General features: G+C 45.2%; 49 protein-coding genes, 2 rRNA genes, 3 pseudogenes and 1 riboswitch (2 of these 55 cut by a window edge). Of the genes and pseudogenes, 43 read left to right on the plus strand and 11 right to left on the minus strand.

Annotation, left to right across the window (positions count from 1 at the left end):
- The 4 genes from HHK01_RS02815 to HHK01_RS02830 all read left to right on the plus strand — a co-directional run.
- A 23S ribosomal RNA gene (locus HHK01_RS02815) occupies positions 1-772 on the plus strand; it begins 2152 nt to the left of the window's first position.
- Positions 773-943: 171 nt separating this feature from the next.
- A 5S ribosomal RNA gene (gene rrf, locus HHK01_RS02820) occupies positions 944-1060 on the plus strand.
- A gap of 499 nt (positions 1061-1559) precedes the next feature.
- A complete protein-coding gene (locus HHK01_RS02825) occupies positions 1560-2114 on the plus strand; it encodes an RNA polymerase sigma factor (RefSeq protein ID WP_170006325.1) in 555 nt (184 codons plus the stop codon).
- A complete protein-coding gene (locus HHK01_RS02830) occupies positions 2111-2872 on the plus strand; it encodes an anti-sigma factor (protein WP_170006326.1) in 762 nt (253 codons plus the stop codon). Before HHK01_RS02825 ends, HHK01_RS02830 begins: the two co-directional genes overlap by 4 nt.
- A gap of 144 nt (positions 2873-3016) precedes the next feature.
- Here HHK01_RS02830 and HHK01_RS02835 read toward each other — a convergent pair whose 3' ends face one another.
- A complete protein-coding gene (locus tag HHK01_RS02835; protein ID WP_228027633.1) occupies positions 3017-5380 on the minus strand; it encodes a heavy metal translocating P-type ATPase in 2364 nt (787 codons plus the stop codon).
- Positions 5381-5607: 227 nt separating this feature from the next.
- Here HHK01_RS02835 and HHK01_RS02840 point away from each other — a divergent pair, with 227 nt between their 5' ends.
- Positions 5608-6969 carry a copper amine oxidase gene (locus HHK01_RS02840; protein WP_170006328.1) on the plus strand — a complete coding sequence of 454 codons (1362 nt, stop codon included), beginning with the start codon at positions 5608-5610 and terminating at the stop codon, positions 6967-6969.
- Between the two features lie 30 nt (positions 6970-6999).
- Positions 7000-7653 carry a class F sortase gene (locus HHK01_RS02845; RefSeq protein WP_170006329.1) on the plus strand — a complete coding sequence of 218 codons (654 nt, stop codon included), beginning with the start codon at positions 7000-7002 and terminating at the stop codon, positions 7651-7653.
- A gap of 41 nt (positions 7654-7694) precedes the next feature.
- On the opposite strand, the gene HHK01_RS02850 is transcribed toward HHK01_RS02845, so the two are convergent.
- On the minus strand, positions 7695-8255 hold the full coding sequence (locus tag HHK01_RS02850; protein ID WP_170006330.1) for a beta-class carbonic anhydrase: 561 nt from the start codon (positions 8253-8255) through the stop codon (positions 7695-7697).
- 250 nt (positions 8256-8505) lie between these two features.
- On the opposite strand from HHK01_RS02850, the gene HHK01_RS02855 reads away from it, so the two are divergent.
- From HHK01_RS02855 to purD, 14 genes are all read left to right on the plus strand, one after another.
- A complete protein-coding gene (locus HHK01_RS02855) occupies positions 8506-9048 on the plus strand; it encodes a DUF2179 domain-containing protein (protein ID WP_170006331.1) in 543 nt (180 codons plus the stop codon).
- On the plus strand, positions 9045-9239 hold the full coding sequence (locus HHK01_RS02860) for an NETI motif-containing protein (protein ID WP_170006332.1): 195 nt from the start codon (positions 9045-9047) through the stop codon (positions 9237-9239). Before HHK01_RS02855 ends, HHK01_RS02860 begins: the two co-directional genes overlap by 4 nt.
- Before the next feature lie 78 nt (positions 9240-9317).
- A riboswitch (purine riboswitch) is annotated at positions 9318-9419 on the plus strand.
- 195 nt (positions 9420-9614) lie between these two features.
- Positions 9615-10112, plus strand: a complete 498-nt coding sequence (gene purE, locus HHK01_RS02865; protein ID WP_170006333.1) for a 5-(carboxyamino)imidazole ribonucleotide mutase — start codon at positions 9615-9617, stop codon at positions 10110-10112.
- Complete coding sequence (gene purK, locus HHK01_RS02870; RefSeq protein WP_170006334.1) at positions 10099-11235, plus strand: 5-(carboxyamino)imidazole ribonucleotide synthase; 1137 nt, start codon at positions 10099-10101, stop codon at positions 11233-11235. The genes purE and purK overlap by 14 nt, the downstream gene beginning before the upstream one ends.
- A complete protein-coding gene (gene purB / locus HHK01_RS02875) occupies positions 11232-12530 on the plus strand; it encodes an adenylosuccinate lyase (protein ID WP_170006335.1) in 1299 nt (432 codons plus the stop codon). The genes purK and purB overlap by 4 nt, the downstream gene beginning before the upstream one ends.
- An 87-nt stretch (positions 12531-12617) precedes the next feature.
- The gene (purC, locus tag HHK01_RS02880; protein ID WP_170006336.1) at positions 12618-13340 is read left to right on the plus strand and encodes a phosphoribosylaminoimidazolesuccinocarboxamide synthase; all 723 of its coding nucleotides are present in this window, start codon (positions 12618-12620) and stop codon (positions 13338-13340) included.
- Positions 13341-13598, plus strand: coding sequence for a phosphoribosylformylglycinamidine synthase subunit PurS (gene purS / locus HHK01_RS02885; RefSeq protein ID WP_170006337.1), 258 nt, complete (start codon positions 13341-13343; stop codon positions 13596-13598).
- The gene (gene purQ / locus HHK01_RS02890) at positions 13595-14275 is read left to right on the plus strand and encodes a phosphoribosylformylglycinamidine synthase subunit PurQ (RefSeq protein ID WP_170006338.1); all 681 of its coding nucleotides are present in this window, start codon (positions 13595-13597) and stop codon (positions 14273-14275) included. Before purS ends, purQ begins: the two co-directional genes overlap by 4 nt.
- Positions 14262-16472, plus strand: coding sequence for a phosphoribosylformylglycinamidine synthase subunit PurL (gene purL / locus HHK01_RS02895; protein ID WP_170006339.1), 2211 nt, complete (start codon positions 14262-14264; stop codon positions 16470-16472). The genes purQ and purL overlap by 14 nt, the downstream gene beginning before the upstream one ends.
- Complete coding sequence (purF, locus tag HHK01_RS02900; RefSeq protein ID WP_170006340.1) at positions 16457-17914, plus strand: amidophosphoribosyltransferase; 1458 nt, start codon at positions 16457-16459, stop codon at positions 17912-17914. Before purL ends, purF begins: the two co-directional genes overlap by 16 nt.
- A complete protein-coding gene (gene purM, locus HHK01_RS02905) occupies positions 17878-18933 on the plus strand; it encodes a phosphoribosylformylglycinamidine cyclo-ligase (protein WP_170006341.1) in 1056 nt (351 codons plus the stop codon). The genes purF and purM overlap by 37 nt, the downstream gene beginning before the upstream one ends.
- Positions 18926-19567: a phosphoribosylglycinamide formyltransferase gene (gene purN, locus HHK01_RS02910; protein ID WP_170008631.1), complete on the plus strand. Its 642-nt coding sequence runs from the start codon at positions 18926-18928 to the stop codon at positions 19565-19567. Before purM ends, purN begins: the two co-directional genes overlap by 8 nt.
- Complete coding sequence (gene purH / locus HHK01_RS02915; protein ID WP_170006342.1) at positions 19530-21065, plus strand: bifunctional phosphoribosylaminoimidazolecarboxamide formyltransferase/IMP cyclohydrolase; 1536 nt, start codon at positions 19530-19532, stop codon at positions 21063-21065. The genes purN and purH overlap by 38 nt, the downstream gene beginning before the upstream one ends.
- Before the next feature lie 65 nt (positions 21066-21130).
- On the plus strand, positions 21131-22378 hold the full coding sequence (gene purD, locus HHK01_RS02920; protein ID WP_170006343.1) for a phosphoribosylamine--glycine ligase: 1248 nt from the start codon (positions 21131-21133) through the stop codon (positions 22376-22378).
- Here purD and HHK01_RS15865 read toward each other — a convergent pair.
- Both HHK01_RS15865 and HHK01_RS15870 read right to left on the minus strand, forming a co-directional pair.
- Positions 22375-22488, minus strand: coding sequence for an EYxxD motif small membrane protein (locus tag HHK01_RS15865; protein ID WP_407646924.1), 114 nt, complete (start codon positions 22486-22488; stop codon positions 22375-22377). The genes purD and HHK01_RS15865 overlap by 4 nt on opposite strands.
- Positions 22489-22746: 258 nt before the next feature.
- Positions 22747-22944 (minus strand): annotated as a pseudogene (locus HHK01_RS15870) (YgaP family membrane protein); the annotation flags it as partial.
- A 131-nt stretch (positions 22945-23075) separates the two neighbouring features.
- Between HHK01_RS15870 and HHK01_RS02930 the strand changes: the two are divergent.
- The 12 genes from HHK01_RS02930 (at position 23076) to HHK01_RS02985 (ending at position 38516) form a co-directional block, all read left to right on the plus strand.
- Positions 23076-24824 carry an adenine deaminase C-terminal domain-containing protein gene (locus HHK01_RS02930; RefSeq protein ID WP_170006345.1) on the plus strand — a complete coding sequence of 583 codons (1749 nt, stop codon included), beginning with the start codon at positions 23076-23078 and terminating at the stop codon, positions 24822-24824.
- Positions 24825-24909: 85 nt separating this feature from the next.
- Entirely contained in the window at positions 24910-25992 is a 1083-nt protein-coding gene (locus HHK01_RS02935; RefSeq protein WP_170006346.1) for a DUF3048 domain-containing protein, read from the plus strand.
- Positions 25993-26002: 10 nt separating this feature from the next.
- A complete protein-coding gene (locus tag HHK01_RS02940) occupies positions 26003-26338 on the plus strand; it encodes a YerC/YecD family TrpR-related protein (protein ID WP_170006347.1) in 336 nt (111 codons plus the stop codon).
- 175 nt (positions 26339-26513) lie between these two features.
- Complete coding sequence (locus HHK01_RS02945; protein ID WP_170006348.1) at positions 26514-27065, plus strand: AAA family ATPase; 552 nt, start codon at positions 26514-26516, stop codon at positions 27063-27065.
- A gap of 32 nt (positions 27066-27097) precedes the next feature.
- Positions 27098-27361 carry a hypothetical protein gene (locus HHK01_RS02950; RefSeq protein ID WP_228027635.1) on the plus strand — a complete coding sequence of 88 codons (264 nt, stop codon included), beginning with the start codon at positions 27098-27100 and terminating at the stop codon, positions 27359-27361.
- Positions 27362-28296: 935 nt separating this feature from the next.
- Positions 28297-28998 (plus strand): heptaprenylglyceryl phosphate synthase, encoded by a 702-nt coding sequence (gene pcrB / locus HHK01_RS02955; RefSeq protein WP_170006350.1) that lies wholly within the window; start codon positions 28297-28299, stop codon positions 28996-28998.
- A gap of 75 nt (positions 28999-29073) precedes the next feature.
- Positions 29074-31269, plus strand: coding sequence for a DNA helicase PcrA (gene pcrA / locus HHK01_RS02960; protein ID WP_170006351.1), 2196 nt, complete (start codon positions 29074-29076; stop codon positions 31267-31269).
- Between the two features lie 36 nt (positions 31270-31305).
- On the plus strand, positions 31306-33312 hold the full coding sequence (gene ligA, locus HHK01_RS02965) for an NAD-dependent DNA ligase LigA (protein WP_170008632.1): 2007 nt from the start codon (positions 31306-31308) through the stop codon (positions 33310-33312).
- 14 nt (positions 33313-33326) lie between these two features.
- A complete protein-coding gene (locus tag HHK01_RS02970; RefSeq protein ID WP_170006352.1) occupies positions 33327-34469 on the plus strand; it encodes a CamS family sex pheromone protein in 1143 nt (380 codons plus the stop codon).
- Between the two features lie 128 nt (positions 34470-34597).
- Positions 34598-36145, plus strand: coding sequence for an L-glutamate gamma-semialdehyde dehydrogenase (gene pruA, locus HHK01_RS02975; RefSeq protein WP_170006353.1), 1548 nt, complete (start codon positions 34598-34600; stop codon positions 36143-36145).
- Between the two features lie 185 nt (positions 36146-36330).
- The gene (locus tag HHK01_RS02980; RefSeq protein WP_170006354.1) at positions 36331-37542 is read left to right on the plus strand and encodes a dicarboxylate/amino acid:cation symporter; all 1212 of its coding nucleotides are present in this window, start codon (positions 36331-36333) and stop codon (positions 37540-37542) included.
- 134 nt (positions 37543-37676) lie between these two features.
- The gene (locus HHK01_RS02985) at positions 37677-38516 is read left to right on the plus strand and encodes an aldo/keto reductase (protein ID WP_170006355.1); all 840 of its coding nucleotides are present in this window, start codon (positions 37677-37679) and stop codon (positions 38514-38516) included.
- 362 nt (positions 38517-38878) lie between these two features.
- Here HHK01_RS02985 and HHK01_RS02990 read toward each other — a convergent pair.
- Positions 38879-39535 (minus strand): annotated as a pseudogene (locus tag HHK01_RS02990) (transposase); the annotation flags it as partial.
- Positions 39536-40532: 997 nt separating this feature from the next.
- Between HHK01_RS02990 and putP the strand changes: the two are divergent.
- Entirely contained in the window at positions 40533-42041 is a 1509-nt protein-coding gene (gene putP, locus HHK01_RS02995; protein WP_170006356.1) for a sodium/proline symporter PutP, read from the plus strand.
- Between the two features lie 50 nt (positions 42042-42091).
- Here putP and HHK01_RS03000 read toward each other — a convergent pair whose 3' ends face one another.
- A complete protein-coding gene (locus HHK01_RS03000; RefSeq protein ID WP_170006357.1) occupies positions 42092-42874 on the minus strand; it encodes a CAP domain-containing protein in 783 nt (260 codons plus the stop codon).
- 166 nt (positions 42875-43040) lie between these two features.
- Between HHK01_RS03000 and gatC the strand changes: the two genes are divergently transcribed.
- Genes gatC through gatB form a run of 3 tightly spaced genes read left to right on the plus strand, consistent with a single transcriptional unit; the run spans position 43041 to position 46230 of the window.
- On the plus strand, positions 43041-43331 hold the full coding sequence (gene gatC, locus HHK01_RS03005; RefSeq protein ID WP_170006358.1) for an Asp-tRNA(Asn)/Glu-tRNA(Gln) amidotransferase subunit GatC: 291 nt from the start codon (positions 43041-43043) through the stop codon (positions 43329-43331).
- 12 nt (positions 43332-43343) lie between these two features.
- Positions 43344-44780, plus strand: a complete 1437-nt coding sequence (gene gatA / locus HHK01_RS03010) for an Asp-tRNA(Asn)/Glu-tRNA(Gln) amidotransferase subunit GatA (protein ID WP_170006359.1) — start codon at positions 43344-43346, stop codon at positions 44778-44780.
- A 19-nt stretch (positions 44781-44799) separates the two neighbouring features.
- Complete coding sequence (gene gatB, locus HHK01_RS03015) at positions 44800-46230, plus strand: Asp-tRNA(Asn)/Glu-tRNA(Gln) amidotransferase subunit GatB (protein WP_170006360.1); 1431 nt, start codon at positions 44800-44802, stop codon at positions 46228-46230.
- Between the two features lie 15 nt (positions 46231-46245).
- On the opposite strand, the gene HHK01_RS03020 is transcribed toward gatB, so the two are convergent.
- Together HHK01_RS03020 and HHK01_RS03025 are read right to left on the minus strand one after the other, a co-directional pair.
- Positions 46246-46401: a hypothetical protein gene (locus HHK01_RS03020; protein ID WP_170006361.1), complete on the minus strand. Its 156-nt coding sequence runs from the start codon at positions 46399-46401 to the stop codon at positions 46246-46248.
- Positions 46402-46406: 5 nt separating this feature from the next.
- Positions 46407-47666: a helix-turn-helix transcriptional regulator gene (locus tag HHK01_RS03025; protein ID WP_170006362.1), complete on the minus strand. Its 1260-nt coding sequence runs from the start codon at positions 47664-47666 to the stop codon at positions 46407-46409.
- A gap of 149 nt (positions 47667-47815) precedes the next feature.
- Between HHK01_RS03025 and HHK01_RS03030 the strand changes: the two genes are divergently transcribed.
- Both HHK01_RS03030 and HHK01_RS03035 read left to right on the plus strand, forming a co-directional pair.
- Positions 47816-48355 (plus strand): tudor domain-containing protein, encoded by a 540-nt coding sequence (locus HHK01_RS03030; RefSeq protein WP_170006363.1) that lies wholly within the window; start codon positions 47816-47818, stop codon positions 48353-48355.
- Between the two features lie 487 nt (positions 48356-48842).
- The gene (locus tag HHK01_RS03035) at positions 48843-49757 is read left to right on the plus strand and encodes a diacylglycerol kinase (protein WP_170006364.1); all 915 of its coding nucleotides are present in this window, start codon (positions 48843-48845) and stop codon (positions 49755-49757) included.
- Between the two features lie 241 nt (positions 49758-49998).
- Here HHK01_RS03035 and HHK01_RS03040 read toward each other — a convergent pair whose 3' ends face one another.
- From HHK01_RS03040 to HHK01_RS03050, 3 genes are all read right to left on the minus strand, one after another.
- Positions 49999-50283 (minus strand): YciI family protein, encoded by a 285-nt coding sequence (locus tag HHK01_RS03040; protein WP_170006365.1) that lies wholly within the window; start codon positions 50281-50283, stop codon positions 49999-50001.
- Positions 50284-50324: 41 nt separating this feature from the next.
- Positions 50325-50651, minus strand: a complete 327-nt coding sequence (locus HHK01_RS03045) for an NUDIX hydrolase (protein WP_170006366.1) — start codon at positions 50649-50651, stop codon at positions 50325-50327.
- A gap of 274 nt (positions 50652-50925) precedes the next feature.
- Positions 50926-51831, minus strand: a complete 906-nt coding sequence (locus tag HHK01_RS03050; RefSeq protein WP_170006367.1) for a TIGR01777 family oxidoreductase — start codon at positions 51829-51831, stop codon at positions 50926-50928.
- 82 nt (positions 51832-51913) lie between these two features.
- On the opposite strand from HHK01_RS03050, the gene HHK01_RS03055 reads away from it, so the two are divergent.
- From HHK01_RS03055 to HHK01_RS03075, 5 genes and pseudogenes are all read left to right on the plus strand, one after another.
- Positions 51914-52837, plus strand: a complete 924-nt coding sequence (locus HHK01_RS03055; protein ID WP_170006368.1) for a YndJ family protein — start codon at positions 51914-51916, stop codon at positions 52835-52837.
- A 99-nt stretch (positions 52838-52936) separates the two neighbouring features.
- Positions 52937-53605, plus strand: a pseudogene (gene rlmD / locus HHK01_RS03060) (23S rRNA (uracil(1939)-C(5))-methyltransferase RlmD); the annotation flags it as partial.
- A gap of 404 nt (positions 53606-54009) precedes the next feature.
- A complete protein-coding gene (locus HHK01_RS03065; RefSeq protein ID WP_170006370.1) occupies positions 54010-55278 on the plus strand; it encodes a hypothetical protein in 1269 nt (422 codons plus the stop codon).
- 282 nt (positions 55279-55560) lie between these two features.
- On the plus strand, positions 55561-56934 hold the full coding sequence (rlmD, locus tag HHK01_RS03070; RefSeq protein WP_170006371.1) for a 23S rRNA (uracil(1939)-C(5))-methyltransferase RlmD: 1374 nt from the start codon (positions 55561-55563) through the stop codon (positions 56932-56934).
- 326 nt (positions 56935-57260) lie between these two features.
- A protein-coding gene (locus HHK01_RS03075; protein WP_170006372.1) for a DUF3231 family protein crosses the window boundary here: on the plus strand, positions 57261-57671 show its 5' end (the start). Its footprint extends 594 nt past the window's final position; only the first 411 of its 1005 coding nucleotides appear in the window; the start codon lies at positions 57261-57263; its stop codon lies off the right edge, out of view.

Raw genomic sequence — 57671 nt, forward strand, 5'->3', positions numbered from 1 at the left:
GCCTATGAAACGTGAGCGCTAGCTTACGTGGAGGCGTCGGTGGGATACTACCCTGGCTGTATTGAACTTCTAACCCACGCCCCTTATCGGGGCGGGAGACAGTGTCAGGTGGGCAGTTTGACTGGGGCGGTCGCCTCCTAAAGAGTAACGGAGGCGCCCAAAGGTTCCCTCAGAATGGTTGGAAATCATTCGTAGAGTGTAAAGGCACAAGGGAGCTTGACTGCGAGACCTACAAGTCGAGCAGGGTCGAAAGACGGGCTTAGTGATCCGGTGGTTCCGCATGGAAGGGCCATCGCTCAACGGATAAAAGCTACCCCGGGGATAACAGGCTTATCTCCCCCAAGAGTCCACATCGACGGGGAGGTTTGGCACCTCGATGTCGGCTCATCGCATCCTGGGGCTGTAGTCGGTCCCAAGGGTTGGGCTGTTCGCCCATTAAAGCGGTACGCGAGCTGGGTTCAGAACGTCGTGAGACAGTTCGGTCCCTATCCGTCGTGGGCGTAGGAAATTTGAGAGGAGCTGTCCTTAGTACGAGAGGACCGGGATGGACGCACCGCTGGTGTACCAGTTGTCTTGCCAAAGGCATCGCTGGGTAGCTACGTGCGGACGGGATAAGTGCTGAAAGCATCTAAGCATGAAGCCCCCCTCAAGATGAGATTTCCCATTGCCTAGCAAGTAAGATCCCTGGAAGATGACCAGGTAGATAGGTCTGAGGTGGAAGCACGGTGACGTGTGGAGCTGACAGATACTAATCGATCGAGGACTTCTCTAACGATTTAAACTCGGTAGTCGCAAACCGTATGATCTAGTTTTGAAGGAATAGAACCTTCAGTATGTCTAAACATATTGAAGAAAGTACCTTCACCACCTTGTAATATACAGGGCGAGGGTTTCGAGAAGCAAGCAGACGCAGAGATGCGCCGCTTATCGGAAGCCGCAGCAATTTGGTGATGATGGCGAAGAGGCTACACCCGTACCCATCCCGAACACGGAAGTTAAGCTCTTCAGCGCCGATGGTAATTGGGGGCTGTCCCTCTGTGAGAGTAGGACATCGCCAAGCGAACGCGAAGAAAAAGGTGAGTTCCCCGCAGACTGTGATTTGTTTAGAACGCGGGGGACAGCCAACTCGGCGGAAGGCATGTTAAGAACGCGCCGTCCATGGCGCAACACATGCACACCAACGTCCTGTTGGCGTGAGAGTAGGACATCGCCAAGTAGTTAGAGAACCTGTAAAGGGTTCTTTTTTTTATTGAGAAAAACGTCTTTAGTGAACTACACTTTCTGAGAACCGAGAAGCAAGGAATTCGAGGAAGCAAGGGAGTGAACACCGGAGCGTACAGCGTACGTGAGGATGTGAACGAGTGAAGTCTGACGAAGAAGTCCGCAGCTTATCGGCTCTCAGACGGAAGTCAAGCTCTTCAGCGCCAATCAAAACATGATGGCTATATTTGGAGAAGGTGATCCAAAGGGTTGGTGTTTGTCGTATGCTTTACGCAAGGGTCAAGAGAGTCAACTTATGCTAAACTAGATGTACTAAGGCTAGTTTAGAGGAGACTGGGATGACGGATATAGAATTGTATCAACTTGTTGTTCAAAGAGATCAAGATGCGTTAGAACGTCTATATACACAGTATGAGAAACTACTGTTTTCACTGGCATTCCGGGTTTGCCAGGACCGCTCCTTAGCTGAGGAGGCGGTTCAAGAAGTGTTTATGAAGTTATGGACGAAGCCTGGACTGTACGATCCGACGAAGGGGAAGTTTTCTTCTTGGTTATTGACTGTGCAACGCCATACGGCTATTGATTTAATCCGCAAGCGTTCTGATAAAGAATTTACGTTAGACGCTCGTGATGACGCGCAAGATCCAGAGCCATCTGCAGAGCAATTGGCAGAGTGGAAAGAGCGAAAGGAAGAAATTCAACAAGCGGTGAGTGCTTTGTCACAAGAACAACAAGAGGTTATTGAATTGTTTTATTTCAAGGGATTTACCCAAAGAGAAATTAGTGAGCGGATGGGATTACCTTTAGGAACGGTAAAGGGACGGTTGCGATTAGCACTAAACCATTTACAACAAGGGATGCAAGCTTATCGAGAAAGGGGGACAGAGGTATGAGTGAAGCATGTAATCAATTGATCGATTATTTTAATGATCAACTAGAGCCAATAGAGAAAAAGGCCTTTGAAGATCATTTGAAGTCGTGTGAAGCTTGTCAGGAAGAGTTGAATGAATGGAAACTTATTACAGAAGACCTTCCTTACTCTGTCGACCCTGTGGAGCCAAACGCGGGCATGAAGGAACGAATTTTAGGAAATGTATTAGCTGCTGAGGAGCATACGGGTGTTGTAGTAGAGGAAGAGCATCATGTAAGTGAGCCAGTGCCAATGACAAAGGCTAATCCTAAGAAGAAAAGCTGGGTTATGCCAACGATGGCTGCAGCATTACTCTTCTCGTTAATTGGGAATGCAGTTTTGTTATCTTCTGTTACAGATGAAGGAGAGCAGAACCCAGGAGAAGTGGCTTTTGTAGATGCTGCTACAACATTTATGGCAACGGATTTAACACCATCTCAAACGTTTCAAGGAGTTGCATCTGCTGCTATGGTAGAGCAGAATGAAGCGATGACGCTACTTATTCAAGCGGAAAACCTCGAGCCACTTCAAGGAAGTGAAGCCTACCAAGTTTGGCTTATTGATAAAGACGGTAATCCTGTTCGAGCGGGTACCTTTATACCGAATGAGCGTGGAATTGGCGCGGTACAGGAACAAGTCGTACTAGAAGGAAGAGAATATGTCACGTTAGCCATTACGTTGGAGCCAGAGCCAGATAATGTAGCACCAGAGGGAGTTGTTGTCCTTAGTGCTAACTTTTAGGAAAGTCCGTGACAACGGGCTTTCTTTTCATGTTAGAACTCAAATAAATCTTACGACAATTTGAAGTTGTTATTCTAATATTCAGTTCATCAATCTAAAAAACCGCTCCTGTCTATATAAGGCAGGAGCGATTTTCACTAATGTTTACATATTTTTTGTGTTTAACACTCTCATAGCATTTAAAACGGCTAGTACGGTTACCCCCACATCTGAAATAACTGCTTCCCACATGGTTGCATATCCGAGTGCACCAAGTAATAAGAAAGTGAATTTCACTGCTAAAGCAAAAACGATATTTTGCCAAACGATACGGCGTGTGCGTTTGGCGATCTTAAACGCAGAAGCAATTTTTGAAGGTTCGTCTGTCATGATGACGATGTCGGCTGCTTCAATTGCTGCATCTGAACCTAATCCGCCCATCGCCATTCCAACATCGGCTCTAGCAAGTACAGGTGTATCGTTAATCCCATCGCCAACAAAGACGATTTTTTCTTTCGGCCCCTTTAGAGCGTCTAATTTCTCTATTTCCTCTACTTTATGCTGTGGCAAAAGTTCAGCATGTACGGCATCAAGACCGAGTTGACGTCCGATTTTTTCTCCAACCGCTTTCGCGTCCCCTGTGAGCATCACTGTTTTCTTAATACCTAGCTCTTTTAATAATTGGATCGCTTTAACTGAGTCATCTTTTATCTCATCGGAAATCACTATATAGCCAGCGAATTCTTTATCGATGGCAACATAAACAATTGTGCCCGTTTCTTGTGGCGCATCATAAGAGATGTTTTCTTTTTTCATTAGCTTTGCATTTCCTGCTAAAATTTCTTTTCCGTATGAGGTTACTTGGATACCGTGACCGGAAATTTCATTATAGTTTTGTATATCATCCGCACTAATCTCTTTTCCATATGCTCGTCGTATGGAAAGACCAATAGGGTGATTGGAATGGACTTCGGCAAAGGCTGCATATTCTAATAGTTCATCCTCGGACAAAGACGTGGCTGGATAAATTCCTGTTACTTCAAAAATCCCTTTGGTCAGTGTACCTGTCTTATCAAACACAACATACTTCACATCGTTTAGTGCTTCTAAATAGTTACTTCCTTTAACAAGTACGCCCATTTTTGAGGATGCACCAATCCCTCCGAAGAAGCCAAGAGGAATAGACACGACAAGTGCACATGGACAAGAAATGACAAGGAAAACTAATGCTCGATAAATCCATTCAGAGAATGTTGCCCCTTCCAAGATCAAAGGTGGTATAAAGGCAAGGGCGGCAGCGATAATGACAACAAATGGTGTATAGTATCGTGCGAACTTCGAAATGAAGTTTTCGGTTTTCGCTTTCCGACTACTTGCATTTTGCACTAACTCCAAAATTTTCGCTACTGTGGAGTCACCATAGGTCTTTGTTACTTCAATGGTTAAAACTCCATTTGTGTTAATGAAGCCACCCAGTGCATCATCACCGGGTTCCACTTCACGAGGGACAGATTCTCCTGTTAAAGCGGAAGTGTCCACCATAGAATACCCTTCGACTATTTTTCCGTCTAAAGGCACTTTCTCACCTGGTCTTACGACGATGTGATCCCCAATGTTGATCTCTTCCGGTGACACGCGCTTGGTTTCGCTTCCTATTTTTAAGTTAGCGTAATCTGGACGGATATCCATCAAGTCAGCTATGGACTTTCGAGAACGATTGACCGCCAGACTTTGGAAGAATTCTCCCACCTGGAAAAACAACATGACGGCTACACCTTCAGCGTACTGTTGAATCGAAAAGGCGCCAATGGTAGCAATGGACATTAAAAAGTTTTCGTCAAACACTTGCCCCCGGATGATGTTTTTAACTGCCCTTAGGACAATGTCTCCCCCTACGATGAGATAAGAGAGAAGGAAGAGGATGAACTCTATAGTTCCAGTTAAAGGAGCAAACATAGCTGTACCTGCTAAAATAGCACCAATTCCAAGGCGGATGAGTAAGCGTTTCGTATTGGAATTTCCGTGGTCATCCCCTTGACCTTGCTTTTTTTTATCTAAGTCTGAGACAACTTCTACGTCTGGTTCTAAGCGTTTTACAATTTTTTTCGTTGCTGTTTCGATTCGATCCCACTGCGTTGAATCAGATGTTTCAACGATCAATTTTTTAGAAACAAAATCAACTGTTGAGGAGCTGACCTTTTCAAGACGTCCCACTTCTTTTTCGATTTTCGCAGCGCAATTGGCACAATCCAAGCCTTGGAGGTACCAATTTTTTGTAATTTTATTTGGTGTGGACGTCTCTTTGTTTTGAATTTGAATATGTGGTTCGATCTTTTTAACTCGTTGCTTCACGTCTGACAAGATAGCATCTTGATTTTCGGCGTCTGTTTGTAAGGAAAGTGTTTTTGTTGCAAAGTTCACTGAGCAATCATCAACGCCTTTAATCTTCTTGACTCCATCTTCAATTTTCATAGCGCAGTGAGCGCAATCCAAGCCTTCTAGTATGAAGTCCTTACTTAGCTTATTCATCTTTATTTGGGGTTCTCCCATAAGTTTTACGCCTCTCTTTCTAAAGTTCCTTCGGCATCATTCAAATCATCGTTTGATTAGATTATATTCAATTATATGTTTGAATGTCAACATCTCTGAATGAAATACAAAATTATTTTGTGTTTTTTTAGAAAGAGTGATCCAAACGTAATCTTACTTCCGTTAGCTAAGTGAAAAAGGAAAAAACACAGAGGAGTGTATGGCAAATGAAATTTTCTGCAAAAACGAAAAAGTGGTTAGCGGTTCCGCTTTCTTTAGCTTTACTAATACCCACAGCAGGCAGCATGGTAAGTGCGGCACAAGATGGAGAAATGCCTTCAGTAACAACACCAGCTGTTGAACTTCGGACAACGCTTGATCGGTATTTGGGTGAACACGCATACTTAGCAATAGAAACTATGAGGAAGGGTGCTGAAGGTGCTGCGGACTTCGAACAGGCTGCAGCTGCACTATCAGCAAACACGACAGATCTCGCTGGGGCAATTGCTTCGGTCTACGGGGAAGAAGCAGGCACTCAGTTTGAAGAGATGTGGTCACGACATATCGGTTTCTTCGTTGATTACGTAACGGCAACGGCTGAAGAAGATCAAGTAGCTAAAGAAGAAGCATTAGCAAACTTAGATAATTACAGAGAGGAATTCTCTAACTTTCTTGCATCAGCCACAGGTGAACGCTTAGAGGCAGGGGCGCTTGCTGAGGGATTACAAATGCATGTTAACCAGCTAATAGGTGCTTTTGATGCATTTGCTGCAGAAGACTTTGATAAGGCGTATGAATATGGTCGTAAAGCAATAAGCCATATATACGGTGTCAGTGACGGGCTATCCAATGCGATTGTTGATCAGTTCCCAGATAAATTCGAAAACACAACTGCAGATACACCTGCTGCAGACTTGCGTTCTAATTTGAACTATCTATTAACCGAGCATGCGGGTCTTGCGGTGACAGCCATGCAAAACGGTATTGACGGGTCAGCAGACTTTGAAGCGTCTGCAAATGCACTAGCAGCTAACACGACTGACTTGTCTGCAGCGATTGCTTCTGTTTACGGGGAAGAAGCGGGGACACAGTTTGAAGAAATGTGGGCGGCTCACATTGGGAACTTTGTAGAATATGTAACGGCTACAGGTGCTGAAGATGAAGAAGCAAAAACAGCAGCTATCGAAGCACTAAACAACTACCGTGCTGAATTCTCAGCGTTCATCGAAACAGCAACAGAAGGTCGCGTTGTGGCAGAGGGATTATCAGAAGGATTGCAAATGCATGTAGACAAACTCATTACAGCTTTTGATTCTTATGTAGTTGAGGACTATGCAACTGCCTATGAAAACGTTCGTACAGCTTATGCTCATATGCTCAACCCAGCTAAAGGACTTTCAGCAGCATTTGTTGATCAGTTCCCTGAAAACTTTGTAGCTACAAAAATGCCTACTGAAATGCCGAAAACTGGTTTAGGTGGTACAGCTCAAGATGAATCTTTTGCATGGGTGTGGGTAAGTCTTGCTGCTCTATTGGCAGCAGCGGGCGTGTTTGCCATGAAACGTGTAACTGGAGGAAAAAATGAGTAATACGACTGTGTAGAGAGGGGCTGAAAAGATGTGAAAACGTCGCTTATGTTAGTCGTACTAGGGATTCTTCTAGTGGGCTGTGCAGGAGGAGGATCTTCTACAAGTAAAACAGGCGGGGAGCAGTCTCAAGTCCCCGCTTCATTCGAACAGGGGAAAGAGAGGCAGTCAGAGACGGAGAAACTTGAAGTGGAAGCGGCGTCTACCTCTTTTGAAGATGCTTTTCGTACAGAGCAACCCACTATTGTCCCTGTTATACTAGAGATTCCAGCCATTGATGTATCGACTAACGTTGAAAAAACGGGTGTATTGCCTGATGGAAGAATGGGTGTGCCAAAAGATACGGATAATGTGGCTTGGTTTGCACCTGGGTCGATGCCAGGAGAACGGGGAAATGCCGTGATGGCTGGTCACGTCGACGATTTAGTTAGTCCCGCTGTCTTCTATGATTTGAAGAAGTTGAAGGTGGGGGATCAAGTCTTTGTAACGGGTGATGACGGGGAGAAGCTCACATTTGAAGTGACAAGGAAGGAAACGTATCCTCGACTAGATGCACCGTTAGATGATATTTTTGGATCATCCTATGCCAAGAAGCTGAATCTGATCACGTGTGTCGGCAAATATGATCCGAAAACGACTGAGCGTGCTGATCGACTTGTTGTCTTTACAGAGCTAGTAGAGTCGTAACAAAATACCTCCACCTTCTCAAACGAGGGTGGAGGTATTTATTATTTATAACCGCTAGTAACAAGGTCTAGCTTTCCGGTATCAGGATCGATGATTAAGCCATGCACGGGTACATCATTCGGCAGGAGTGGGTGGTTTTCGACCATGCTGACACTATGGCGTACGTTCTCTTCGACAGAATCAAATCCTTGCAACCATTTTTTTGGTTCGAATCCTGAGTATTGAAGAGTTTTTAATGTCTCTTCTGTAATGCCACGTTCTTTCATTTTTTCAATGATACTCTCCGGCTGTAGTGCTGACATTCCACAATCGTGATGCCCTATGACGAGAATTTCATCTGCTTGTAGCTCATACACAGCTACCAGTAGACTTCTCATTATACTGCCAAAAGGGTGGTTAATCATGGCGCCGGCATTCCGAACGATCTTAATGTCTCCGTTGCGCATGTTCATTGCCTTTGTTACTAGCTCAACGAGTCGTGTATCCATACAAGTTAATACGACTAAGCGCTTATCGGGAAACTTTGTTGTCGTGTACGCTTCATATTGTTTTTCTTTGACAAACTGTTCATTGTACGCTAAAACATCATGTAGAAGAGTCATCTATCATAGTCCTTTCTTGAGGAGGTTAATTTTATTGTAGCGGAACTGACTAGATTGTCCTAGCGAAAACTTCGCACTGGTGAGAATTTCCCCTTTGTCATCCTGGTACGTTCTAGTACAATGGGGAGGCAAAGGAGCAAAGTGCAAGGTTTTTTCATTTATTTCACGTCTCGAGTGAGAAACGACTACTTTTGTGAATACTAAAAAGACGTGTTGCCTGCGCTTTTCAATGCATAAAGGAGGTCTTCTTTTGTTAGAGAATGGACTTGTCATGATGATCATCATTCTTCTCATTAATATCGTATACGTATCTTTCTTCACGATCCGCATGATTTTGACCTTAAAAGGACAACGGTATCTTGCTGCTTTTTTGAGTACATTTGAGGTGGTCATTTATGTTGTCGGACTGGGGTTAGTTTTAGATAATTTAAATGAAATTCAAAATCTTATCGCGTATGCGCTAGGCTATGCGATGGGTGTGCTAGTGGGGATGAAGTTAGAAGAAAAGCTAGCACTTGGCTATATCGCAGTGAACGTGATAACAACTGATGAAACAGAATTGCCTGCAACCTTACGTGATCAAGGATATGGGGTAACGAGCTGGGCTGCACATGGTCGTGAACGAGATCGGATTGCGATGCAAATTTTAACACCACGTAAATACGAACTGAAGCTATATGAGATGATTAAGAGCACGGACCCAAAGGCGTTTATTATTAGCTATGAACCGAAGCAAATTCATGGCGGTTTCTGGGTGAAACAAGTCCGAAGAAGTAAGCTGGAGGAACTATGAGTAAACAAAAGAAAGTATGGTTTTCAGTTGAAGAAGGAGAGAACATTGCGTCTTGTTTGGAGCGGATGGATCGGGAAGGGTATCGACCTATTCGCCGCATGGAAAAGCCTCTTTTCAAAGAAGAAAAAGGCGAAAAGGTACCTGTTTCCAGTGAAATACGCTTTCAAGGGGAGTTAAAGACGAACAATTAAAACTTTTACAAGTGAAAATGTTCGCTAAATGACCTTGACAGTCGCGGGATGCCTTGGTACGATTAAGAATGAAAGGCTAGGGCTCAACTTCATACACCTCATATAACGATGGGAATATGGCCCATAAGTCTCTACCCGGTTACCGTAAATAACCGGACTATGAGGGAAAGCGGTCGACACACTTACTACGTGCGCGAAGGAGCCTTTTTTCGGTGCCTTTGTACGATGCCGTAGTGACAAGTAGCGGATTGTAAACGCCTCTGTGTACCCTCTTTCTCTCTATTGGAGAGAAGGGGTCTACACAGAGGCTTTTTGTATTCATAAATGAAACCACTTGAATCAATAGTGGGTACAACAATAGAGGAGGGGACGAACATGACAGCACACGTGGCAAAAGTAGCCGTCATCATGGGAAGTGTCTCAGATTGGGACACGATGCAACATACATGTAAAACACTAGACGAGTTACATATTCCTTATGAGAAGCAAGTGGTATCGGCGCATAGGACGCCAGACTTGCTGTTCTCATTCGCTGAAGGCGCTGAGGAAGCAGGGTACTCATGCATTATTGCTGGTGCAGGGGGAGCTGCTCATTTGCCAGGTATGGTAGCTGCAAAAACGACGGTTCCGGTGATTGGTGTACCGATCCAATCTCGTGCCCTCCAAGGCTTGGATTCACTTCTTTCTATCGTTCAAATGCCAGGAGGAGTTCCGGTTGCCACTGTTGCGATCGGGAAAGCGGGAGCTGTCAATGCAGGCTTGCTTGCTGCCCAGCTAATCGGTGTAACAGATCCGCACGTTCGTCAGCGTGTGATTGATATAAGAAAGGCAACGGAAGCCAACGTATTGGAGACGCGCTATGAACTCTCGTAATCTACCTAACACACTCGGCATCATTGGTGGCGGACAACTCGGTAAAATGATGGCACAGGCGGCAAGTCAACTTGGGATGAAAACAGTCGTTCTCGATCCGAACAAAAATGCACCAGCCGCTCACATATGTACAGAGTTTATTGAAGCAGCGTTTGACGACGAGGTGGCATTACAGCGGTTTGCGTCATCGTGTGATCGAATTACTTATGAGCTTGAGCACTTACCTGTTCCTGCCTTGGAGGAAGCTTTGCCACGGACTGTTTTTCCTCAAGGGACGAAGGCTTTACTTACGACGCAGGATCGTTTGCTTGAAAAACAATTATTCGCTTCGCTCGGCCTGCCTACAGTACGATTTGCTGCCATCGAAAATGAGCAGGTACTCTATGATACAGTCGACAAGTTCCCACTTCCGGCTGTTTTAAAGACACGAACGGGGGGATATGACGGGAAGGGGCAAGTACGGATTACATCAAAGCAAGATGTAGTCGCTGCAGCTACTTTGTTGGCGCATGGACCTTGTTTGCTAGAAGAGTTCGTTGCGTTCGAGCGTGAGGTGTCGTGTGTTGTGGCGAGAAATGAATTCGGGGAAAAGCAAGTGTATCCACTTTTTGAGAACGAGCACGCCCATCACATTTTGCACAAAACGACTTTTCCAGCTTCCACGACTTCAAAGGTAGAAGAAACGCTCACTACATCGGCACTCGAGCTTGTAGATGCGCTCAATTTTATCGGTGTATTAGCGATGGAGGCTTTCGTACAGGAAGATGGCACAGTGCTCTTAAATGAATTGGCACCGCGTCCGCATAATTCCGGGCATGTCACGATGGAAATGTGCAATGTATCTCAGTTTGAACAACATGTACGTGCTTGTATGGGCTGGCCACTGCGAGAGATCACCGTCTACCAACCAGGTGTCATGGTAAACCTATTAGGGGAACATATGGAAGGCTATAAACAGCACGCAAGACAACTGCCAGATCATGCGCTGCATTTGTACGGTAAAGAGGATGTGAGACAGGGAAGAAAAATGGGGCATGTGACCTTTTCTTTACAAGAGTTTATCACCATCCCATCTAGCATGTACGAGGAAATCTGGCACGTAAAAGAGGAGGCCATACAATGATAGAACGCTATACACGTGAGGAAATGGGTCGGATTTGGACAGATGAAAATCGTTACCAAGCTTGGTTAGAGGTTGAAATTTTGGCTTGCGAAGCTTGGTCTGAGCTCGGGACTATTCCGAAAGAGGATGTCAAACAAATTCGCGAGCGGGCTTCATTTCAAATCGACCGCATTCTTGAGATAGAAGAAGAAACGCGACACGATGTGGTGGCGTTTACTAGAGCCGTATCAGAGTCACTAGGAGAAGAGAAAAAGTGGGTGCATTACGGTCTCACTTCAACAGACGTTGTGGACACCGCGCTCTCTTATTTATTAAAACAGGCCAATGACCTGATTGAACGCGATGTGCGCAATTTTATCGAGATTTTGAAGGAAAAAGCGATTGAGCACAAATATACGATCATGATGGGGCGTACACACGGTGTGCACGCGGAGCCAACAACATTTGGTCTGAAGCTCGCGCTTTGGTACGAAGAGATGAAGCGGAACTTGCATCGTCTTGAAGAAGCGCGTAAGACGATTGAAGTCGGGAAGTTGTCTGGTGCGGTGGGAACGTACGCTAACATTGATCCATTTGTTGAGCAGTATGTGTGTGAACAACTCGGACTTACAGCCGCTCCGATCTCCACGCAAACGCTACAGAGAGATCGCCACGCGCAGTACGTAGCTACACTTGCATTGATTGCGACATCTATCGAAAAGATGGCAGTCGAAATTCGTGGACTCCAAAAGAGTGAAACGAGAGAGGTGGAGGAATTCTTTGCAGCAGGACAAAAGGGGTCCTCAGCAATGCCACATAAACGCAATCCAATCGGCTCTGAGAATATGACAGGCATGGCGCGCTTGCTTCGTGGCTACATGACGACAGCTTATGAAAACGTAGCGCTTTGGCATGAGCGGGATATCTCCCACTCTTCTGCTGAGCGGGTTATCCTGCCTGACGCAACGATTACGCTGAACTACATGCTGAATCGTTTCGGTCGCATCGTTCGTGATTTGACAGTGTACCCAGAGAACATGAAGCGCAACATGAGCCGCACCTTTGGCCTCATTTTCTCACAACGCGTACTGCTCACATTAATTGACAAAGGACTGTCACGTGAAGAAGCGTATGACACGGTACAACCGAATGCGATGCGCGCGTGGGAAGAGCAAGTCGGGTTCCGCACTTTGCTTGAACAAGATCCAACTGTACAAGCAAACTTGTCTAAAGAAGACTTGGATGCGTGCTTTGACGATACGATTCACTTGAAAAACGTCGAAACGATTTTTGATCGTTTAGGACTACACGGGTAAAGGGAAGGGCATTTTTTCCTTTGCCCTTTCTTTGCACCTTTTTTGCTGAAAATCGACTACTTTTTCTGAATTAAGGAGGAAAATGACATGACTACTGCGTCCGCAGGAGAACTTTTGTACGAAGGAAAAGCGAAAAAACTTTACGCTACAGAGGATGGGGATCGTCTCCTCGTTCGCTACAAGGACGAGGCAACAGCGTATAACGGGGAGAAGCATGCGATGATCCCTGGCAAAAGCCGCTTGAATCACGAGATTTCAAGCTTACTATTTTCCGTGCTTGAAGCAAAGGGAGTCTCCACTCACTTCATCGAGCGTTTGTCTGACAAAGAGCAGCTCGTGCGGAAAGTAACCATTATTCCTCTTGAGGTGGTCGTTCGCAACGTCACAGCAGGTAGTTTTGCGAAACGGTTTGGGCAAGAAGAAGGGATTGTGCTGCCGTTTTCCGTCGTCGATTTTCACGTAAAAGACGATGCGCTCGGTGATCCACTCGCGACAGACGATCAGCTGCTTGTCCTTCAGTATGCTGGCAAAGGTGAACTAGAGACATTAAAGCAACGAGCGCTTGAAGTGAATGATATTTTGAAAGAATACTTTGCCGACAAAGGCATTACGTTAATAGATTTCAAGTTAGAGTTTGGCTACACAGAGGCTGGCGAACTCATCGTTGCTGACGAGATCTCTCCAGATACGTGTCGCCTTTGGGATCAAAAAACGAACGAAAAGCTAGACAAAGATGTGTTCCGCAGAGATTTAGGGTCGTTACCCGAGACATACGAAAAACTATACAAGCGATTAACGGAGGGGAAGTAAATGAAAACTGTACACGTCACAATCCACGTCAAACAAGCTGTGTTAGATCCGCAAGGGAAAGCGGTCGAAGGAGGACTCCGTGCACTAGGCTTTACAGGTGTAGAAAACGTACGGGTAGGAAAATCGATCACATTACAGCTTAACGGATCAGATGAAGAAATTCGCACACAAGTAGAAGCGATGTGTCATCAGTTACTTGCCAACCCGGTGACAGAAATGTACACGATCGAAATAGAAAAGGAGCGTGTCGAGGCATGAAGGTAGCCGTTATTCAGTTTCCAGGCTCCAACTGCGACATGGATGTTGTGGAAGCCGTTCGCGGTCCACTTGGTGAAGAGGCTGAGCTCGTCGATTATCGAGAAACGACTCTTGATGGTTTCGACGCGATCGTACTGCCTGGTGGTTTTTCGTATGGAGACGCGCTTCGCTGTGGCGCAATTGCTCGGTTTTCTCCTATTATCGCTGCGATGAAAGAGCATGCCGAAATGGGAACGCCTATTTTAGGAATCTGCAACGGTTTTCAAATTTTACTAGAAGCCGGATTACTAGAAGGGGCGCTCATTCGGAACGAGGGCTTAGCATTTCGGTGTGAGACGGTACCTGTTCGAGTGGAAAGAACGCATCCTATTTTTGCGGATGTTCCAGCAAGTACCGTGCTGCAGTTACCAATTGCACATGGTGAAGGCAACTATCAGTGTGATGAAGAAACGTTTGGACGTTTGCAAGCGAACGGTCAAATATTGTTCACATACGCAGGTGACAATCCAAACGGAAGCATTGCCAATATCGCTGGGATTACAAACGAGCGCGGCAATGTGTGTGGGATGATGCCGCATCCAGAGCGTGCGGTGGAAGAGATTCTAGGTGGCACAGACGGTCTATCACTATTCAACTCTTTACTACACAACTGGAGGGAACAACATGTTGGTGCGTAATGAACCAAGTCCGGGTGAGATTCGTGAACGTGCATTATACGCAGAGATGGGACTAAAACACGAAGAATACGAGCGCATTGTAGCGAGTCTTGGAAGAGAACCGAACTTTACGGAAACGGGCATCTTTTCCGTGATGTGGTCGGAGCATTGTAGCTACAAACATTCCAAGCCTTACTTGAAACAGTTTCCTACTTCCGGAGAGCGTGTACTGCAAGGACCTGGCGAAGGAGCGGGGGTTGTCGACATAGGGGACGGATATGCGGTCGTGTTCAAAATGGAAAGCCACAATCACCCTTCCGCAGTTGAACCGGTTCAAGGGGCCGCGACAGGTGTGGGCGGAATTTTGCGTGACGTGTTTTCGATGGGAGCTCGTCCTGTGGCGTTATTAAATGCACTACGCTTTGGTAACCTGACGTCTCCACGTGTTCCGTTCCTTGTGAAAGGTGTCGTTGAGGGGATTAGCGGTTACGGAAACTGTGTAGGCGTGCCGACAGTTGGAGGCGACGTACAGTTTGACGATTCATATGAAGGCAATCCGCTCGTGAACGCCATGTGTGTCGGTTTGATCAAGCATGAAGATTTGCAAAAAGGGGTGGCAAGCGGTGCAGGGAACGTGGTCATCTATGCTGGGGCAAAAACCGGCAAAGACGGTATCCACGGTGCGACGTTTGCTTCTACTGAATTGACAGATGAGAGTGCTGAGGATCGTCCAGCTGTTCAAGTAGGGGACCCGTTCTCTGAGAAACAGTTAATGGAAGCTTGCTTAGAAGCGATCTACCTTGATGGTCTAGTAGGGATTCAAGATATGGGAGCTGCTGGTTTAACGAGTTCTAGTTCAGAAATGGCGTCTAAAGCGGGAATGGGACTGCGTTTAGACTTAGACCAAATCCCAGTTCGGGAAGAGGACACGACTCCTTATGAAATGATGTTGTCTGAATCGCAAGAGCGTATGCTACTCGTTGTTGAAAAAGGCAAAGAGGCAGCGTTTCTAGACGTGTTTGCTCGCTACGGTTTAGAGGCAGTCGTTTGCGGAGAGGTCATCGAGGAACAAGTATTGGAGTTGTCCCATCGAGGAGAAATTGTGGCCAGTTTGCCGGTGGATGCACTCGTTGAGGATGCGCCGGTTTACTACGTTCCTGCGGTAGCGCCAGAAAAGGTAGCCGAACCCGCTTGGCACCCTGGAGACGTCTCTATCGAAGAAACCCTTAAAGGACTTCTGCAGCAACCGACGATCGCCAGCAAAGAGTGGATTTATCGCCAATACGATCACCAAGTACAATCAAATACGGTGACGCCACCAGGGTCAGATAGTTCAGTCGTGCGTGTCCGTGGTACGAACAAAGGGCTCAGCTTTACGACAGATTGTAATGCGCGTTATATGAAGCTCGATCCGTATGAAGGTGGAAAGTACGTCGTAGCAGAAGCGGCACGGAATTTGACGGCTTCAGGTGCTTTGCCGCTGGCGCTGACAGACTGTTTGAACTACGGCAACCCAGAAAAAGGAGAAATAGCGTGGCAACTGCAGGAATCTGTGCGAGGAATGGCAGAAGCGTGTCTTGCCTTGGAAACCCCTGTTGTGAGCGGGAACGTGTCACTTTATAACGAAACAAAATCGAAAGCCATTGCGCCAACGCCAATGGTCGGCATGGTCGGATTACTGGAGCTAGATGGGCAACCAATAACCCAGTACGCAGTAGCTAGCGATGAGCGCCTCTATTTGGTCGGTGCACAAGCGGGTTCGTTTGCAGGAAGTGAGCTGCAATACAAGCAGGAAGGACGCGTATTCGGTGAGTTACCTCCTTTGTCACTTGATGTGGAAGTAGCGCGCCAACAAGCTGTTCGCAAAGCAATTAAAGAAGGACTCCTCTCTAGCTGCCATGACGTAGCAGAGGGTGGCGTGGCGGTGGCTGTAGCTGAAATGTTGTTCCGTGAGCCAGGCATAGGAGCCACGCTGTACTTACAAACAACTGATGCCATCGTAGAATTATTTGCAGAAGCACCTTCTCGATTTGTTTGTACGGTTCCCCAAGAGAAAGAAGCAGCGTTCCTTGCTGCTGTTCCGGACGCTGTCGCCATTGGGAAAACTACGGATACTGACCTTTTCGAAGTGAAGCAAGGGGATAGGCTTCTTTGCTCGGTGGGTCGCGAAGAGTTGGAATCATTATGGAGAGGGGCACTTGCATGCTACCTGAACTAAAGGGATTGAACGAGGAATGTGGTGTCGTGGCAGTCTGGGGACACGAGCAAGCAGCCGATTTGACTTACTATGGACTTCACAGTTTACAGCACCGTGGTCAAGAAGGGGCAGGAATTGTGTCGTCTGATGGATTTCAATTAACTGGGGTTAAGGGTGAAGGACTCGTGAGTGAGGTGTTCCGCAAAGATGAGCTTGCGAAGTTGGTAGGTCATCGTGCTGCCATTGGTCACGTTCGTTACGCCACTGCAGGAGGTGGCGGTCTGGAAAACGTCCAGCCGCTACTCTTTCACTCTCAAACGGGCAGTTTAGCGCTAGCGCACAATGGCAACCTCGTGAATGCAGACGAGAAAAAGGCGGAACTCGAGCAGCAAGGGAGTATTTTTCAAACGAGCTCAGACACAGAAGTTGTCGCACACTTGATTAAAAGAAGTCGCACCTCAACTTTACAAGGCAAAATTAAAGAAGCACTTTGCCAAGTAGACGGAGCCTTTGCTTTCTTGTTTTTGACAGAAGATGAGCTTCACGTTGCCCAGGACCCGTATGGTTTACGTCCACTTTCATTGGGGAAACTTGGTGACGCGTACGTGATTGCGTCAGAAACGTGTGCGCTTGATGTGATGGGTGCAGAGTTTGTAAAGGATCTAGTCCCTGGGGAAATTACGACGATTACTGCAGAGGGTCTTCGCAGTGAACGGTATACAAAGGAAGCTCCGCGTGCGATGTGTAGCATGGAGTATGTGTATTTCTCTAGACCGGATAGTAATATTGACGGAATTAATGTCCATACAGCTCGAAAACAGCTCGGAAAAGAACTGTACAAGGAAGCTCCAATAGAAGCGGATCTTGTGACAGGGGTTCCTGATTCAAGTATTTCAGCAGCAATTGGGTATGCCGAGGCTTCAGGCATTCCGTATGAAATGGGGCTTCTGAAAAATCGCTACGTGGGTCGAACTTTTATTCAACCTTCCCAATCTCTTCGTGAGGAAGGGGTAAAGATGAAGCTGTCTGCTGTGCGTAAAGTAGTCGAAGGGAAACGCGTCGTGATGGTTGACGATTCTATTGTGCGGGGGACGACAAGTAGACGCATCGTTCGCTTATTAAAAGAAGCAGGAGCAACTGAAGTCCACGTTCGTATTAGTTCACCACCGATTACACATCCGTGTTTTTATGGTATCGACACGTCAAAGCAAGAGGAATTGATCGCAGCGACTCATTCAGTAGAAGAAATTCTTGAGTTGATCGGCGCTGATTCTCTTTCTTATCTTTCTGTCGAGGGTCTTGCTAAAGGAATTGGTCGACATGAAGAAGTGAGTAAGTGTGGGCAATGTCTCGCTTGCTTCACTGGGATGTACCCGACTCCTGTATCATTGCCGTTACTAACATCAAGAGAGGAGCGTGGGGCAGCGTGTCAAGAGCGTACACAGAAGCTGGTGTCAATTTAGAGAACGGGTATGAGTCGGTTCGGCGTATTACCCCTCATTTGGAAAAGACAAAGCGCCTAGGCAGTCTCCCGTTTCAAGGTGGTTTTGGGGCAATGTTTGATTTGTCTGCGCTTAACTTGAAGGAGCCTGTACTCGTATCGGGAACAGATGGTGTTGGGACAAAGTTAAAAGTGGCTTTTACGATGAACGAGCACGGTGGTATTGGGCAAGACGTCGTCGCGATGTGTGTGAACGACATTGTTGCCCAAGGTGCTGAACCCCTATACTTTTTAGACTATCTTGCTACTGGACATTTGCAGCCAGAGCAAGCAGAAGCGATCGTTGGGGGTATTGCGGCTGCTTGTGAACAAGTAGGAGCCGCGTTGATCGGTGGAGAAACAGCGGAAATGCCAGGTATGTATGCAGCAGGGGAATACGATGTGGCTGGGTTTGCTGTTGGAGCGTGCGAAAAACCTGATATTATCACAGGCACTGAAGTCAAGTCTGGGGACGTTGTGATCGGACTCTCGTCAACAGGTGTGCATAGTAATGGTTTCTCTTTGATTCGTCATTGGATGGATACGTATACGATTCCTTACGACCGTTATGTAGATGTGCTTGGTGAAACGGTTGGTGAGGCTTTGTTGCGCCCAACTGCTTTGTACGCAAAGGCTTTACAAGCTGTACGACAAAAAGTCACTGTAAAAGGGTGCGCCCACATTACAGGCGGTGGTTTTTTAGAAAATATTCCGCGGACTCTTCCTGAAGGTCTTGGGGTAGAACTAGATTTATCGAGCTGGACTGTGCCTGCTGTGTTTTCTTACTTCCATGAGGTGACGGGGGTCTCCTATGAGGAAATGCGTGACGTTTTTAATGTTGGAATTGGTATGGTGGTGATCGTTCGTCCAGAAGATGCACCAGAAACTTTACAAACCTTACAAAATGCAGGGGAGAAAGCATCAATGATGGGTACCGTTGTGCAGCGGGAAGGAGTGTCTTACATTGGTGAACATAATGTCCTCTTCGGAACACGTGCGTAATATCGCTGTCTTTGCTTCAGGGAACGGCAGTAATTTCGGGCGGTTTCTAGATGAAGAAGCAAATGGCAACTTCCCTGGACGAATTGTGTTGTTCGTAACAGACAAACCAGGCTGCTATGCGCAAAAGCGGGCGGAGGAGCATGGGATTCCAGTGTTCAGCTTTTCTCCGAAGGATTACGGGTCGAAGGAAGAGTTTGAACAAGAAATTTTACGTGAGCTGGCACAAGCAGGGGGATACTGGCTTGTACTGGCTGGGTATATGCGCCTTGTCGGTCCGGTACTTTTACAGGCATACAGAGGGCGTATTGTAAACATTCACCCTTCCCTTTTGCCAGCCTTTCCGGGGAAAGATGCCGTTGGCCAAGCATTATCTTACGGAGTGAAGTGGACGGGTGTGACCGTTCACCAAGTGGATGAGGGAATGGACACGGGGCCAATCATTGCGCAAGAGGTTGTCGCTATTGCAATGGGTGACAGTCGCGAAGCATTGCAGGTGCGTATTCAAGCGGTGGAACATGCTTTGTACCCGAAAACTGTGGCTAAACTGATACAATGGACGCTGAACAATATGACATCAAACTTCGAGGTGAATTCTGTTGACAACAAAACGCGCATTGCTGAGCGTATCGAATAAAGAAGGACTCGTCCCTTTTGCAAAAGGGCTAGTGGAAGCCGGGTATGAACTCGTCTCTACAGGAGGAACGAAACGAGCATTAGAGGAAGCGGGGTTGCCAGTTCAACAAGTGGGGGACATCACAGGGTTTCCTGAGATTTTAGGAGGACGTGTGAAGTCGCTCCATCCGCTTATACATGGAGGGCTTCTTGCCGATGTAGACGATCCGGCGCATAGAGAACAACTTGAAGAAAACGGTGTGACACCTATTCAAGTCGTGTGTGTGAACTTGTATCCGTTCAAAGAGACGATTTCAGGGAGCAGCGTCACATGGGAAGATGCTGTCGAGAATATTGATATCGGTGGTCCAGCGATGCTACGGGCTTCTGCCAAAAATCACAAACACGTGACAATTGTCGTGGACCCGGCTGATTATAAAGCTGTGCTTGCAGAGTTGCAAATGGATGGCACGACTTCTTTACAAACAAGAAAGCGTCTCGCGGCGAAAGGGTTCCGTCATACAGCTGCTTACGACGCATTGATTGCACAATACTTTACGGAGGCAGTGGAGGAGACGTTCCCAGAACAGTATACCGTCACGTTTGAACGGAAGCAGGCACTTCGCTACGGAGAGAACCCTCATCAGGCAGCAGCATTTTACGAAATGCCAATCGCACATGAGGCGACACTCGCAAAACACGTCCAGCTTCATGGAAAGGAGTTATCCTACAATAACATACAAGACGTCAATGCAGCACTAGAAATTGTGCGAGAGTTTGAGAAACCGACTGCAGTGGCCGTTAAGCATATGAATCCTTGTGGTGTCGGGACAGCTGCTACCGTCCAGGAAGCCTACAAAAAAGCGTGCGAAGCCGATCCAATTTCTATTTTTGGGGGCATTGTCGCGGTAAATGAACCAGTAAATAAGGAACTCGCTATGGAATTGAAAAAGATTTTCTTGGAAATCATTTTGGCGCCATCTTTCACAGATGAGGCGCTTGAAGTGTTAACAACGAAGAAAAACTTACGATTGCTCACGCTTCCTGTGCGTTCACAGTCACCGAAGCAAACGAAGCTGACGTCCGTTTCAGGTGGGATTTTGCAACAAGACGAAAACCGCGATTTGTATGAAGGCGAGCTTCACATCGCAACAGACCGTGAACCGACAGCCGATGAATGGCGAGCGCTCGAATTAGGATGGCGTGTTGTGAAGCATGTGAAGTCGAACGCGATTGTCGTCAGTGATCACGAAAAGACGTTGGGAATCGGAGCGGGACAAATGAACCGAGTCGGTGCTGCGAACATTGCGCTCGAACAAGCAGGACAAAAAGCGCAGGGTGCTATATTAGCATCAGATGCCTTCTTCCCGATGGACGACACAGTAGAAGCTGCAGCTAAAGCAGGTATTACCGCGATTATTCAACCAGGTGGATCAATTCGGGACGCAGAATCCATTGCAAAAGCGAACGAATACGGTATCGCGATGGTATTTACAGGGATGCGCCATTTTACACATTAATTTGCGGTATACGCGGTACCGGTTGACTACCGGGAAAGGGCAGTTTACTGGGGGAGGTTTCAGTTATGAATGTGTTGGTGATTGGAAAGGGTGGGCGAGAGCATGCGATTTGTAAGGCGCTTTTGCGAGATCCTGCTGTGGAGACAATTTTCGTTGCACCGGGTAATCCGGGGATGAAGGCGGATGCGACGCTTGTTCCGATTGAAGAGCGAGAGCACGAGAAGTTGGTTGCCTTTGCAAAAGAAAATGAGGTTGATCTTACCATTGTCGGTCCGGAGGCGCCTCTTGTTGAGGGGATTGCGAATACGTTTCAACAGGCTAACCTAGCTGTTTTTGGTCCATCCCAAGCCGCTGCACAATTGGAAGGAAGTAAAGCTTTTGCGAAAGAGTTTATGAGGCGTCATGAGATTCCGACAGCTACGTACGCAGTATTTCATAACGATCCTGAAGCTGCGAAAGCGTATGTTGCGAAAATGGGCGCGCCGATTGTTGTAAAAGCGGACGGGTTAGCGGCTGGAAAAGGGGTTGTCGTTGCTTTCTCAGTAAAGGAAGCTTTTGGGGCCATTGATGCGACAAGTAAACAACTTGGTGAAGCTGGAAGTACAATTGTCCTTGAGGAGTATTTACAAGGAGAAGAATGTTCCTTTATGGCATTCGTGTACGGGGAGACGGTGGTACCCCTAGCATTGGCGCAAGACTACAAGCGAGCGTTTGACGGTGGTCGGGGTCCTAATACAGGAGGCATGGGTGCTATTTCCCCTGTTCCACATCTCACTTCTATTGAGGAAGAGGCGATCCACACCATTTTACAACCGACAGCAAGTGGTCTGGTTGTAGATGGAACCCCGTTTTGCGGTATTTTGTATGCAGGGTTAATGGTGACAGAGGACGGGCCAAAGGTAATCGAGTTTAACGTCCGCTTTGGGGACCCGGAAACAGAGGTGGTTTTACCTCGATTAGAAAGCCCTCTTGCGCAAATTATAGTAGATTTACTTCAAGAGAAACCTGTTCATTTAACGTGGTCTGAGGAGACAGTGTGCGGAGTCGTTGTGGCAGCAGAAGGGTATCCTCACCAACCCCGTACCGGTAAAGCGCTCCCTAACATCTCTGTAGAGGACATTTGCTTTGCGGGTGTTAGTGAGCACCAGGGATCGTTTTTATCTGCAGGGGGACGCGTATGCATTGTCACCGCAAAAAAACCTTCCCTTACAGAAGCGAGACGTGCCGTGTATGAACGACTGAATGCTCATCATTGGGAAGGCTTCTTTTATCGGAATGACATTGCGCGTACTAGGCCGATTGCGCTTACTTAGGTTCGGTGTCGTGGCTTTTTTCGTGACCGTCTCAAGTAAGTGTATACTAGGGCAATAATCGAACCGATGAGTGTAATGAGAATGAATGACATATCGGTCAAGTATTCCATGAACACGGGCGCTCACTCCTTAGAACGAAGAGGTCAGACAACACGTGCTGACCTCTTTGATGTTTACTTGTCGAGCTGATCAAAAGCTTGCTGAATGTTGCTCTCTAAATCTCCAAGGTTGTCCGGTGTATGCTGCTTCTCTGGCGCATGGTCATAGTCATCCTTCTTGTTAGAAGAGAAAAGGTTTTTCGCACCATTTGTCATGTTTTTGGCGCCTTTTTTCATATCAAAATCCTTCTCATTCATCATCGTATTTCCCTTATCGAACAAATCGACCACTGGACAGTAACGCACGATTCCTTCGGCGACCTTCATTGCCCCTAACATAGCGACCCACAAATAAGCATCTCTCCATGGGCGACGCGTTAGTTTCGCTGTTGACCATGCGAGCATAGTAAAACCACACGTTATGCGGATTAATGCGTTCATAATCCCGATGTTTTGCTGAACTTTCATAATGGGTAGCCCCCCTTTTATTTTTTTGAAAAGTGTACACAACTGCTACTGTGTTTTCCAGAAAAGTATGGTAGGATAATGGTACATTTCCTATATGGATGCGTTTACAATTAATAGAGGAGGGAACGAACATGTATGATCAACGGTATCGTTGGAATAACAAAACATTACGAGAACATGTTGCCGTACTTGATGGAAAGCGATCTCCATCCATCGTCATCCAACACGCGACCATTTATCAGCCTTCCCTCCGTTCGTGGGTGAAAACGACGGTCTGGATCGATCGAGACCGGATTGTATTTGTGGGTGACAAATTTCCGGGTCAAGTCGATCTATCTTGTGAAATAATAGATGCTAGTGGATTGTACCTTGTAGCTGGGTACATTGAACCGCATGCACATCCATTTCAGTTATATAATCCCCAAACGTTAGGCGACTATGCATTACAAACAGGAACCACTACGTTGGTGAACGACAATCTACTACTCGCTTTACAACAAGATAAAAAGAAAGCGTTTTCTTTTTTGGAAGACATGAAATCACATCCTGCAAGCATGTTTTGGTGGGCTCGTTACGACTCTCAAACCGAGTTGTACGAGGAAGAGGCCACATTTTCCCACCAGCGAGTGCAGTCATTTGTTCAGCATGACGGTGTATTGCAGGGCGGAGAGCTGACGAGCTGGCCGCGACTTCTCGAGGGGGATGACTTGCTACTTCACTGGATTCAAGAGACAAAGCGTGCGAGGAAACCAATAGAAGGTCATTTACCGGGAGCCTCTTCCAACACTCTTGCAAAATTGAAGCTTCTTGGTGTTGATAGCGACCATGAGTCCATGACAGGTGAAGAGGTCAGGAATCGCCTTATGCACGGATACACAGTGACTTTGCGGCATTCGTCCATTCGACCTGACCTAGCGAATTTATTGAAAGATTTGCTTGAAATGGGCATTACGTGTTGGGATCAATTTTTGTTAACAACGGATGGTTCGACGCCGTCCTTTTACGGGAATGGCATGCTAGACGAGTGTGTACGAATTGTCATAGAGGCTGGTATCTCACCGGAAGATGCATACAGCATGGTCACGTATAATCCAGCTCGCCACTTTGGTATTCACCATGAACATGGTCTTATCGCTACGGGGCGGGTAGCAAATATTAATTTTTTGAGTAGTCCAACCGAACCTACCCCTGTACACACGCTAGCAAAAGGAAAATGGGTGAGGAAAAATGGAGAAGCCGTTCTTTACGAAGCCGCAGCTATTCCGTGGGAAAAAAGAGGATTTTCTTCTTTAGACTTATCATGGGATTTAACTCATGATGACTTGCAATTCTCGATGCCAATAGGCGTTCATATGCGTAACGCAGTCATTACCGTTCCATATTCTGTTGAGATTGATATGAGCATTGACGAAATATCAGAGGATCATGACGAATGCTTCTTTATGTTAATAGACCGCAATGGAAAATGGAGAGTGAACACTGCTTTAAAAGGGTTTGCCAATCAAATCGGTGGGTTTGCTTCGTCATTTTCGAATAGCGGTGATATTTTCGTAATAGGAAAGCGAAAAGAGGATATGTTAGTTGCGTTCCGCCGCATGAAAGAGCTCGGTGGTGGCATTGTGTTAGCAGAACGTGGTGAGGTATTACACGAAATTCCACTTCCTTATAATGGGTTATTATCAGATCAACCGATGGAAGAAGTTATGCGTATGGAGGAACAGTTGAAGAAGATGCTTGAAGAACGTGGCTATACTTTCGGTGATCCCATTTACACACTATTATTTTTCTCGTCAACACATTTACCTTATGTTCGTCTAACACAAAGAGGTTTGTACGATGTGATGAAAAAAGTGATACTGTTTCCGAGTGTAGTGCGTTAAACTAAGAAAGTACCGTCATAATAAACACAGTAACATCGAGTAGACACCATAAGAACTGTGTGTAAGGAAAAGGTGAAAAGAAGCTTTGTATAGATTATGGAAACTAGGGACAATTGTTGCCACGTGCACATTCATTCTTGCGGCTTGTGCAACTAGTGAAGAAACAGAACCTCAACCAGACACTGAACCTGAAGTTGAAGAGCAGGAACGAGCAGAAGAGGCAGTAGCCGATATCGAAGCTGAAGATCCATTCATCTTTCCGTTTACGGGTAAAGGAACAGAGGAAGAGGCCCCTACTCTGCAAAAACCAGTTGTGGTGACAGTAAATAATCATCCAGCGGCACGACCGCAAACTGGATTAACAGAAGCAGATATCGTAATGGAAATATTGGCTGAGGGGGATATCACAAGATTTTTAGCATTTTACCAAAGCGAGATCCCCGAAAAGATTGGACCTGTACGAAGTGCACGAGACTACTTTGTCAATATCGCACGAGGGTATGACAGCTTTTTTATTAGTCATGGGTACAGTCCTGCCGCGAAAGAGCTCTTAGACGCTGGCGTTGTCCCAAATTTGAACGGCATTCAGTACGACGGTATACTTTTCCAAAGATCTTCTGATAGAATCGCCCCCCACAATTCGTATATCACTTGGGACAACATCCTAAAGGGAGCCGAACAAAATGGATACGAGTTAGAGGGGAAAGTGACGCCATTTGCATTTTTGGATGAAACCGAAGAGGAATCGATAAAGGGGAACGAAGCTAGCGAAGTAATGGTTTCCTATTTCAATTCTCCTTCGTTCGCGTCACAATTTCAATACGATGCTACAATAGAGAAGTACACGCGTAGTTCAGGCGGAGAGCCGACTGTTGACTACGAAACTAACGAGCCAGTAGAAATTGACAATGTTCTCATTCTTGAAACTTCCCATACTGTCATCGACAATGTAGGAAGAAGGAAGATTGACTTTACTTCAGGTGGAAACGCGTATTTACTTCAAAAGGGGAAAATGCAGGAGGTTCAATGGGCAAACGTCGACGGGCAGATACTACCCGTTCAGGATGGACAACCCGTGCCTTTTGTTCGTGGGAAAACGTGGATAAGTGTCATTCCAACCAATCCAGGTCTTGACGGTGCCGTTTCCTTTGATACAGCTGCAGAATAGGAGAGTGACCATGCAAATTGAGAAACTGAGAGGAAAAGAACTTGATCAATTATTCGAAGCAGTTCTTTCTCTACAAAATATGGATGAGTGTTATCGTTTTTTTGATGACTTATGTACAGTGAATGAGATTCAATCACTTGCCCAACGCTTAGAAGTGGCCCGGATGCTAAAAGATGGTAACACCTATCATAAAATTGAAACAGAGACAGGCGCGAGTACAGCAACTATCTCTCGAGTAAAGCGTTGTTTGAACTATGGGAATGATGCTTACGTAATGGCATTAGCCCGGGTTCAAGAGAGTAAGCAGGAAGCATCAGTGGAGGGTTCCTCTATTTCTAAAGGATAATGGTAATTGTAATATAGAAAAATGCCTCGTATATAAGGTTACAGCTAAAAGGGTTCCTGAAAATAGGGACCCTTTTTTCGGTATTTATAGTCTCTAGAGTGCTGAGTAAGTTTACATCTTACAAAAAAGGTTTGAAGAGAAGGATTTCGGGTTTGTTAAATGGAATTTGTTCAATATGATTAGTGTAGTAAAACTTTTTATGAAAAGTGGACAAATGTTCGTCAGAGGTCCAACAGTAACAAAACCAGAAAGAGATATTGAACGAGTATATGCGAATCCAGTTGGTGATTTTCAGCGTGATGCCATGCTATATTGCCAAGAGAAGTGGGGAGAAAAACCGCTTTCTATGGATGCAAGAGGGATGTCAGATGGTACATTACGTTTCTTTGCCATCCTGACTGCACTTTTAACAAGGCCACGAAGATCCCAAATTATAATAGAAGAAGTGGATAATGGTCTTCATCCTTCAAGATCGCAACTACTTTTAAATACATTAAGAGATTTAGGAAGAGAACGAGAAATCGATGTGCTGGTAACAACTCACAACCCTTCGTTGTTAGATGAATTAGGTCCAGAAATGGTGCCATTTGTAATTATTGCACATCGCCATGAAACTAAAGGCTATAGCCAACTTACTCTTTTAGAAGATGTCAAAGGGCTGCCTAAGTTAATGTCTTATGGAAAGATTGGTAAAATTTCAAGTGAAGGTAAATTAGAAGAGGCTTAAATACGAAGTTGCCAAAAACTTTTCCTCCATATTTGAGGAAAACTGCACAACGTTCTACACCCTGGGCAGCATTTTTGGAGCCAGAAGTACTTTGGGATGACAAGGGACTAATTCAATTGGCAGAGCGATTCCCTGAAGACGCCAAACACAATCTATCTATTGGAAATTCCACTATAAGAGAGGTAGCTAATTACCACGCAAAGACAGGGGCTGCAGTAGAAATTCTTACTGCGGATGATCAGTTAAAATCATTTGAACCACAGCCACCTCCGAGTATTCCAAGGAGAAGAAAATAAAAACTGAATGAATTTCATACATCTGAGCCCCTGCGACACAAGGGTTTTCAGGCACAAAAAAAGGAGTACCCCCCAAGTCCTGTATCATGGTAAGAAGCACGAACCAAAAGACTGGAGGAACTTCCAATGGTTAGTATACGACAAGAGAGCTTGTTTAGCCTCCAAGTATTATACGAGATGGAACCTCCCCAACGTTATCAAAAGATTATTTCAGCGATTGATTAGAATGCGTCAAAATTAGCTGCTGACCGTATCATACCTTATTCAATCAACTATATCTGTAGCCGGAAGTAATGGGTTGCAGTTTTTTTGTTGCATTTTCTATTATAAGAAAATTTTTAAGCAACTACTATTCTGCTGGTCTGTGTACTTTAAAAGGCTCTTTCGTATCCTTTGTTGTTTTCACTATACAGTAATCTCATGATGCGACGTAATGAAGAAACTGCTAGAATACGCTGCGGAAATACACTTCGCTTTCCGCGGAGGCCCACAGGACGTGGGTCAGAAAGGCGTTGCCACAGGACGTGGCGCTCTTAGCCTTTCCTCCTCTTCACCATCTTCGCTTTCCCGCAGGAGTCTACGTGTATTTCCTCCGCTAGGTTTGACTCGCCATCTGTTCGTTGATTGGAGCAGAAGGCGGCGACTCCTGCGGGATCAGCGGGACAGGTGAGACCCCACAGGCGCTTGCGCCGAGGAGGCTCACCGCCCGCCCCGCGGAAAGCGTCCGCCTGCAGCGGAAATCAACACAGCAGTATGTCGCATCATATAGCTACTGTGTAATGAGATTTCATTAAAAAGCAACAATCTTTTAGAAAACATCCTTTTAAAAAGAGCAATTATGAAATGGATTCATTAACAAAAACTAAGCAAAAAGAATACATGAAAATCTGCTATACTCTTGTTGAGAAAGAGTTGACTGGGCTAGGAGGAGCAAGATGAAAGAAATTCACGAGTGGCGTCACTTGTTTAAGCTAGACCCGAATAAAGAAAACGACGATACTTTACTCGAGGCAGTGTGCATGTCAGGTACTGATGCTATCATGGTCGGAGGGACAGACGGTGTGACGCTCGATCTGACGCTAGATCTGTTATCACGTTTGCGTCGTTATGCAGTACCTTGTGTGTTAGAAGTGTCCAACCTTGAGTCGATCACACCAGGATTTGATGGGTATTTTATTCCGAGTGTGTTAAATAGCAAAAAACGCGAGTGGATTGTGGGCCTGCACCATGAGGCGATTGGAGCATATGGTGACTATATTCCGTGGGATGATCTAGTTGCAGAAGGCTATTGTATTTTGAACCCTGAGTGCAAAGCAGCACTCCGAACAGAAGCGGTAATACCTAAAACGATTGAAGAAGTGGTTTCGTATGCCCAGCTTGCCGACCAGTTGTTTCGTCTTCCAGTTGTGTACCTAGAATATTCGGGTACTTACGGAGACCCTGAATTGGTAAAACGTGTAACAGAGAAGGTCGAACATGCGACTGTTTTTTACGGAGGGGGCATTGAAACGGCAGCACAAGCTCGAGAAATGGCAGCCAGATCGCATGTCATCGTCGTAGGAAACGCTTTATATACAAATGTAAAATTGGCGCTGTCAACGGTAAAAGCGGCGCGTGAAGTGGCCAAGCCTGTGTAACAATATTCGTTGCAAATTCGAGTTGAACAAGATATACTAAATAGAACAAATGTTCGGAAAAGGTGTGTAGTTATAATGGAATTCTTAAAGAAACGATTGGTAGATGGGTTGAATCCAGAACAGCAGCGTGCCGTTCAAACAACTGAAGGTCCGTTGTTAATCATGGCAGGAGCAGGTAGTGGAAAAACGCGAGTACTGACGCACCGCATGGCTTATTTGCTCGTGGAAAAGATGGTCAATCCGTACAATATTTTAGCGATTACCTTTACGAACAAAGCAGCCCGTGAAATGAGAGAGCGTATCGGTAAGCTAATGGGAAATTCTGCTGACGATATGTGGATTTCCACGTTTCACTCGATGTGTGTGCGAATTCTGCGCCGTGACATCGACCGGATTGGATACAATCGAAACTTCACGATTTTGGATACGACAGATCAGCGCTCGGTAATTAAAAATATTTTAAAAGCGAAGAACATTGATCCAAAGAAGTTTGATCCTAGAAGCTTGCTTGGAAGCATCTCGCAAGCAAAAAATGAGCTACAAACCCCTGAAGATGTGGAGAAACAGGCAGGAGATTACTACCAGCAACTGGTCGCGGACGTGTACAAGCAATATCAAAAACAGCTAAGACAAAACCATGCTCTAGATTTTGATGACCTAATCATGATGACATTAATCCTGTTCGACAGAGTGCCTGAAGTGTTGGAATACTATCAACGAAAATTTCAATACATTCACGTGGATGAGTATCAAGATACAAATCGGGCTCAATATATGCTCGTCAAAAAAATGGCGTCTAAATACGAGAACCTATGTGTGGTCGGTGATTCAGACCAGTCAATTTACAAATGGCGTGGCGCAGATATCGCGAACATTCTCTCGTTTGAAAAGGACTATCCGTCTGCAAAAACGATTTTACTCGAACAAAACTATCGCTCTACTAAGCGGATTTTGCGTGCAGCCAATGAAGTGATTGCAAACAATTCAAATCGAAAACCGAAAAATTTATGGACGGATAACGATGAAGGCCAAACGATCACGTATTGTAAAAGCTTCAATGAAAGAGCCGAGGCCCAGTATGTCGTAGGGAAAATTCAAGAGTTATTACTGCAAGGCTTTACGTATACGGATATAGCTGTTCTATATCGAACAAACGCCCAATCGCGAATTTTAGAGGACACGTTCCTCATGACAAACACCCCATATAACGTCGTTGGCGGCATGAAGTTCTACGATCGAAAAGAAATTAAAGACTTGTTAGCTTATTTACGGCTTATTAGTAATCCTGCTGACGATATTAGTTTGGAACGCATTATTAATGTACCTAAGCGGGGAATTGGAGCAGGGACGTTGGACAAGATTCGACAGTACGCCTCCGAGCATGAATTATCTCTATACGCAGCTTTGGCAGAACGTTCTCAAATTGGTTTAAGTGGGAAAATAGGGAACGCTATTGATGAATTCCGCGATCTCATTCGTCACTTTTCTCAAATGCAAGAGTATTTGTCCGTCACTGAATTAACGGAACAAGTGATGGAACGCTCTGGTTATGAAAATGCACTCAAGCAAGAAAAGTCGTTAGAAGCACAATCTCGACTAGAGAATATGGAAGAATTTCTATCTGTGACAAAAGCATTCGAAGAGCAGAACGAAGAGGACAAATCGTTAATTACTTTCCTTACGGATCTCGCGCTAGTTGCAGACATTAATAAAGATGAAGAAGAGACACAAGAGGCGATCACAATGATGACACTCCACTCTGCAAAAGGTCTCGAATTTCCCGTTGTCTTTCTTGTCGGTATGGAAGAAAGTATTTTTCCGCATAGTCGTGCACTTATGGAAGATACAGAGATGGAAGAAGAACGCCGCCTTGCGTATGTGGGCATTACGCGGGCAGAGAAGAAATTATTTCTATCGAATGCGGAATCACGCACGCTTTTTGGACAAACAAAGATCAATGCCCCTTCTCGCTTCCTAAACGAAATTCCTTCAGATTTGCTTGAAATTGAGGGAGAGGCAATGTCTAACGCACGTTCGGTTCAGCCAAAACGACACGAGATGGCAACAAGAAAACAACCAGTGATGACACCGAAGAAGAATACAGCTGGCTCGTGGCAGCTGGGTGATAAAGCACTCCATAAAAAATGGGGCGTTGGAACTGTTGTGAACGTAAAGGGCGAGGGAGATCAACAAGAAGTGGAGATTGCCTTTCCGAACAGTGGGGTGAAGCGATTGTTGGCCGCGTTTGCCCCGATTGAAAAACAATTGTAGTTTGAATGGATAAGCGGAAGAAAGCGAGTGACCGAAGTGGACGAGCAACAAGCGAAGCAACGAGTAGAAGAGCTGCACGATCTTCTTAATGAATATAATTTTGCGTATTTTGTAAAGGACGACCCTCTCGTGCCGGATAGCGAGTATGACGCTCGATTGAAGGAACTAGAGGAGTTGGAGAGAGAGTATCCATCCTTGAAAACGATGGACTCTCCTTCACAACGTGTGGGCGGTATCGTGCTTGACGCATTTAATAAAGTTCAACACAAGACACCGATGCTGAGCTTGGGCAATGCATTTAATGAGGAAGATCTGCGTGACTTTGATCGGCGTGTTCGTGGACAAGTTGGGGACAACGTAGCGTACGTATGTGAGTTGAAAATTGATGGGCTAGCAGTGAATTTACGATACGAAAACGGCTCTTTTCAGAGGGGGGCGACTCGTGGCGACGGTGAGACCGGTGAGGATATTACCGAAAACCTGCGTACGATTCGTTCACTACCGCTGCGCTTAAGGGAGCCGGTTTCTTTGGAGGTGCGTGGAGAAGCATTTATGCCTCAGCGTAGCTTTAAAGCACTAAATGAGGCGAAGATTGAACGTGGAGAAGAGCCTTTTGCCAATCCGCGAAACGCTGCAGCTGGTTCACTCCGTCAACTAGATACGAAAATGGCCGCTTCTCGAAACCTTGACATTTTTATTTATTCGATTGCAGATCTTGGTGAATTGGATGTGGCTACTCAAGCAGATGGGTTAGACTATTTAGACAACCTTGGCTTTAAAACAAATGGCAATCGGGTGCGATGTGCTTCTATTGATGACGTGATTTCGTATGTAAACGAGTGGATGGAGAAGAGAGCTTCACTACCTTACGATATCGACGGAATCGTCATTAAGGTGGATAGCCTTGTCCAACAGGAAGAATTAGGCACAACGGTGAAAAGTCCTCGTTGGGCAATTGCTTATAAGTTTCCAGCGGAGGAAGTCGTGACAAGATTAATTGAGATTGAATTAAACGTCGGTCGGACGGGTGCTGTTACCCCAATAGCTTTATTAGAACCTGTTCAAGTGGCGGGCACAACCGTGCAACGTGCGTCACTACACAATGAAGATCTAATTAAGGAAAGAGATATTCGCATTGGTGATCGGGTCATTGTCAAAAAAGCTGGTGACATTATTCCTGAGGTTGTCGGGGTAGTCGAGTCAGAGCGGACTGGTGAAGAACAGCCATTTTCTATGCCTACTCACTGTCCAGAGTGTGGAAGTGAGCTCGTACATCTTGATGAGGAAGTCGCTCTGCGATGTCTGAATCCAAAATGTCCAGCTCAACTTCGCGAAGGGCTTATTCATTTTGTTTCCAGGCATGCGATGAACATCGAAGGACTTGGTGAAAAAGTAATAACACAACTGTTCCATGAGCAGCTTATTGCAGATGTTGCTGACCTATACCGTCTTACTAAAGACCAGCTCACCTCTCTTGAGCGGATGGGGGAGAAGAGTGCGCAAAACTTGTTAGAAGCTATCGAATCATCGAAATCAAATTCATTAGAACGTTTGTTGTTCGGATTAGGGATTCGTCACGTCGGGAGTAAAGCTGCCCGCTTGCTTGCCGAAGAGTTTAAAACGATGAGTGCCTTACAGAGTGCTACGATCGAGCAACTCGTTTCTGTTCGCGAAATTGGGAAAAAAATGGCCGAAGCAATTGTGTTATACTTTGACAATGAAGAAGTACAAACACTGCTGGAAGAGTTGAGTTCACTAGGTGTGAATCTCACTTACACAGGATCAAACCGGGCTACAGTGGAAGACAGTGACTCATTTTTTTCTGGTAAGACAGTAGTACTAACAGGAAAGTTAGAACATTTCACTAGGCAAGAAGCGAAGGATGCGATTGAAGACCGTGGTGGACAAGTGACCGGAAGTGTAAGTAAAAAGACAGATTTGCTCGTTGCAGGGGCGGAAGCTGGAAGTAAGTTGGATAAGGCGGAATCTTATGGAGTCACTATTTGGGATGAGGAACGATTGAAAGAAGAATTACAGAAATAAGAGGTGCAACAGCTATGAAAAAGCGTGTTGGCATAGGTCTTCTTAGTCTCTTGTTTGTAGTCGGCTGTTCCCCTAACTTTTCAGAAGAAGGGGAGGATGTCGTTCAAGAAACGGACAATACGACAGAAGAAGTCTTGATTCCAAGTAACACAACAGAAGAGGGAGAGTATCGTACAGTGCTCCCTTTTGTACCTTCAGAGGTTCGCGGACTAACGGTTTCTAACCTGAATACGCGATTAGACATGGACGAGTTTGAGGAAAGTTTAGTACGGATTGCGAAAAAACAGTTCACTCCAGACAAATACTTTTTCCGAGAAGGTACGTACTTGAAGAGGGAACAAGTGTTGTCATGGTTAGGTAGACAAAGTGAAGACAATGAAGCGGGACTGAATCCACCACTAGGGGTTTCAAGTGAGGCGAGCCGAGAAGATCAACAAGCGGCCAACACCGAAAGCCCTATTTACCTAGCCTCACTCTTAGAACATAATTACATGGTGCAAGAAGAAGATCAATTACAGCTTGGCGGGGTTGTTGTGGGATTAGCACTAAATAGTGTGTATTACTACCAAACAGAGATCGGTGGACCCCAATTCGAAACTGAAATTAATCAAGATGTTATGGTGGCTGAAGGAAAGAGAATGGCCGGTGAGGTTCTTCAGCGTATGAGACAAGATGAGGAGCTAGCGAACGTGCCGATTACTATTGCACTGTACGAACAAGAAGCACGATCATCAGTAACCCCAGGAAATATACTCATGTATAGTTACGCATCAGGAAATACGCTCGGAGACTGGGAAGAGGTGAATGAGGACTACATTCTTTTCCCATCCACGGAAGCAACAGACTTATACCGTGACCAAGCTAACCAATATGATCGTTTTAAAGAAGCTGTCGAGGAATACTTTCCTAATTTCTATGGGGTGGTCGGGCAAGGATTTTTTGTAAACGGTCAACTTCAATCATTAGATATTGAGATTCCCATTCAATTTTACGGGAAAACGGAAACTATTGGATTTGTACAATACGTGAGTGGATTGATCACACAATACTTCCCAGCAGAACTGAGTGTACAAATTGAAGTGACTTCTTCTACCGGAACAGAGGCAATCATCGTCAGAGAAACAAACAATGAAGAAACGGATGTTCATATTTTATAAGAGGTAAAATGTGGAGGTTAATATATATTTTCACTTCTCACACTTCTTCTTTTCTGTTTGATAGAAAAAAAGGCTTCATGATAGAATAGGAATTGGTGAAAACGTATACAACAAAGGAGGACTTTGCCATGGTAAAACCTTACCAACACGAACCGTTTACGGATTTTTCTAATCTTGAGAATCAGAAAGCATATGAAGAAGGTTTGAAAACGGTAGATGCGTATTTAGGAAAAGATTATGACCTCGTTATTGGTGGCGAGCGAGTATCTACCGAGGACAAACTCGTTTCTGTAAACCCAGCGAACCATAGTCAAGTAGTTGGTCGTGTATCGAAGGCTACGCGTGAGCATGCTGAGCAAGCCATGACTGTAGCTCTCGATGCGTTTGAGAGTTGGAGAACAACAGATCCTGTATCTCGTGCAGATATTTTGTTTAGAGCATCGGCGATCATTCGTCGCCGCAAACATGAATTTTCTGCGCTACTCACTCGTGAAGCAGGAAAGCCTTGGAATGAAGCAGATGCTGATACTGCAGAAGCAATTGACTTCCTTGAATATTACGCACGTCAAATGATTCGTTTGAAAGACGGCATGCCTGTGGAAAGTCGTCCAGGAGAAAGCAACCGTTTTGGTTACATTCCACTAGGCGTTGGTATTGTGATCTCCCCATGGAACTTCGCATTTGCTATTATGGCTGGAACAACAGTAGCAGCACTTGTGTCTGGTAATACTGTTCTTTTAAAACCGGCATCTACTACAGCAGTTGTAGCAGCGAAGTTTGTTGAAGTAATGGAAGAGGCTGGCTTACCTAAAGGTGTTCTTAACTACGTACCTGGTAGCGGTTCAGAAATTGGGGATTATCTTGTTGACCACCCGAAAACGCGCTTCGTTAGCTTCACAGGGTCTCGTGATGTCGGTGTTCGCATTTATGAACGCGCAGCGAAAGTACACCCAGGTCAAAAATGGCTGAAACGCGTCATCGCAGAAATGGGCGGAAAAGATACAATAGTTGTCGACAACGAAGGTGATGTAGAACTTGCTGCACAATCTATCGTGGCAAGCGCATTCGGATTTTCTGGTCAAAAATGTTCTGCTTGTTCCCGTGCTGTCGTCGTAGAAGACGTGTACGATCAAGTTTTAGAACGCGTGATCGAGCTTACAAAAGACTTAACTGTCGGCAACACAGAAGACCGTGAAAAATTTATGGGACCAGTTATCGATCAAGCTGCGTACGACAAGATTATGAGCTACGTTGAAATCGGTAAGACTGAAGGAAAACTAGTTGCTGGCGGAGTAGGTGACGACTCTACAGGCTGGTTCGTGCAACCGACTGTGTTCGCTGACATGGAACCAGATGCGCGTCTTATGCAGGAAGAGATCTTCGGACCAGTTGTTGCATTCTCGAAAGCAAAAGATTACGATCATGCACTTGAAATTGCAAACAACACCGAGTACGGTCTAACAGGTGCTGTCATTACAAACAATCGTGAAAAGATCGATCAAGCTAAGCGTGACTTCCAGGTCGGAAACTTGTACTTTAACCGTGGTTGCACAGGCGCTATTGTCGGTTACCAACCGTTCGGAGGATTCAACATGTCGGGAACTGACTCCAAAGCAGGCGGTCCAGACTACCTCCTATTGCATATGCAAGCGAGAACAACATCGGAAATGCTGTAAAAATAAAAAAGGGCTAGGTTCGCGTAAATTGAACCTAGCCCTTTTTTTGCATTTCTGCGATCAATCTGTGGCCTCTATTGGTAATCTTACTATTCTGTCTTATCCCGAAGCTATTAACAAAGCAAGAAAGCCTTAGTATAATCCATCTATGATGTACAACTGTTTACTCAGGGAGGACAAAAAAGATGAGAAAACTCGGCTTACTACCAAGAGTTCTTTTAGCCATTGCGCTCGGTATTGCTATTGGTTACGTATCACCAGGCTGGTTAGTCCAAGCGATTGCCACATTCAACGGCCTGTTCGGTAATTTCCTAGGGTTTGCCATTCCACTAATTATTATTGGATTTATTGCCCCTGGAATTGGAATGATGGGCAAAGGTGCTGGAAGGCTTCTAGGACTAACTACGTTTATCGCTTACAGTTCGACAGTATTAGCTGGGCTACTTGCGTTTTTCACAGCACAAGTCCTCTATTCTTTTATTCTTGTGAACCAATCTTCACAGACTTTTGACAGTCCAGAAGAGTCATTGGTAAAAGCATTTTTCACAGTAGACATGCCTCCGGTCATGGGAGTTATGACAGCATTATTCATTGCTTTTACGTTAGGACTTGGAATGGCAACTTCTAAAGGAGATACCCTTCTAAATGTCATGAATGAATTTAGAACCATTGTGGAGAAGCTCATCAAAAAAATAATCATTCCGTTACTCCCGTTTCATATTTTTGGCATATTCGCAAACATGACTTATGGTGGCCAAGTTGGGGTCATTATGTCGGTTTTTATTAAAGTATTTATTATGATTATTGCTCTTCATAGTTTATATCTCATTATTCAGTATTCAGTAGCAGGTTCAGTTAGCAAGCAAAACCCATTGACTATGATAAAGACAATGTTTCCTGCCTACTTCACGGCACTTGGAACTCAGTCCTCGGCATCTACCATTCCTGTTACGTTAGAACGAACAAAAAAATTAGGAGTACGAGAAAGAATCGCCGATTTCTCCATTCCTCTACTTGCGAATATTCACTTATCAGGTAGCACAATTACGATTGTAAGTTGTGCTGTGGCCGTTATGATGATTCAGGGAGAAACGGCAACATTCGGTGCTCTGTTTCCGTTTATTCTCATGTTAGGTGTCACGATGATAGCGGCTCCTGGAGTTCCCGGTGGAGGGGTAATGGCATCCTTAGGGCTCTTGGAGTCAATGCTTGGATTCAACGCAACGATGATCTCTTTAATGATCGCATTGTACTTGGCACAAGACAGCTTCGGAACAGCGTGTAACGTAGCCGGGGACGGGGCGATCACAGCACTAACTGACAAACTCATAAAAAGCGATCACGAGCTAGACAATCCTATGCAAGACAATGAAGCTAAGCTCTTAGGTAACTTCTGATTGTCTAGTCTACAGTTTCTTTAAGATCGTTTACCTTGACTAGGTTTAGAGCGTACAATACGATGAACGTAGCGAATCTAATTGAGGTTGAAGTCAGATTTGTGAATGTCTATCTTTCTGAAGGGGGAAGGAACATGCCAGTACTTGAAAACTTGAAGTCAACAACTACCCTACATAACGGGGTTGAAATGCCGTGGTTTGGATTAGGTGTATTTAAAGTGGAAGACGGACAAGAGGTGATCTCCTCTGTAAAAGCAGCTATTGAAGCAGGGTACAAGTCTATTGATACAGCGGCTATTTATCGGAATGAAGAAGGTGTGGGACAAGCTATTCGTGAATCAGAAATCTCACGCGATGAACTATTCATTACGACAAAAGTGTGGAACGATGACCAAGGATACGAAAGCACACTGCAAGCATTTGAGGAGAGTCGGAAGAAGTTAGGTTTAGATGTAATTGATCTTTACTTAATTCACTGGCCAGTTAGAGGCAAATACAAAGACACATGGCGTGCACTCGAAACTCTCTATAAAGACGGAAAAGTACGAGCAATCGGCGTCTCCAATTTTCATGTACATCATTTAGAAGATTTGATGGAGGATGCTGAGATCGTGCCTATGGTGAATCAAGTAGAATTTCACCCACATTTGTCACAGCGTCCACTACGGGATTTCTGCCAAACACATCATATCCAGTTGGAGGCATGGTCGCCGCTAAAGCAAGGAAACCTTCTTCAAGATCCGCTACTGCAAAAAATTGCTGACAAGTACGGCAAATCAGTGGCACAAATCATTTTGCGTTGGGACTTACAAACAGGTGTCATCACCATCCCAAAATCTGTTAAGGCGCACCGCATAAGTGAAAACGCAGACATTTTTGACTTTGAACTGTCCCCAGAAGACTTAGCAGCCATTGATGGACTAAACAAAAATGATCGTGTGGGTACAAATCCGGATACTTTCGATACTAAATAAAACATTCCGCTCCTTTACCACAGAAAACACTCATGAGCGGAGCACTTAACCATGCATGGAAACGGGTCACAAAGCAGTCGAGTTGTGATCAAGGCGGTGCGAGTGGAGCCCCATGTAGTTTATCAATCAACATCCGAAGTTGTTTTTTTAGGCTGTTTGAATCAATTTCATAATTGCTCTTTTTAAAAATACACAGACCAGCAGAATAGTAGTTACTTAAAAATTTTCTTGATTCGTACCGCTTGAACAAGGTTGTTGATTTCCGCTACAGGCGGACGCTTTCCGCGGGCGGGCAGTGAGCCTCCTCGTCGCTCCAATCAACGGTTTACAAATGAAGATTGAGCATGAACACAGCCTATAGTTTAGGCAACTTGTTGTCGATTGAATAAGGCATGGATACGATCAGCAGCTAATTTTGAAGCATTATAAACTAAGGTCACAAAGTCAAAATGAACTTTGGCGCGTTTTCCAGTCCGGTGACGAACGTTGTTGAGTTGAAAGTATTCCTTTAAGTAAGCATTGACTCGTTCAACAGCTGAACGGCGTTTGAACAACTTTTTCCAAGCTTTTGATCCACGAGCGGGCGCTGTATATCTCCGTAGGTCGTTGGTGATTTTGACTTTATATACTTTTTGGCACACGTCTTCGTTGGCTAAAGGGCAGTCTACACACTCTTTAGGACGAGTGTATTTCAGTGTCTCGTATTTGGCATCAAAACTGTCATAGCGATACGAGTGCTCCCGTAAGCAGGTAGGCGCATAGTGTTTATTAAAACCTACTGATTCTGGCTCATTTCGCTTGTTATACGCAATGATGGACTGATGCCCCATTCGATGTACTTGTTCATAAATAGGGTCATAATCATAGCCGGCGTCCATGGTCTGATAGCGTAATGTCGGAAGAGCGAGACGTACATGAATCCCCTTTAATAGTGGGATCGCTGCCTTTCCATCGTTCAGACTACCCAATGAGAAAAGGGTCTGTAGTATGTATTGACTCGATGTGCCGACAGTCAGATGAAATGCTCAGACTTAGAGTGGGATGCTCAGACTCAGAGAGGAATGCTCAGACTTAGAGTGGGATGCTCAGACTCAGGGAGGAATGCTCAGACTCAGAGAGGAATGCTCAGACTCAGAGAGGGATGCTCAGACTCAGAGAGGAATGCTCAGACTCAGGGAGGAATGCTCAGACTTAGGGAGGAATGCTCAGACTCAGAGAGGAATGCTCAGACTTAGGGAGGAATGCTCAGACTCAGGGAGGGATGCTCAGACTCAGAGAGGAATACTCAGACTCAGGGAGGAATGCTCAGACTCAGGGAGGAATGCTCAGACTTAGGGAGGAATGCTCAGACTCAGAGAGGAATGCTCAGACTTAGGGAGGAATGCTCAGACTCAGGGAGGGATGCTCAGACTCAGAGAGGAATACTCAGACTCAGGGAGGAATGCTCAGACTCAGAGAGGAATGCTCCGATCCACTGCTCACGCTCTGCCTTCGGTTTTCGACCGCGTTTTTTGGGTTCAGTTTTGGGCTTTTCTTCTTTCGGCGGTACATCCGAAGTTGTTTTTTTAAAAGGATACATCATATGATTTTAGGCGTCTGCGTAACTCCGCCCCTTTACCACAATAAATTTAAGATACAAAAAACAAGCGGGCTCAACTCGCTTGTTTTTTCGTGTGACTGAAAAACCCAATTCGACTTTGTTTTTCAAACTCCCCCTACTGTAAAAGTCAAGATAGTTTCCTGTGACGTGCACCTTAATTTTATAAATTTCCGTGTATACATATTGAGTATTTCGTTCATACGGGACTTGATATACATGAGTATTGAATAATTATTCATTTTAGTAATTTTGACTGAATATTCTATTTGTTGTAAAATATAATGTATGTTATGATTATCATCGTGTCGTCAGAGTCATAGGCTCATAAGTAATCTGGAATATGGGGAAGTTCTGCATAATTTTATGTAAGTTTTGTATACTAGTGTTAGATTCAGAAAGGGGAATGCAACTAATTTATGGAAACTGCTACTTTAGTGACGTTTATTGTGTATTTAGTAGGAATGTTAATTATTGGTTTAGTGGCCTACAAGTTAACTAGTAACTTATCAGACTATGTGTTAGGTGGCCGGAGTACAGGACCTGCCGTTACTGCTTTGAGTGCAGGCGCTTCTGATATGAGCTCGTGGCTCTTACTCGGTTTGCCAGGTCTTGCTTATGCGACAGGGGTTAGTTCGATTTGGATGAGTGTTGGACTTCTTATTGGTGCGTATGTCAATTGGAGAATCGTAGCGCCACGTCTCCGTTCGTACACGGAAGTAGCGGATGACGCCATTACGATACCAGATTTCCTCCAAAGTAGATTCCGTGACAAATCAAGTCTGTTACGTGTTGTATCTGCACTTATTATTTTAGTTTTCTTCACGTTCTATGTATCTAGTGGACTTGTCGCTGGAGCAATTTTGTTCCAGGAGAGCTTTGGTTTAGATTACATGCAAGCCCTTCTGATTGGAGCGATCGTGATCGTTTCTTACACCTTCCTTGGAGGTTATTTGGCGGTAAGTTGGACAGATTTTGTTCAAGGATTGCTTATGTTCCTTGCACTTGTTGTGGTACCGATTGTCACCATTGTTGAACTGGGTGGCTGGTCTGAAGTAACATCGCAAGTGGGTGCCGTGGACCCTGGATATTTTGATCCATTTTATAATATGACTACCATCGGAATTATCTCGCTCGCTGCGTGGGGACTTGGGTATTTCGGGCAGCCGCACATCATTGTACGTTTTATGGGAATTAAGTCTGTGAAACAAATTCCTGCAGCCCGTCGCATTGGGATGAGCTGGATGGCTATCTCTATGGCTGGGGCAGTTTTGGTAGGGTTTATAGGAATTGCGTACTTTGCAGGTGACCCATTAATCGCGGGTGATATGGATAATAGCGAAAAAGTATTTATTTTGCTATCAGATGTATTATTTAACCCAATAGTTTCGGGTATTTTGTTAGCAGCTATTTTGTCGGCAATTATGAGTACCATTGACTCTCAGCTACTCGTCTCCTCAAGTGCATTGGCAGAAGATTTATATCCTGTCGTTCGTCCAAACGCTAGCCAGAAGGAATTGGTTTGGATCGGTCGAATTGGCGTGCTTGTTATCGCTATTGTGGCTATTTTGCTAGCGATGGGAGCCCAGAATGGAGAAACATCCGTCCTAGACTTAGTGGCGTACGCATGGGCAGGCTTCGGAGCAGCGTTCGGTCCGGCGATATTACTTTCTCTTTATTGGAGAGGTACAAACCAATGGGGAATATTAGCAGGTTTAGTCGTCGGCTCACTCGTCGTCTTTACATGGGTCGATGTGGCTAGTGCTATTTGGGCGCCGGCAGCCAAACTATATGAAATAGTTCCAGGCTTTATCTTGTCACTACTCGCTATTATTATCGTGAGTAAGTTAACAGGACGTCCTGGAGAAGATATTCAAAACGACTTTGACAGGGCAGTCGCGTACGATCCTGATGCAAAAACAGAATAAACGATGAAAAGGGTGGTGAGCCAGCGACTGGTTCACCATCCTTTTTGGCGTTATGGAGTTCGAAACATTTGGGTGAAGTACGCCCCGTGTGAACCTCCTTCCACGTGCCCAACTCCGATTTCAGTAAACTTTTCGTTTAAAATGTTTTTACGATGTCCCTCTGAGTTCATCCATTGTGAAACGACTTGCTCTGCCGATGTTTGTCCTGCTGCAATGTTTTCAGCAGCGCTAGAGTAGTCCACGTTAAACTGCTGCATCATTTCAAAAGGATCGCCATACTGAGGGCTATTGTGACTAAAGTAATTGTTGTCACTCATGTCTTGTGATTTTACCTTGGCAACGTTTGCCAGCTTCGCGTTCATTTTAAGAGGCTGTATCCCATTTTTTTCTCGTTCAGCATTGGTCAGCTCAACCACTTGCCGCTCTAGTTGAGAAACAGTTCCTTCACTCGCTTGTTCTCCTTCATTTCTGTTAGGTTTTTGAACTTGATTTGATTGAGTGGCTTCCTTTTGTTGTCTGGCTTCATTGGGCCTGCGCGGTGAATTACGATACCCATTCACACCGTATTGGCTCTCTTCACCATCCATTAAATCGGGGATCGGTCCCTTTGTGTTCGGATCGAGAATGTCCTCATTTGGTACGATGCGACTGTTATTATGCTGATTTTGTACATCGCCAGTACCATATTGAAGCTGGATGGGACCCTCATTGGTCTCCACATATCCTGTATTTTCAAGTTGTTCGGCGGGTCTAGCTTCGTTATTTTGACAGGCGACTAACACAAGTCCCATTGACAAGAGAAACAAGACAAATAGAAACTTATTTGTTTTCATATTACCAGTGTCCCCTTAGAATCTTTCTATTATGTGTCGCAAAGGATTCCTAATTTCTCATTTAAAGTAGTGCCAGTTAGCCAAAGCATTGCTTCACTTTGGGGAAATCTGCTATTATCAAAGGTATTGCAATACGTATGAGACCCTCATGGAGGTGAAGGAATAGATGTCGAGAATTTCCATTGAACAAGTCAAGCACGTAGCCCATTTAGCCCGCCTTGATATGACTGAAGAGGAAGCGCAAACGTTCACGACTCAGCTTGATGCAATTATTGGCTTTGCTGAACAACTAAATGAATTGGATACAGAGGGTGTAGAACCAACGAGCCATGTACTACCTATGACGAATGTCATGAGAGAAGATCATCCGAAGCGAGCGCTCAGTCAAGAAGAAGTGTTACAGAACGCACCAGACCACGAACAAGGACAAATTCGTGTGCCAAGTGTGTTGGAATAGGAGGAACGATTCATGAGTTTACTTTCGCATTCCATTCGCGAATTGCACGATAAATTAAAAACAGGTGAAGTGACAGCGAGTGATCTTGTTGGCGCTTCATTTAAACGAATTCAAGAAGTCGACGACAAAGTACAAGCATTTTTGACTTTAGATGAAGAGCGTGCAATGAAGGCAGCGGGTGAGGCAAAGCCAACAACTGCTTTAGCTGGATTACCGATCGGAATTAAAGATAACATTGTCACAAAAGGATTACGCACAACGTGTTCGAGTAAAATTTTAGACAACTTCAATCCTGTGTACGATGCAACTGTAATGGAGAAGTTGTACGCACAAGGGATGATTCCTGTCGGCAAATTGAACATGGATGAGTTTGCGATGGGGTCATCGACAGAGAACTCTGGATTTCAAAAAACGCGCAACCCATGGAATTTAGATACAGTACCTGGTGGCTCTTCTGGTGGATCTGCGGCGGCAGTAGCTGCGGGAGAGGTTCCTTATGCACTCGGAAGTGATACAGGAGGGTCTATCCGTCAACCAGCAGCCTTTTGTGGTGTGGTCGGACTAAAGCCTACGTACGGTCGTGTGTCTCGATACGGCTTGGTCGCCTTTGCTTCTTCATTAGATCAAATTGGACCGCTAACTCGTACAGTAGAAGACAATGCTTACATACTTGAAGCGATTTCAGGACTTGACCCAATGGACTCTACGTCAGCAAATTTGGACGTGCCGAAGTACACAGAAAGCCTCACTGGTGATGTGAAGGGGCTTAAAATTGGTGTGCCGAAAGAGTATCTCGGTGAAGGAGTTTCGGCGGAAGCGAAGCAGTCTGTTTTGGACGCTTTAAAAACGCTAGAGAAACTCGGCGCGACCTGGGAAGAAGTATCCCTCCCTCACTCTAAATATGGACTAGCTACCTACTACTTGCTTGCGTCCAGTGAGGCGTCTGCCAACTTGGCCCGCTTTGATGGTGTTCGATACGGCTATCGTTCGCCAAACGCTGAGAATTTAGTGGATCTGTACAAAAAAACGCGAGCGGAAGGGTTTGGAGACGAGGTAAAACGCCGAATTATGCTTGGAACGTTTGCTTTGAGCTCTGGTTATTATGATGCCTATTACAAAAAAGCCCAACAAGCTCGTACGCTTATTAAGCAAGATTTTGAAAACGTCTTTGAAAAGTACGACGTCATCATCGGACCGACAACACCGACTCCAGCCTTTAAGGTAGGAGAAAAGGCGTCAGATCCGCTAACGATGTATGCGAATGATATTTTAACGATTCCAGTCAACTTGGCTGGTGTTCCAGGCATTTCAGTCCCGTGTGGATTCTCAAACGGATTGCCACTTGGCTTGCAAATTATCGGTAAGCACTTTGACGAACAAACTGTCTACCGCGTGGCGCACGCGTTCGAACAAGCAACAGACTTCCACAAAGAGCGTCCTGCTCTGTAACGAAACGAGGTGAAATGAGATGAACTTTGAAACGATTATTGGCTTGGAAGTACACGTAGAATTGAAAACAGAATCTAAAATTTTCTCTTCAAGTCCGAACCATTTTGGGGCTGAACCGAATACAAACACGAACGTCGTCGATTTAGGCTATCCGGGTGTGTTGCCTGTGCTAAACAAGCAGGCAGTCGAATTCGGTATGAAAGCTGCGTTGGCATTAAACTGTGAAATCGCAACAGATACGAAATTTGACCGAAAGAACTACTTTTATCCGGACAATCCGAAAGCGTATCAAATTTCGCAGTTTGATAAACCGATCGGAGAAAACGGTTGGATTGAAATTGAGGTTGCTGGTGTAACGAAGCGAATCGGTATTACGCGCCTTCATCTAGAAGAAGACGCTGGGAAGCTGAACCACGTTGGTGGGGGGCATTCCTTAGTTGACTTCAACAGACAAGGTACACCGCTCATTGAGATTGTTTCTGAGCCAGACATTCGCACCCCTGAAGAGGCCTATGCGTATCTGGAGAAGTTAAAATCGATCATCCAATATACGGGCGTTTCCGATTGTAAAATGGAAGAAGGAAGTTTACGTTGTGATGCGAACATTTCCTTGCGCCCATTAGGACAAGAAGAATTTGGAACGAAAGCGGAGCTCAAAAACTTAAACTCGTTCAATTTTGTCAAAAAAGGGTTGGAGTTCGAGGAAAAACGTCAAGAGAGAGTGTTGCTGTCTGGCGGTATCATTGAGCAAGAAACGCGTCGCTTTGATGAGTCAACAGGTGATACGATTCTTATGCGTGTAAAAGAAGGCTCTGATGACTATCGTTACTTCCCGGAACCAGACTTGGTCGCGCTTCACATTGATGATGAGTGGAAGGAACGTGTACGTAATAGCATCCCTGAGCTTCCAGACTCACGTCGCGCTCGTTACGTATCTGAACTCGGATTACCTGCATACGATGCGAAAGTACTCACGTTAACAAAAGAGATGTCCGACTTCTTTGAAGAGGCTGTTGCGGCGGGTGCAGAAGCAAAGCAAGCGTCCAACTGGCTCATGGGTGAAGTAAATGCGTACCTAAACGCTCAGCAAAAGGAATTAGCTGACGTAGCTATGACTCCGCAAGGCTTAGCAGGCTTAGTGAAGCTCATCGAAGAAGGTACGATCTCTTCAAAAATTGCGAAGAAAGTATTTAAAGAGTTAATTGAAAAAGGCGGAGATCCAGAGCAAATCGTGAAAGACCAAGGACTTGTGCAAATTTCCGACGAGGGAGAGCTTTTGAGGATTGTAACGGAAATTCTCGATCAAAACCCGCAATCCATCGAAGATTTCAAAGGTGGAAAAGATCGTGCGCTTGGTTTCTTAGTCGGTCAAATTATGAAAGCGACAAAAGGACAAGCGAATCCACCGATGGTCAATAAGTTGTTGGTGGAAGAAATGAATAAAAGATAAAAAGAGGCTGTCGAGTTAACTCGACAGCCTTTCTTTCTCATCTACAGGTTCATTGATCTGGGGATCGTCGACATCCGTCTCATTGCCTGGGTCCGCTAGTACAGTGATGGGAGCATAGATGGACATGAGCAAGGCAGCGATAAGTAGCCCTGTGCGTAGTAGTTTTTTCAAAAATGTCATCCTCCTTTCTGAATGGCATCGCGGATCTTTAATTCTTGGGCAAAATATTCTGCAGCTTTTTTGTAACGCCTCTTTTCAAAATAATATTCTGCAATTGTCGCTGCCATCCCTTCAGCCAAGCTCCACTTATTTTGACGTAGTAAATGGTGTAGTACAGTTTCGTATTCTTCTATTGAATCCTCCGCCTGCTCGCAGTCATGCTTCCATTTTGCACAAAAGTATTGGAGCTGCATGCGGTCATCATCAGATAAAACAAACGAAGCAGCCTCTTGCATGAATTGTTGAAATCGGTTGAGATCCTTTAACGAGACGCATGCATCTAATAGTGAGCGATAAGAGAGGAGCTGCCCACCGAGCTCGTGCTCATTCCGGAGCTGGATCGACTTTTGGAATGAGGCCATCGCGAGGTCGTGCGCTTCTTGAGATTTTTGAACAAGTCCGATGTTGTGATGAACACGAGCTAGTAAAAGGGGTAGCTCCTGTTGAGTAGCTAACTCTTGTGCTTTTGATAAATAGGACAAAGATTCATCCCACTCTTCTGTTTCAATGGCTAAGGCGCCTAGCAAGTTATATGTTTCAGCAAGCTTCTTCCATTGATGCTCGAATAAGTATTTATGCATCGCCTCATTAGCAGCCCTCTTCGCTTTAAACGGTTTATGTGAAGCACGGTACAGTAGGGCGTAATTAAAGTGAATGGAAGCGATGACAGGACTCGATTGTTTGTAGCCAAGGAATTGTTCAAAGTAATAAATACTTTTGTCCCACTGCTGACGGTGAAAAGAGTGTAGCCCTAGAGCATACACATATATTTCGTGTACGAGGCTAAGGGGAAGCTCGTCTTCTGATGAAATATAGTGCTGCACTTGTTCCCAAGCGTCTTCATAAGGGAGATTTTTTTTCATACAGTACGACATCTTTAATAACACATAAATAATCTCCTGCTCGATGTGTGGAATGTATAAAGGATCAGGTAAAGAAGCGTAGGATTTCTCTAATGCATCTATATCAAAAAACAAGTGATGCTTCCATTGGGCGAATTGCTCATCCCATTTTGCATCGCGTTGATAGTGCCGTAAAACGTAATCAGAAGGCAAATGAAGACGTTCGGCAAGTAGGAGCAGTGTCTCTTCGGAAGGTTGGAAGCGCCCCAATTCAATGTTACTCAAATGCGTGGCAGATATAATTCCTTTGCTCAATTCTTGTAGGGAAAGCTGATCTCTTTTGCGGTAATAAGAGATTCTTTTGCCTATATGCAAGAAAGTCACTCCTTTCGTCAATTCTTTATACTACTATTTTAAAGAGTTTTGTATTTTAAGACAACAAAAGATAGACAGAGTATAATGGAGATAGAAATTAGTCGGATCTTGTCGAGAAATGGAAGTTGGCTGCGGAAAGAGAGGACATCATGTCGGAAACGTCGAGAAGTACAAAACGAAACGTCACCGTTGTCATGACTGTATGTTGTATGTTGTTGCTACTCGTCGTCATCCGCGAAGAGTGGAACAGAGAGTCGTTACATAGAAAAGTCTCAACCAATTTCTTCCCCCAGAATAGTACGATGGAGGAAGTTTTCGAGCAAAGGGTTTCACGCATCGCGATGAGTACGCGCTTTCATGTGGAACTTGGGACGATCGGGGTTGGAGAATCTGCTGCGAGTGCCATACCAAGCTTGGTTCCGTATCAAATCACAACGAGGGATCATCTAAAGCAAGATGAACTGGTGTACCAAATATCAGAAAAGGCCGTATGTAATGATGGTGAAGATGCCGTGATCGTCTCGTTAGACAGAAATCGATTTGTTGCTTTTCAAAACAACAGTAACAAGGAAAGATGCGCTATATGGGAGTCTGATGGATACTATCACAGACTTCAACTAACGGATATAGATGAAGATGGAAGCGTGACGAGTGAAGAAATGTTTGAGATGATCGAGCTTTTGCTATAGGGAGCTACCACCGAAAGATCATGAGGATTTTGCTGACGCACAAAAGAAATTTCATGAGAAGTTGGTTGATCGCTTCCGCACAGATTCTGCATTATGGGAGGAAGTCGCTTACCATATCATGATGACATTGAAGGAAAACGGACTTCATAAAGCGAATGTGTAGAGGAACAGTTTTCTAAGGGGGAGTCCTTCGAATGACTTCTCATCGCTTTTGGTTTGTCATGGAGGAACGAGTAAACTAACCCCGTTTGCGCACTGTTCACTTATGACAAAAGTTTGGAAGGTACTTGTAAAGTAGCGCCATTCCATGTACAATTTCTACGTTATGAATTCGGGCGTCAACAGGAGGTTGCATTTTTTCTTAGCCTAGCATCCTGATGTTTGATACACGAACGGTCAATGGACTAGAGAGTCAATCTTCGAATCCGGAACCCGGTGTTGATCGAGGTTAACGATCCGAACCAATCACAGTAGTAGGATGATGAACATGAAACGGGCACGAATTATATACAATCCAACGTCAGGGAGAGAAGCGTTTCGCAAGCACCTCCCCGAAGTGTTACAGCGATTAGAGATGGCTGGATACGAAACATCATGTCACGCGACAACTGGAGAGGGCGACGCTATTAAGGCCGCAGAAACGGCAGTTGAACGTGAGTATGATGTCGTCGTCGCTGCTGGAGGAGACGGAACGATTAACGAAGTCGTCAATGGGCTTGCAGAGAAGCCTTACCGTCCTAAGCTAGGCGTTATTCCTATGGGGACAACGAACGATTTTGCACGTGCACTTCACATTCCACGCTCTATTGATCAAGCAGTCGATATTATTGTAAAAGGCGATACTTTACCTGTCGATATCGGGAGAAGCAACGATAAATACTTCATGAATATTGCCGGTGGCGGTCGGCTAACTGAGCTCACATACGAAGTGCCGAGTAAGCTGAAAACCATGCTCGGTCAACTGGCTTACTACATTAAAGGAATGGAAATGCTGCCTTCTATTAAGGCAACCGAAGTAGAAATAGAGTATGACGGAAAAATGTTTGCAGGGGAAATCATGCTCTTCCTCATAGCGAATACAAATTCTGTGGGTGGATTTGAACGGCTTGCACCAGATGCGTCGATTAACGATGGCATGTTTACGATGCTTATCTTGAAGAAGACAAACTTGGCAGAGTTTATCCGCATAGCTTCACTAGCTTTACGCGGAGAACATATCGGCGAGAAGCACGTGATCTATACGAAAGCCAATCGAATCAAAGTGCATTCTCAACAAAAAATGCAATTGAATTTAGACGGGGAATACGGCGGTCTAGTTCCAGTGGAGTTTGAGAATTTGTATCGTCACCTCGATGTTTTTGTACAAATGGATAAAGTTCGACCGACCGATTTAGTGAAATAAGTGAGATGAACCTAGAGTGGGACTACACCCGTTCTAGGTTTTTTATTGTGGAAAAGGGGCGGAGCGATGCCGAGTTCTAATCATGTTCATTTAGTCTATTAGAGTAAAACTTCGCATAGGTCACACCCCATACATGGGGCTCTGCTCACACCGCCTTGATCAAAACTAGACTGCTTTGTGTCCGATTTCCATACATAGGTTGAGTGTGGAGCTCATGAATGTTTTTTGTTAATTTCAGGAGCTATTTTGCAGGATGGAGAATTTCAGTTGCTTCTCGGTACGGCAAAATCTGATAAGAACGGTAGTAACCGGTCATAAGAAACGGATCGTCTTCCACGAGTTGACGAGCTACGTCATCATTGTCGACAGTGAGTAGTAAAAAGGCACCATCTGTAGAAGAAAAAGGTCCACAGGTTTGCAACCATCCGTGTCGTGCGAGTGTTCGCAAGTACTCCACGTGGTTATGAAGTAAGCTATCGGTGAGACGTGAAGGTTGTTCTTGTTCGTAGAGTACTACAACTGGCATTAGAGGCTCGTCCTTTCTGTGCGAATGTATGTTCGTTATCTTTAATATACGGAACATACATTCGATTTGTCAAGAAAAAAAGAGACTGCTTCTGACAGCAACCCCCAGTCCATATATCTGCGCAAGAGAGGTAAAAAAGTAACGTGATCCTCGTTATATAACCGCTCGTCTACGTGTAGAAGACCTGCAACCTTTGTACTCAGAGAAGTTTGCTCGCGAATGTGGCGAATCGCTGCGTCCTCCAACGTTTCGTCTTCAGATCTCTTTCCACCAGGCAAACTCCACAATTCTGTCTGTCCTCTGACCAACCATAGCTGCTGTTCTTTATTCAAAATCATCGCATTGACAACGTCCCATCGTTTCGACATCTCCGAACTTCCCTCATTATCAACGTAACAAATGTATTGCCAGTTCGCCAGCTTTATGTAAATTAAAATGGAATACTCGCATGAATAACTAGAACTCTAGTAAACTAATGAAGAAGTGTATAAAAATGGGGGGATCGCCATGCAAGAAAGCAGCCTATTTTACCAACAGAGGTTTGTACGTAAAGGATGCTTCACATGGGCACGATCAAGGCGCTTTTAAGTGCAGTCAAATCATAACAAATCCACAATCACTAGTTAATTCCATCCAAACCCGTTATGTGCGCAGTAACTTATGCAAAGCCTCTTCCAAATGATGGAAAACAAAGGGCACATCGTGATCGATTGCAACTTGTGGCGCCACGCGCTGTCCTTCAATTAAAAACTCCGCCATTTCTCCGAATAGCACGCGTAACAAAGAAGCAGGTACTCGATTCCAGTTTGGGCGACGTAACGTGGAACTAGCTACTTTCGAGAACGTGTCAAACTGTACAGGGTTCGGCGCCGTAATGTTCACAATGCCTTCTATATCAGAAGTCGCGCACCAAGCAAGAAGTTCAGCAGCATCTTGCTCGTGGATCCAGGAAAGCCACTGCTGACCCGAAGCAATACGTCCGCCAACGCCGATTTGAAAAGGTTTGATCAATGAGGGAAGTGCGCCTTCATTTCGGCCGAGCACGATCCCGATGCGAGCAATGACTTTGCGCGTGTCAGGAAGGTTTGCGTGCTCAAATAATGCTTCCCACTGTTCGCACACCGCAGCTGGGAAACTATTATTGAGGACAGGACTATTTTCGGTAAGCGAGATCTGCCCCTGATAGCCGTACGCCCCAATCGCAGAACCTTGAATAAAAGCCTTCGGTGGAGTGGCTAGCTGTGCAGCAATCTCTAGCATCCGTTCCGTCGCCTGCAAACGACTCGTGAGAATTTTGTCTTTTTTGTCCACTGTCCATCTGCCGTCATTAATCGGATGACCGGCAAGGTTGATGAGCACCTCGATTGATTTGCCACGGAAGTAATTGATTTCAGACTTGGAATCTTCGAGCCAATGAATATAGGTAATACCGTTCTCTTGTTTTGACGAGCCACGCGTAACCACCATCACCTCATGTCCCCGATCGATAAGCAGTTTAGCGAGAGCTTTCCCAACAAACCCCGTGCCACCGCTTAATAAAATCTTCATGTGAAAGACCACCCTACAAATGGAAGTTTTCCTTCATATTACCCCTAAATTCGGCTACAGTGAAGAGGAGAGGGGGATATTCATGATTGGTTGGATTGGATTTTTGTTATTTGTCGTCGTGTCCTTTTTGATGGGGGCGATTCGAAGTATAGAGTATGTAGAAATGATGTTGGTGATTGCTTATGGGGTGTTTGTGCCGATGGGATTGAGGCTGTTTGCGCCAGACGCGGATCGGTGGGTGGCATGGCTGTGGAGACTGCATCCTATCGCGTTTGTAGCTACACTCGTTAGCTTTCTTTTAGACCGTGGCTTATGGTCGACGGTGTTTTCTTTGCCATGGTTTTTCTGGACTGCGCTCTTGTCGTTGTATGGGTTATGGACTTTGTGGAAGAGGCAAGCATGGCGCACGTTGCCGGAACTTTTATTGCATATAGGCCCTGTATACATCGTGGTTGGCGGTATGTGGCTCGTCTTGCATCGCACAGGTCTGGATATTATGGGATTCCCAGACATTATCGTGCTACTCACGTCGATTCACTTTCACTACGCGGCGTTTGTCGTGCCGATTGTGTTTGGATTGGCGTTACGAGCGGCGGGTGCACGGCTTGGCAAAGTTGCTAGTTTCTTAGGAAGTCTCGTGCTCGTGGGACCCATTTTTGTTGCGTTGGGAATTACGTTCGGAGAGTCCCTACCATGGTTTGAGTTCTTCGCCGTCGTCGAGCTCGTCGTCCCGATCGCGCTTTTGTCCTTTTTGTTCCTATGGAAATGGGTGCCGACATTGGAGGATACACGAGCGAAAGGACTACTCATCATCGGATTCGGATCGCTCTTTGTGTCGATGAGCTTTGCCTTCTTGTACGGATACGGGCACGTGCATGACGGAGAGGAATTGATGTTTTTGAGCATCCCATTGATGGTGTTTGTGCACGGGATGGTGAACGTATTTGGATTTTCGTTGTTCACGCTGCTTGGGATGAGACGACTACGGGAGTTAGGAAAGGTGTAGGGCTGGGACTTAACGGAAAAGTGTGGACGTGGGGCTTGTTTAGGCGTGGGTGTGGTAAACTGGGAATAACAGACTAGAGTGAGAAAGTGATGATGAACAGTGGCTAAACAGACGCCCCCAGTAAAAAAAAACGAAACAATCGAAGTAACATTTGAAGACTTAACACACGAAGGACAAGGCGTCGCAAAAGTAGACGGCTTCCCTTTGTTTGTACCATACGGATTACCTGGTGAAAAGGCGACAGTCAAGGTCGTGAAGCTCCAAAAAGGCTACGGATTCGCACGCATTATGGAGATGAGTGAGGCAAGCCCAGACCGCGTCGAACCACCGTGCCCGATCTATAAAGAATGTGGCGGCTGCTCCTTGCAACACCTTAGTTACGAAGGACAACTCCGCGCCAAACAAAAGCACGTACAAGACGTCATGCAAAGGATTGGCGGCTTTCCAGACGTGAATGTGCTCCCAACACTCGGCATGGACAACCCATGGACGTACCGGAACAAAGCACAAGTACCAGTCGGAGAGCGGGAAGGCGGCCTCATCGCCGGCTTCTACCAAAAACGTTCCCACGAAATCATCGACATGGAAACGTGCATGATCCAAGGCGAAACGAACGACCAGCTCGTCCAGCACGTCAAAGAAATTTGCCAGAAGTACGGGGTTGAGGCATACAACGAAAAAACGCACAAAGGTAACCTCCGTCACATTATGGTGAGAACCGGTGCGAATACGGACGAGATCATGCTCGTACTGATCACACGGACAAACGGGGAATACGGCGGTCTAGTTCCAGTGGAGTTTGAGAATTTGTATCGTCACCTCGATGTTTTTGTACAAATGGATAAAGTTCGACCGACCGATTTAGTGAAATAAGTGAGATGAACCTAGAGTGGGACTACACCCGTTCTAGGTTTTTTATTTCAGATGATCTACTCGTACGTAATTTTAGGATCCTTCATGCTGACCGAGCACAATGCCGATTCGGGTAATGACTTTGCGCGTGTTAGGAAGGTTTGCCTGGCTTTTTGTGTCAATAAGCTGCGCCTTTTTGTACGGATATGGGCACGTAAATGATGGAGGGCGCTTGTATGGACAGCATATGGTAAACTAAAAGTAACAGCTCGAGCTTGGATGGACATAGAGCAAAGTACGCAATGAAGGAGATAGGGCGAATGATCGATACGAATAGTATACAGCACTGGTTCCCCCAGTTGATTGATTCATATAAAGAAGAGAAGAGTTCCGTCTATAACACTTGGTTTACAGATGAAGGGCGCCTGAAATATTTTCGCTCGATTCGAAAAGGTGTGATGAAGATGGTAGACGAAATAAAAAGTGGTGTGTTCGGTAATGATTTTAAAGAATCGTCGCTGGAGTCTGTTTTGCAGTCTATTTGTGAACAAAAAGAAGTCTTCCAAGGGGCGAGTCATGCGTTTATTTGGAAGCCCAAATTGAGAATTCCAGATATATATGAAAATGAGGAGAATAAGATGGCTTTCGCTTTGTTTCTGGAGGCCTGTTTGCGTGCGCAATCCGAAACGGCTCTGCTACATGAGGTAGACAAACTAGTTAATCGCAAAATAAAAGGATTGGGACCAGCAGTGGCAAACATTCTCTATTTTTTACACCCCACCATCTTTCCTCCTTTCAATACAGCCATGGTAGAAGGCTTTAATTTACTATTTCATCAAAAGGCGAAGCTCGGGTCATGGGAATCCTATTTATATATGAGAGAGATCATTTTACAAGTGAACAAAGCTTATAATCGGAAACTATCAAAGGATTTAGGCATGATAGGGGGACTTTTATTTGAAGTAGGAAAAGGCGAAATATTACCCCCGCGTTCTTCAGGTATTGATGTAAAAATGGACGATGTGAAAATTGAAAAATATCAAAAGAAACGTTTGCTCGCCGCTAAGAAAAATGAGAAGGAAGAAAACTCCCATCAAGAGCAACAATACCTTTTGGCGAAACTAGGAAACGCACTCGGCTATGATGTATGGATTGCTACCAATGACCACGGCAAAGAATATAGCGGAGAAAGGTTAGGGAACCAATCGCTATCCTCATTTCCCCCAGTTCCATATTCGCAGGATGTAGTGGACACCGTGAAACTGATCGATGTCATTTGGTTTCAAAAGGGGACATCTGTCATTGAGACCGTATTTGAAGTGGAAAGTACGACCTCCATCTATTCTGGAATTTTGAGAATGTATGATTTGTCACTATCGCTTGGAAGAAGCCAAGTGTGTTACTTAGTGTCACCGAAGAGCCGTGAAAAAGAAATATTGGCACAAGTGAGAAGACCTTCTTTTAAGGAACTAACAGATATGGAACTTCGCTATATTTTCTTCGAAGACTTGTGCGAACACTGTGATGCCATGTGCAAGTTTGGCGAAAATAAAGAAGTATTACAAAGACTCTCCAAGTCCTGTCAGTGATTCAGTGAACGGAAATTTGGACTGACCAAGATGAAAAATGTAGATATTTACAGCTACTTCTCATGCCATTGCGTGTACAGGTCATGTAGGTGAACAAGCTGCGAGCTACGGAAGAGGGAAAAAGCTTTATGATGAATTCGTTCTCTCCTTACTGATCGTATATGTAAACGATCGAGATCTCTTATGCGGCAGAGACTCGCTTTTCTTTTGTTCGAATAAGCTCGTCTCCCTCACGTGTGGTACACTAGTCCCAACTAAAAAAAGAAAGTGATGACGTATAGAATGGCAAAGCAAACAGCACCCGTGAACAAAAATACAATCGTAGAAGTAACATTTGAAGACTTAACACACGAAGGACAAGGCGTCGCAAAAGTAGACGGCTTCCCTTTGTTTGTACCATACGGATTACCTGGTGAAAAGGCGACAGTCAAGGTCGTGAAGCTCCAAAAAGGCTACGGATTCGCACGCATTATGGAGATGAGTGAGGCAAGCCCAGACCGCGTCGAACCACCGTGCCCGATCTATAAAGAATGTGGCGGCTGCTCCTTGCAACACCTTAGTTACGAAGGACAACTCCGCGCCAAACAAAAGCACGTACAAGACGTCATGCAAAGGATTGGCGGCTTTCCAGACGTGAATGTGCTCCCAACACTCGGCATGGACAACCCATGGACGTACCGGAACAAAGCACAAGTACCAGTCGGAGAGCGGGAAGGCGGCCTCATCGCCGGCTTCTACCAAAAACGTTCCCACGAAATCATCGACATGGAAACGTGCATGATCCAAGGCGAAACGAACGACCAGCTCGTCCAGCACGTCAAAGAAATTTGCCAGAAGTACGGGGTTGAGGCATACAACGAAAAAACGCACAAAGGTAACCTCCGTCACATTATGGTGAGAACCGGTGCGAATACGGACGAGATCATGCTCGTACTGATCACACGGACAAAGGATTTGCCACATCGGAAGGCGATCCTGGAAGAAGTGGTCGAGGCGTTCCCGAATGTGAAATCGATCGTTCAAAGCATTAACCTAAAACGCACCAACAAAGTCATCGGCGACGAAACCCGTGTCCTGTGGGGAAGAGACGTCATTTACGACACAATCGGTGGAGTGAAATTCGCCATCTCGGCGCAATCGTTTTACCAGGTTAACCCTGAACAAACTGAGGTTCTCTACGGCAAAGCGCTCGAATACGCAGGCCTCACAGGAGACGAAACTGTCATCGATGCTTACTGTGGAATTGGGACGATCTCGTTGTTTTTGGCCCAGAAAGCAAAACACGTCTATGGAGTGGAAATCGTTCCGCAAGCGATAGAAGATGCAATGCGGAATGCGGAATTGAACGGGATCCGAAACGTGAAGTTTGAAGCGGGAGCGGCTGAAGATGTGATTCCGCGTTGGGTGGAAGAAGGCGTAGAGGTAGACGTATTGGTAGTCGACCCACCACGGAAAGGCTGCGACGCGTCGTTGTTGGAGACGATTTTGGAGATGAAGCCGAAGAAGGTTGTGTATGTGAGCTGTAATCCAGCGACGCTGGCACGGGATTTGCGGGTGTTGGCGGATGGTGGATATGGTGTTGGGGATGTGCAGCCGGTGGATATGTTTCCGCAGACTGGGCATGTTGAGTGCGTGGCGTTGATAGAGTTAAAATAGCTTGGTGGCAATAGGTTTAGCGGTTTTTGACTAAAAATTGAAGTGTGTTTTTGTTCCCTCGGACTAATGGTTCGGGGGATAATTTCGGGTGGTGACGGTACCATTCACTTAATTCCCTTGAGATGAAGCACGAGTACCATCCCCTCAATTCTCCCATTATTGTTAAAAACTAGGGAGACACAAGAACCGTCCCCGTGTTTCCCGAATAAATTGAAATTAAAACCACTGCTCTTCCGTCATAGAAATGAACATCAAAGTTGGTGGGATAATATAATTTACTTAATATATCCATAATATTTGGAGAACATTATTCATGAGGTGATTTTATGGATAAAGAAGATTTAAAACTCACGTCTGCTGAAATAGGGACTTTGTGGGGGGAATATGTAAACGGAACAGCCGTTGATACTGTGAACAAATATATGTTATCAATCATAGAAGATGAAAAGATAAAAACGCTTTTTGAAGATGCGATAAAGACATTTGGTAAACAAAAGAAACAGATAACAACATTCATCGAAAACGAAGGGTTTCCCATTCCGATTGGATTTACTGATTCAGACCTTAACAAAGGGGCAAAAAGACTGTTTTCAGACATTTTCTGTCTACACTACCTACACATCATGTCACTGCATGGTATATTAGGTCATACTACATCGCTTAGTGCTTCTGTGAGGAAGGATTTACGACATTTTTATGATTCTTGTGATGATGATGGGAAGAAGATGTACCACAAA

The sequence above is a fragment of the Bacillus fonticola genome (genome assembly GCF_012955605.1).
GTDB lineage: Bacteria > Bacillota > Bacilli > Bacillales > JC228 > Bacillus_CG > Bacillus_CG fonticola.

Bases quoted from the DNA above. Each gene is read 5' to 3' on its own strand.
- HHK01_RS03040 (WP_170006365.1), bottom strand. From the start codon at position 50,283: ATGCCAGTTGTAGTACTCTACGAACAAGAACAACCTTCACGTCTCACC.
- HHK01_RS02970 (WP_170006352.1), top strand. From the start codon at position 33,327: ATGAAAAAGCGTGTTGGCATAGGTCTTCTTAGTCTCTTGTTTGTAGTC.
- purB (WP_170006335.1), top strand. From the start codon at position 11,232: ATGATAGAACGCTATACACGTGAGGAAATGGGTCGGATTTGGACAGAT.
- HHK01_RS03030 (WP_170006363.1), top strand. From the start codon at position 47,816: ATGTCGGAAACGTCGAGAAGTACAAAACGAAACGTCACCGTTGTCATG.
- HHK01_RS03035 (WP_170006364.1), top strand. From the start codon at position 48,843: ATGAAACGGGCACGAATTATATACAATCCAACGTCAGGGAGAGAAGCG.
- pcrB (WP_170006350.1), top strand. From the start codon at position 28,297: ATGAAAGAAATTCACGAGTGGCGTCACTTGTTTAAGCTAGACCCGAAT.
- putP (WP_170006356.1), top strand. From the start codon at position 40,533: ATGGAAACTGCTACTTTAGTGACGTTTATTGTGTATTTAGTAGGAATG.
- HHK01_RS15865 (WP_407646924.1), bottom strand. From the start codon at position 22,488: ATGGAATACTTGACCGATATGTCATTCATTCTCATTACACTCATCGGT.
- purL (WP_170006339.1), top strand. From the start codon at position 14,262: ATGTTGGTGCGTAATGAACCAAGTCCGGGTGAGATTCGTGAACGTGCA.
- purF (WP_170006340.1), top strand. From the start codon at position 16,457: ATGCTACCTGAACTAAAGGGATTGAACGAGGAATGTGGTGTCGTGGCA.
- gatB (WP_170006360.1), top strand. From the start codon at position 44,800: ATGAACTTTGAAACGATTATTGGCTTGGAAGTACACGTAGAATTGAAA.
- HHK01_RS02860 (WP_170006332.1), top strand. From the start codon at position 9,045: ATGAGTAAACAAAAGAAAGTATGGTTTTCAGTTGAAGAAGGAGAGAAC.
- purK (WP_170006334.1), top strand. From the start codon at position 10,099: ATGAACTCTCGTAATCTACCTAACACACTCGGCATCATTGGTGGCGGA.
- HHK01_RS03045 (WP_170006366.1), bottom strand. From the start codon at position 50,651: ATGTCGAAACGATGGGACGTTGTCAATGCGATGATTTTGAATAAAGAA.
- purC (WP_170006336.1), top strand. From the start codon at position 12,618: ATGACTACTGCGTCCGCAGGAGAACTTTTGTACGAAGGAAAAGCGAAA.
- HHK01_RS03000 (WP_170006357.1), bottom strand. From the start codon at position 42,874: ATGAAAACAAATAAGTTTCTATTTGTCTTGTTTCTCTTGTCAATGGGA.
- purD (WP_170006343.1), top strand. From the start codon at position 21,131: ATGAATGTGTTGGTGATTGGAAAGGGTGGGCGAGAGCATGCGATTTGT.
- HHK01_RS03065 (WP_170006370.1), top strand. From the start codon at position 54,010: ATGATCGATACGAATAGTATACAGCACTGGTTCCCCCAGTTGATTGAT.
- HHK01_RS02835 (WP_228027633.1), bottom strand. From the start codon at position 5,380: ATGAATAAGCTAAGTAAGGACTTCATACTAGAAGGCTTGGATTGCGCT.
- HHK01_RS02945 (WP_170006348.1), top strand. From the start codon at position 26,514: ATGATTAGTGTAGTAAAACTTTTTATGAAAAGTGGACAAATGTTCGTC.
- HHK01_RS02825 (WP_170006325.1), top strand. From the start codon at position 1,560: ATGACGGATATAGAATTGTATCAACTTGTTGTTCAAAGAGATCAAGAT.
- HHK01_RS03055 (WP_170006368.1), top strand. From the start codon at position 51,914: ATGATTGGTTGGATTGGATTTTTGTTATTTGTCGTCGTGTCCTTTTTG.
- HHK01_RS02940 (WP_170006347.1), top strand. From the start codon at position 26,003: ATGCAAATTGAGAAACTGAGAGGAAAAGAACTTGATCAATTATTCGAA.
- pruA (WP_170006353.1), top strand. From the start codon at position 34,598: ATGGTAAAACCTTACCAACACGAACCGTTTACGGATTTTTCTAATCTT.
- gatC (WP_170006358.1), top strand. From the start codon at position 43,041: ATGTCGAGAATTTCCATTGAACAAGTCAAGCACGTAGCCCATTTAGCC.
- gatA (WP_170006359.1), top strand. From the start codon at position 43,344: ATGAGTTTACTTTCGCATTCCATTCGCGAATTGCACGATAAATTAAAA.
- purQ (WP_170006338.1), top strand. From the start codon at position 13,595: ATGAAGGTAGCCGTTATTCAGTTTCCAGGCTCCAACTGCGACATGGAT.
- purE (WP_170006333.1), top strand. From the start codon at position 9,615: ATGACAGCACACGTGGCAAAAGTAGCCGTCATCATGGGAAGTGTCTCA.
- rlmD (WP_170006371.1), top strand. From the start codon at position 55,561: ATGGCAAAGCAAACAGCACCCGTGAACAAAAATACAATCGTAGAAGTA.
- HHK01_RS02840 (WP_170006328.1), top strand. From the start codon at position 5,608: ATGAAATTTTCTGCAAAAACGAAAAAGTGGTTAGCGGTTCCGCTTTCT.
- purS (WP_170006337.1), top strand. From the start codon at position 13,341: ATGAAAACTGTACACGTCACAATCCACGTCAAACAAGCTGTGTTAGAT.
- pcrA (WP_170006351.1), top strand. From the start codon at position 29,074: ATGGAATTCTTAAAGAAACGATTGGTAGATGGGTTGAATCCAGAACAG.
- HHK01_RS02850 (WP_170006330.1), bottom strand. From the start codon at position 8,255: ATGACTCTTCTACATGATGTTTTAGCGTACAATGAACAGTTTGTCAAA.
- HHK01_RS02830 (WP_170006326.1), top strand. From the start codon at position 2,111: ATGAGTGAAGCATGTAATCAATTGATCGATTATTTTAATGATCAACTA.
- HHK01_RS02985 (WP_170006355.1), top strand. From the start codon at position 37,677: ATGCCAGTACTTGAAAACTTGAAGTCAACAACTACCCTACATAACGGG.
- HHK01_RS03050 (WP_170006367.1), bottom strand. From the start codon at position 51,831: ATGAAGATTTTATTAAGCGGTGGCACGGGGTTTGTTGGGAAAGCTCTC.
- HHK01_RS02930 (WP_170006345.1), top strand. From the start codon at position 23,076: ATGTATGATCAACGGTATCGTTGGAATAACAAAACATTACGAGAACAT.
- HHK01_RS02980 (WP_170006354.1), top strand. From the start codon at position 36,331: ATGAGAAAACTCGGCTTACTACCAAGAGTTCTTTTAGCCATTGCGCTC.